The 50,215-nt window shown below is 67.7% G+C and carries 51 protein-coding genes, 1 tRNA gene and 1 pseudogene (1 of these 53 running past the window's edge); 22 read left to right on the top strand and 31 right to left on the bottom strand.

The window, feature by feature from the left end:
* The first annotated feature begins 284 nt into the window (after positions 1-284).
* Both AB0B91_RS59440 and AB0B91_RS59435 read left to right on the top strand, forming a co-directional pair.
* On the top strand, positions 285-1,586 hold the full coding sequence (locus AB0B91_RS59440; protein ID WP_358341091.1) for an IS256 family transposase: 1,302 nt from the start codon (positions 285-287) through the stop codon (positions 1,584-1,586).
* A gap of 49 nt (positions 1,587-1,635) precedes the next feature.
* Positions 1,636-2,316, top strand: a pseudogene (locus AB0B91_RS59435) (IS3 family transposase); the annotation flags it as partial.
* Here AB0B91_RS59435 and AB0B91_RS59430 read toward each other — a convergent pair.
* From AB0B91_RS59430 to AB0B91_RS59420, 3 genes are read right to left on the bottom strand one after another with little or no spacing between them, the layout of a single operon-like run.
* Positions 2,306-3,568: an ABC transporter ATP-binding protein gene (locus AB0B91_RS59430; protein WP_358341089.1), complete on the bottom strand. Its 1,263-nt coding sequence runs from the start codon at positions 3,566-3,568 to the stop codon at positions 2,306-2,308. The pseudogene AB0B91_RS59435 and the gene AB0B91_RS59430 sit on opposite strands and share 11 nt — an antisense overlap.
* Positions 3,565-4,077 (bottom strand): TlpA disulfide reductase family protein, encoded by a 513-nt coding sequence (locus AB0B91_RS59425; protein ID WP_358341087.1) that lies wholly within the window; start codon positions 4,075-4,077, stop codon positions 3,565-3,567. Before AB0B91_RS59425 ends, AB0B91_RS59430 begins: the two co-directional genes overlap by 4 nt.
* Positions 4,077-4,199 (bottom strand): hypothetical protein, encoded by a 123-nt coding sequence (locus AB0B91_RS59420; protein ID WP_358341086.1) that lies wholly within the window; start codon positions 4,197-4,199, stop codon positions 4,077-4,079. Before AB0B91_RS59420 ends, AB0B91_RS59425 begins: the two co-directional genes overlap by 1 nt.
* Before the next feature lie 862 nt (positions 4,200-5,061).
* On the opposite strand from AB0B91_RS59420, the gene AB0B91_RS59415 reads away from it, so the two are divergent.
* The 5 genes from AB0B91_RS59415 to AB0B91_RS59395 all read left to right on the top strand — a co-directional run bounded on the left by AB0B91_RS59415 (position 5,062) and on the right by AB0B91_RS59395 (position 10,068).
* The gene (locus AB0B91_RS59415; RefSeq protein WP_358341084.1) at positions 5,062-6,129 is read left to right on the top strand and encodes a hypothetical protein; all 1,068 of its coding nucleotides are present in this window, start codon (positions 5,062-5,064) and stop codon (positions 6,127-6,129) included.
* A gap of 250 nt (positions 6,130-6,379) precedes the next feature.
* Entirely contained in the window at positions 6,380-8,665 is a 2,286-nt protein-coding gene (locus AB0B91_RS59410; protein ID WP_358341083.1) for a nitrate- and nitrite sensing domain-containing protein, read from the top strand.
* Positions 8,662-9,093 (top strand): roadblock/LC7 domain-containing protein, encoded by a 432-nt coding sequence (locus AB0B91_RS59405; RefSeq protein ID WP_358341081.1) that lies wholly within the window; start codon positions 8,662-8,664, stop codon positions 9,091-9,093. The genes AB0B91_RS59410 and AB0B91_RS59405 overlap by 4 nt, the downstream gene beginning before the upstream one ends.
* Positions 9,090-9,488: a DUF742 domain-containing protein gene (locus AB0B91_RS59400; protein ID WP_358341079.1), complete on the top strand. Its 399-nt coding sequence runs from the start codon at positions 9,090-9,092 to the stop codon at positions 9,486-9,488. The genes AB0B91_RS59405 and AB0B91_RS59400 overlap by 4 nt, the downstream gene beginning before the upstream one ends.
* A complete protein-coding gene (locus AB0B91_RS59395; RefSeq protein WP_358341077.1) occupies positions 9,469-10,068 on the top strand; it encodes an ATP/GTP-binding protein in 600 nt (199 codons plus the stop codon). The genes AB0B91_RS59400 and AB0B91_RS59395 overlap by 20 nt, the downstream gene beginning before the upstream one ends.
* 9 nt (positions 10,069-10,077) lie before the next feature.
* On the opposite strand, the gene AB0B91_RS59390 is transcribed toward AB0B91_RS59395, so the two are convergent.
* The 14 genes from AB0B91_RS59390 to AB0B91_RS59325 form a co-directional block, all read right to left on the bottom strand.
* Entirely contained in the window at positions 10,078-11,103 is a 1,026-nt protein-coding gene (locus AB0B91_RS59390) for a hypothetical protein (RefSeq protein ID WP_358341075.1), read from the bottom strand.
* Positions 11,100-12,743, bottom strand: a complete 1,644-nt coding sequence (locus AB0B91_RS59385) for a hypothetical protein (protein WP_358341073.1) — start codon at positions 12,741-12,743, stop codon at positions 11,100-11,102. The genes AB0B91_RS59390 and AB0B91_RS59385 overlap by 4 nt, the downstream gene beginning before the upstream one ends.
* 127 nt (positions 12,744-12,870) lie before the next feature.
* Entirely contained in the window at positions 12,871-14,085 is a 1,215-nt protein-coding gene (locus AB0B91_RS59380; RefSeq protein WP_358341071.1) for an epoxide hydrolase, read from the bottom strand.
* Between the two features lie 14 nt (positions 14,086-14,099).
* A complete protein-coding gene (locus AB0B91_RS59375) occupies positions 14,100-14,543 on the bottom strand; it encodes a MarR family transcriptional regulator (protein WP_358341069.1) in 444 nt (147 codons plus the stop codon).
* A gap of 54 nt (positions 14,544-14,597) precedes the next feature.
* Entirely contained in the window at positions 14,598-15,935 is a 1,338-nt protein-coding gene (locus tag AB0B91_RS59370; protein WP_358341067.1) for a DUF4407 domain-containing protein, read from the bottom strand.
* Positions 15,935-17,644 carry a hypothetical protein gene (locus AB0B91_RS59365; RefSeq protein WP_358341065.1) on the bottom strand — a complete coding sequence of 570 codons (1,710 nt, stop codon included), beginning with the start codon at positions 17,642-17,644 and terminating at the stop codon, positions 15,935-15,937. The genes AB0B91_RS59370 and AB0B91_RS59365 overlap by 1 nt, the downstream gene beginning before the upstream one ends.
* A complete protein-coding gene (locus tag AB0B91_RS59360; RefSeq protein WP_358341063.1) occupies positions 17,641-19,257 on the bottom strand; it encodes a hypothetical protein in 1,617 nt (538 codons plus the stop codon). Before AB0B91_RS59360 ends, AB0B91_RS59365 begins: the two co-directional genes overlap by 4 nt.
* A 359-nt stretch (positions 19,258-19,616) precedes the next feature.
* Entirely contained in the window at positions 19,617-20,333 is a 717-nt protein-coding gene (locus AB0B91_RS59355; RefSeq protein WP_358341061.1) for a hypothetical protein, read from the bottom strand.
* Between the two features lie 143 nt (positions 20,334-20,476).
* Positions 20,477-20,815, bottom strand: a complete 339-nt coding sequence (locus AB0B91_RS59350) for a hypothetical protein (protein WP_358341059.1) — start codon at positions 20,813-20,815, stop codon at positions 20,477-20,479.
* A 223-nt stretch (positions 20,816-21,038) separates the two neighbouring features.
* Positions 21,039-21,713 (bottom strand): Crp/Fnr family transcriptional regulator, encoded by a 675-nt coding sequence (locus tag AB0B91_RS59345; RefSeq protein WP_358341057.1) that lies wholly within the window; start codon positions 21,711-21,713, stop codon positions 21,039-21,041.
* Between the two features lie 556 nt (positions 21,714-22,269).
* Positions 22,270-22,698, bottom strand: a complete 429-nt coding sequence (locus AB0B91_RS59340) for a VOC family protein (protein ID WP_358341056.1) — start codon at positions 22,696-22,698, stop codon at positions 22,270-22,272.
* 39 nt (positions 22,699-22,737) lie between these two features.
* A complete protein-coding gene (locus tag AB0B91_RS59335; protein WP_358341054.1) occupies positions 22,738-23,154 on the bottom strand; it encodes a helix-turn-helix transcriptional regulator in 417 nt (138 codons plus the stop codon).
* A gap of 2 nt (positions 23,155-23,156) precedes the next feature.
* Positions 23,157-23,354: a helix-turn-helix transcriptional regulator gene (locus tag AB0B91_RS59330; protein WP_358341095.1), complete on the bottom strand. Its 198-nt coding sequence runs from the start codon at positions 23,352-23,354 to the stop codon at positions 23,157-23,159.
* A gap of 23 nt (positions 23,355-23,377) precedes the next feature.
* The gene (locus AB0B91_RS59325; protein WP_358341052.1) at positions 23,378-23,806 is read right to left on the bottom strand and encodes a hypothetical protein; all 429 of its coding nucleotides are present in this window, start codon (positions 23,804-23,806) and stop codon (positions 23,378-23,380) included.
* Between the two features lie 117 nt (positions 23,807-23,923).
* On the opposite strand from AB0B91_RS59325, the gene AB0B91_RS59320 reads away from it, so the two are divergent.
* Positions 23,924-24,385, top strand: a complete 462-nt coding sequence (locus tag AB0B91_RS59320; protein ID WP_358341051.1) for a GNAT family N-acetyltransferase — start codon at positions 23,924-23,926, stop codon at positions 24,383-24,385.
* Between the two features lie 4 nt (positions 24,386-24,389).
* Here the strand turns inward: AB0B91_RS59320 and AB0B91_RS59315 are convergent, their stop codons facing one another.
* The 3 genes from AB0B91_RS59315 to AB0B91_RS59305 all read right to left on the bottom strand — a co-directional run bounded on the left by AB0B91_RS59315 (position 24,390) and on the right by AB0B91_RS59305 (position 27,278).
* Positions 24,390-25,325 (bottom strand): DUF3800 domain-containing protein, encoded by a 936-nt coding sequence (locus AB0B91_RS59315; protein WP_358341049.1) that lies wholly within the window; start codon positions 25,323-25,325, stop codon positions 24,390-24,392.
* Positions 25,326-25,413: 88 nt separating this feature from the next.
* A complete protein-coding gene (locus AB0B91_RS59310; protein WP_358341047.1) occupies positions 25,414-26,199 on the bottom strand; it encodes an SDR family oxidoreductase in 786 nt (261 codons plus the stop codon).
* A gap of 53 nt (positions 26,200-26,252) precedes the next feature.
* Positions 26,253-27,278 carry a hypothetical protein gene (locus AB0B91_RS59305; RefSeq protein ID WP_358341045.1) on the bottom strand — a complete coding sequence of 342 codons (1,026 nt, stop codon included), beginning with the start codon at positions 27,276-27,278 and terminating at the stop codon, positions 26,253-26,255.
* Positions 27,279-27,412: 134 nt separating this feature from the next.
* Here AB0B91_RS59305 and AB0B91_RS59300 point away from each other — a divergent pair, with 134 nt between their 5' ends.
* Positions 27,413-28,165, top strand: a complete 753-nt coding sequence (locus tag AB0B91_RS59300) for a metallophosphoesterase (protein WP_358341043.1) — start codon at positions 27,413-27,415, stop codon at positions 28,163-28,165.
* On the opposite strand, the gene AB0B91_RS59295 is transcribed toward AB0B91_RS59300, so the two are convergent.
* Positions 28,162-28,734: a TetR family transcriptional regulator gene (locus AB0B91_RS59295; protein ID WP_358341041.1), complete on the bottom strand. Its 573-nt coding sequence runs from the start codon at positions 28,732-28,734 to the stop codon at positions 28,162-28,164. The genes AB0B91_RS59300 and AB0B91_RS59295 overlap by 4 nt on opposite strands.
* A gap of 97 nt (positions 28,735-28,831) precedes the next feature.
* On the opposite strand from AB0B91_RS59295, the gene AB0B91_RS59290 reads away from it, so the two are divergent.
* Genes AB0B91_RS59290 through AB0B91_RS59265 form a run of 6 tightly spaced genes read left to right on the top strand, consistent with a single transcriptional unit; the run spans position 28,832 to position 33,448 of the window.
* Positions 28,832-30,637, top strand: a complete 1,806-nt coding sequence (locus tag AB0B91_RS59290; protein ID WP_358341040.1) for an MDR family MFS transporter — start codon at positions 28,832-28,834, stop codon at positions 30,635-30,637.
* Positions 30,634-31,056, top strand: coding sequence for a hypothetical protein (locus AB0B91_RS59285; RefSeq protein WP_358341038.1), 423 nt, complete (start codon positions 30,634-30,636; stop codon positions 31,054-31,056). Before AB0B91_RS59290 ends, AB0B91_RS59285 begins: the two co-directional genes overlap by 4 nt.
* The gene (locus tag AB0B91_RS59280; protein ID WP_358341036.1) at positions 31,053-31,292 is read left to right on the top strand and encodes a hypothetical protein; all 240 of its coding nucleotides are present in this window, start codon (positions 31,053-31,055) and stop codon (positions 31,290-31,292) included. The genes AB0B91_RS59285 and AB0B91_RS59280 overlap by 4 nt, the downstream gene beginning before the upstream one ends.
* 15 nt (positions 31,293-31,307) lie before the next feature.
* Entirely contained in the window at positions 31,308-31,793 is a 486-nt protein-coding gene (locus AB0B91_RS59275) for a universal stress protein (RefSeq protein WP_358341034.1), read from the top strand.
* A 54-nt stretch (positions 31,794-31,847) separates the two neighbouring features.
* Positions 31,848-32,576 (top strand): M15 family metallopeptidase, encoded by a 729-nt coding sequence (locus tag AB0B91_RS59270; RefSeq protein ID WP_358341032.1) that lies wholly within the window; start codon positions 31,848-31,850, stop codon positions 32,574-32,576.
* 26 nt (positions 32,577-32,602) lie between these two features.
* On the top strand, positions 32,603-33,448 hold the full coding sequence (locus AB0B91_RS59265; RefSeq protein WP_358341030.1) for an NUDIX domain-containing protein: 846 nt from the start codon (positions 32,603-32,605) through the stop codon (positions 33,446-33,448).
* An 8-nt stretch (positions 33,449-33,456) separates the two neighbouring features.
* On the opposite strand, the gene AB0B91_RS59260 is transcribed toward AB0B91_RS59265, so the two are convergent.
* Positions 33,457-33,810 carry an STAS domain-containing protein gene (locus AB0B91_RS59260; protein WP_358341028.1) on the bottom strand — a complete coding sequence of 118 codons (354 nt, stop codon included), beginning with the start codon at positions 33,808-33,810 and terminating at the stop codon, positions 33,457-33,459.
* 24 nt (positions 33,811-33,834) lie between these two features.
* Between AB0B91_RS59260 and AB0B91_RS59255 the strand changes: the two genes are divergently transcribed.
* Both AB0B91_RS59255 and AB0B91_RS59250 read left to right on the top strand, forming a co-directional pair.
* Positions 33,835-33,924, top strand: a tRNA-Ser gene (locus AB0B91_RS59255).
* Positions 33,925-34,034: 110 nt separating this feature from the next.
* Positions 34,035-34,184, top strand: coding sequence for a hypothetical protein (locus AB0B91_RS59250; protein ID WP_358341026.1), 150 nt, complete (start codon positions 34,035-34,037; stop codon positions 34,182-34,184).
* Positions 34,185-34,537: 353 nt separating this feature from the next.
* Here AB0B91_RS59250 and AB0B91_RS59245 read toward each other — a convergent pair whose 3' ends face one another.
* Complete coding sequence (locus AB0B91_RS59245; protein WP_358341024.1) at positions 34,538-36,685, bottom strand: AAA family ATPase; 2,148 nt, start codon at positions 36,683-36,685, stop codon at positions 34,538-34,540.
* A gap of 115 nt (positions 36,686-36,800) precedes the next feature.
* Between AB0B91_RS59245 and AB0B91_RS59240 the strand changes: the two genes are divergently transcribed.
* Positions 36,801-37,757, top strand: coding sequence for an NAD(P)H-quinone oxidoreductase (locus AB0B91_RS59240; protein WP_358341022.1), 957 nt, complete (start codon positions 36,801-36,803; stop codon positions 37,755-37,757).
* A gap of 5 nt (positions 37,758-37,762) precedes the next feature.
* The gene (locus AB0B91_RS59235) at positions 37,763-38,275 is read left to right on the top strand and encodes a bacterial proteasome activator family protein (protein WP_214635013.1); all 513 of its coding nucleotides are present in this window, start codon (positions 37,763-37,765) and stop codon (positions 38,273-38,275) included.
* Here the strand turns inward: AB0B91_RS59235 and AB0B91_RS59230 are convergent.
* Positions 38,266-39,072 (bottom strand): HAD family hydrolase, encoded by an 807-nt coding sequence (locus AB0B91_RS59230; protein WP_358341020.1) that lies wholly within the window; start codon positions 39,070-39,072, stop codon positions 38,266-38,268. The two genes, AB0B91_RS59235 and AB0B91_RS59230, sit on opposite strands and share 10 nt — an antisense overlap.
* A gap of 223 nt (positions 39,073-39,295) precedes the next feature.
* Here AB0B91_RS59230 and AB0B91_RS59225 point away from each other — a divergent pair, with 223 nt between their 5' ends.
* Together AB0B91_RS59225 and AB0B91_RS59220 are read left to right on the top strand one after the other, a co-directional pair.
* Positions 39,296-39,499 (top strand): cold-shock protein, encoded by a 204-nt coding sequence (locus tag AB0B91_RS59225; RefSeq protein WP_043619750.1) that lies wholly within the window; start codon positions 39,296-39,298, stop codon positions 39,497-39,499.
* 236 nt (positions 39,500-39,735) lie between these two features.
* Positions 39,736-41,250, top strand: a complete 1,515-nt coding sequence (locus AB0B91_RS59220) for a hypothetical protein (RefSeq protein WP_358341018.1) — start codon at positions 39,736-39,738, stop codon at positions 41,248-41,250.
* A 22-nt stretch (positions 41,251-41,272) separates the two neighbouring features.
* On the opposite strand, the gene serS is transcribed toward AB0B91_RS59220, so the two are convergent.
* The 4 genes from serS to AB0B91_RS59200 form a co-directional block, all read right to left on the bottom strand.
* A complete protein-coding gene (serS, locus tag AB0B91_RS59215) occupies positions 41,273-42,535 on the bottom strand; it encodes a serine--tRNA ligase (RefSeq protein WP_358341016.1) in 1,263 nt (420 codons plus the stop codon).
* Positions 42,536-42,576: 41 nt separating this feature from the next.
* A complete protein-coding gene (pheA, locus tag AB0B91_RS59210; RefSeq protein ID WP_358341014.1) occupies positions 42,577-43,497 on the bottom strand; it encodes a prephenate dehydratase in 921 nt (306 codons plus the stop codon).
* 76 nt (positions 43,498-43,573) lie between these two features.
* Positions 43,574-43,969 (bottom strand): DUF4446 family protein, encoded by a 396-nt coding sequence (locus tag AB0B91_RS59205; RefSeq protein ID WP_358341012.1) that lies wholly within the window; start codon positions 43,967-43,969, stop codon positions 43,574-43,576.
* 42 nt (positions 43,970-44,011) lie between these two features.
* Complete coding sequence (locus tag AB0B91_RS59200) at positions 44,012-45,199, bottom strand: glycosyltransferase 87 family protein (RefSeq protein WP_358341010.1); 1,188 nt, start codon at positions 45,197-45,199, stop codon at positions 44,012-44,014.
* Between the two features lie 26 nt (positions 45,200-45,225).
* On the opposite strand from AB0B91_RS59200, the gene AB0B91_RS59195 reads away from it, so the two are divergent.
* Positions 45,226-47,862, top strand: a complete 2,637-nt coding sequence (locus tag AB0B91_RS59195) for a hypothetical protein (RefSeq protein WP_358341008.1) — start codon at positions 45,226-45,228, stop codon at positions 47,860-47,862.
* Here AB0B91_RS59195 and mptB read toward each other — a convergent pair.
* The 3 genes from mptB to AB0B91_RS59180 all read right to left on the bottom strand — a co-directional run.
* Positions 47,744-49,303, bottom strand: a complete 1,560-nt coding sequence (mptB, locus tag AB0B91_RS59190; protein WP_358341006.1) for a polyprenol phosphomannose-dependent alpha 1,6 mannosyltransferase MptB — start codon at positions 49,301-49,303, stop codon at positions 47,744-47,746. The genes AB0B91_RS59195 and mptB overlap by 119 nt on opposite strands.
* Before the next feature lie 85 nt (positions 49,304-49,388).
* The gene (locus AB0B91_RS59185; RefSeq protein ID WP_358341005.1) at positions 49,389-50,063 is read right to left on the bottom strand and encodes an STAS domain-containing protein; all 675 of its coding nucleotides are present in this window, start codon (positions 50,061-50,063) and stop codon (positions 49,389-49,391) included.
* A gap of 98 nt (positions 50,064-50,161) precedes the next feature.
* Positions 50,162-50,215, bottom strand: partial view of a multicopper oxidase family protein gene (locus AB0B91_RS59180; protein WP_358341003.1) — the final stretch only. The gene runs 1,401 nt beyond the window's last position; the window shows 54 of its 1,455 coding nt (coding positions 1,402-1,455); its start codon lies off the right edge, out of view; it ends in the stop codon at positions 50,162-50,164.

The raw sequence follows: 50,215 nt of genomic DNA, 5'->3' as shown, positions 1-50,215 counted from the left end.
CAACAACACCTGGACCCTCGATCCCGCCACTCCATAACCAGCAGACGGGCCGACGCATACCGACCCGCCCACCAAGATCTTCAGGACACTCCTAGCGTGGAATGCCTGCCCTTGGCGGGGGCGAGACGGCACCCGAAGCACCGGTCGGAGCGCCGTGAAAGCCAATAAGAGCTTTCCACTTCTAGTCCGATGCCTCACTTGGTCGGGCCGGACCTTCCAAGTTGCTGCCGAAACCGGGACTGTACGGTTTTCGGTGTAACTCCTGATCAAGGAGAACACACCTGATGAGTACTGTGATCCAGGCATCGACGGAGATCGACCTGGAGGACACCGCGGTGGCGCGTAAGGAGCCTAAGGACTCGGATCGCGAGCTCGTCGGCCGGCTGGTCGAGCAGGCCCGCGCCGAGGGCATGGAGCTGGTGGGTGAGAACGGGCTGCTGGGGCGGCTGACCAAGCTGGTGCTGGAGTCCGCCCTTGAGGGTGAGATCACCGATCATCTCGGCTACAACAAGCACGAGCGGGTCAGCAGTGAGACGGGCAACTCGCGCAATGGGAGCCGGTCCAAGACGGTCATCACCGATGTCGGGCCGGTGGAGATCACTGTGCCGCGTGATCGGGACGGCAGCTTCGAGCCGAAGATCGTGCGCAAACGGCAGCGGCGGCTGTCCGGGGTGGATGAAATGGTGATCTCGCTGGCTGCCAAGGGCCTGACCACCGGGGAGATCTCCGCGCATCTGGCCGAGGTGTATGGCGCCGAGGTCTCCAAACAGACCATTTCCACCATCACCGACAAGGTGCTGGAGGGGATGGCCGAATGGCAGAACCGGCCTCTCGACCCTGTCTACCCGGTGATCTTCATCGACGCCATCCACGTCAAGCTGCGCGAGGGCCAGGTAGCCAACCGGCCGATCTACGTGGCGATGGCGGTGACCGTCGACGGCGAGCGCGACATCCTCGGCTTGTGGGCCGGCGACGGTGGCGAGGGCGCGAAGTTCTGGCTGCATGTGCTGACCGAGATCAAGAACCGGGGCGTCGGTGACGCGCTGATGGTGGTCTGCGACGGCCTGAAAGGGCTGCCGCAGGCCATCGAGACCGTCTGGCCGCGGGCGGTGGTGCAAACATGTGTCGTTCACCTGTTGCGCGCCAGCTTCCGCTACGCCGCTCGCCAGCACTGGGACGCCGTCGCCAAGGCTCTCAAGCCCGTCTACACCGCACCCACCGAGGCGGCCGCGCTCGAGCGGTTCTACGAATTCGCCGAGCTGTGGGGCGGCAAGTATCCGGCGATCGTGAAGTTGTGGGAGGACACCTGGGCCGAGTTCGTGCCCTTCCTCAACTTCGACACCGAGATCCGCCGGGTGATCTGCTCCACCAACGCCATCGAGTCGGTCAACGCCCGCATCCGGCGGGCGGTCAAGGCCCGTGGCCACTTCCCCAACGAGCAGGCCGCGCTCAAGTGCGTCTACATGGCGATCATGAGCCTGGACCCGACCGGCAAAGGCCGCAAACGCTGGATCACCCGCTGGAAAGCTGCCCTCAACGCCTTCGCCATCACCTTCGAAGGCCGCCTGACCCCGACCACCCGATAAAACTGATTCAAGATCGAGTTACACCATTTACTGGACAGTCCCCCACCAGGTCGCGCGGTGCACGGTCGAGCGACGGATGCGCGCCCTGGGCCTGCAAGGAGCCCGCCGGGGCAAGAAGATCCGCACCACCATGGCCGATCCCGGCCACCAGCGGGCGGCCGACCTGGTCAAGCGGGACTTCACCGCGCCCCGGCCGAACACGGTCTGGGTCGCCGACTTCACCTACGTTCACGCCTGGTGCGGAATCGTCTACGTCGCCTTCGTCGTCGACGTGTACTCCCGTGCGATCGTCGGCTGGACGGCCTCGCTGTCCAAGCGCGCCGACCTGGTGCTGGACGCCCTGGACATGGCGTTGTGGCGGCGCGACCGCACCGGACGTCCCGCCGGGCCTGGCCTGGTCCATCACTCGGACGCCGGCAGCCAATACACCTGTTTCCGCTTCACCGCCCACCTGATGACCGCCGGCATCGACGCCTCCATCGGCACGGTCGGAGACGCGCTGGACAATGCGCTGATGGAATCGCAGATCGGTCTCTACAAGACCGAGCTGATCAAACCTCGCGGGCCCTGGCGCAGCTTGCCCGACGTGGAACTGGCCACCGCCGAATGGGTTGAATGGTTCAACACGACCCGCCTGCACTCCTCAATCGGCAACATCCCGCCGAAGGAGTACGAAGCCCTCTACTACGCTCAACAGCAGCCCAACGACCTCGTTGGAATCAACCCCTGAGCTCTCCATCAAAGCCGGGGCGGTTCAGGATCCGGCCGCGCGTCGGGTCGTACATCCTGCAGAGCAACCTGATGAGGGTGCTCTTGCCGGCGCCGTTCAAGCCCACCAGGGCGACCGTACGGCCGTGCTGAATCGTCAGATCGACCCCGCGTAGGACCCATGGATGGTCGTCGCTGTAGCGGAACCAAACGTCCCGCAGTTCGATGCCCTGGCGCAGCGCGGGGGCCGTGCCCTCGTCCACGCTCGCCAGGTCGGGCTCGGTCCTGATCACCGCGACGTAGTGCGAGAAGGTGAGGAGCCGCTCGTGGACGGACGCCATCGAGGAGACGAGCATGTTGAGTGCGGCCTGCACCCCGCCGACGGCCGCTACGAACATGGCGACGTCGCCAACGCTGAGGGACCCCGCGCGGGCGGCCGTGATCGCCCACCACAGACCGACACCCGCGACCGCCGCGCTCAGCGTGGTCAGGCCACCCTGAGTGACCAGTTCACGGCGGTCCATCCGGCTTTCGGCGGTGTCGGCCCTGCCTCGCTCAGCCATCATCCGTGCGCGAAGGAACGCGCCGATGCCGAACAACCGGATCTCCGTGGCGGCCTGGACTCCGGTGAGCAGCCGGCTGTAGAAGAACTCGCGGCGGTGGATCTGCTCGATGTCCCACTGCATGGTGGCCCGTCTCCGCGTCAGCAGCAGTTCAGCGACCAGTGCTGGGACGGCGGCCAGCAGTACCAGGGCGGTCATGGCAGGGCTGAGGATCAGAAGGGAGCCCACGAATCCGATGAGGGACAGGACTCCGTTCAGGCTTCCGCAGATTCCGCTGACGAGGTCGCCGGTGCTCCCGGCGCCCTCCTGCGCGAGGCGCAGCCGGTCGAGGAACACCGGGTCCTCGAAACGCCGGAGGCCAACCTGCCGCTCGGCCGCCGCGAACAGCCGGTCGATCGCGTCGGCTCGCGCGAGGCGCCCGGTCTGGGCGCGCAGATAGCGGCCGATCCCCGGGAGCGCGGCGGCGGCCAGACCGGCCGCGGCCAGCCCGAGCGCGAGGCTCGCGACCGCGCCATCGGGGGTCGCCAGCCGGTCGATGACCGATTTGGTCAGCCATACGGTAGCGATTGGGGCCACCGCCTCGGCGAGTGTCAGAAAGACGTAGCCGGTGACCCCTAATGGTGCCGACCGCCAGGTCAGCGATATGGCCTCCACGGCGGCCGAGGCCAGGTCCCGGATCCCGGCCTGTCGGCTCGGCCCCGGGTCGCTCATGCCGTCGATGCGACGGAAAGGTCCTCCAGGCGTCCGCCCGCGGCGACGACGCGGTGATCGGAGCCGAGCAGGTAGAGCGCCGGGGTCCAGGTGTTCTGGAACGCGCCTGCCACCGGGCCGTCGTAGTCCTCCACGATCACACGGGCCACCGGCGCGAGCGCTTCGACCGCCTCCGCGTCGTCCCCGGCGACCACCGCCAGCACGTTCTCCCGTCCGAGGGTGCGGGCACGCTCGGTGAAGTGGGGAAGCAGCTTGTGGCAGGGTTCGCATCCGGCGGAGAAGAACCCGACCAGGCCGGCGACCGTATCGTGGGACACCGGCTCGCCATCGACGGTCACGGCGGCGAACTCGCCGACGGGCGAGCCAGGCTGCAACGCGATGGGCGGCCCGGCATGCTGGACGCCTCCCCCGCTCGTCTGCCTCAGCCGGCGGATCAGGCTCAGGGTGAGCAGCAGATTCAACACGCAAAGCAGACCGATGAGCACGACGGCTGCGGTCAGGTAAGGCATCAGACGTTCCTCGCGAAGAGATCGACGATGTCGTCGAAAGGGGCGATCAGTATCGCCCCGATGAGCCCCGATGAGCCCCGCAGCACCTGCCAGAGCCGCGCCGCCAGGTGCGGGCAGGCCACCAGGCAGCAGTACGCCGAGTGCGGCTGCGATGATCAGCGGGCTGTTACACCAAGGGGGCGGCGGATGTACCGAAGCAGCGGCAGAGCGCCTTCTGTCCCCGTCGGCGTGCGGGCGGCGGCCGGCCGCCACCCGCGGAGCGCCTACTTCAGCCGGATCAGCAGGTGCCGACCTTGACCGTCTGGCAACCTTCGTCCAGACAGCACTGACGGAGGTACTTGATGCCACCCGAGCAGTAGTAGTAGTTGCTGCAGCCTGCCTCGACGGTCACCTTGTGGGCGACGCGCGTCAGCAGACGATCAACGAGACTCTGGCCTTGCGGGGCGAGATGATGATGATCACGATGATCCGGTCTTCCGAATTACAGCGCAACGGTCAAGGTTAATTTCTCTAACAATGATCAAGAGGTACAGGTTTTCGTAATTTCGGACAACATGTATCGCACCACAGATGGGACCGAAAGTTCCGCTGAACGCCTCCGCGCTTGGATCCCGCCGCGACCCGGCCGTAGATGATCATGTTGCGAGAGGACGCCTTGGACTCGTCCCGCCGTCCCGCATGCGACTGAAGATGATCTTCGCGCTCGTACGAGGGCGTCGGGCACACCCGAACGATCTTGCGCCGCCGTACATCCCGCACGAGCCATACCGGCTCGAACGGAGATATTTACCCATAAATCCTGATAATTGCTCGCATCCATCTCCCGCGAACAACTACAAGCCAGACATATCTATGTTGACGGAGTTACCGATACATCCCGCTAGCCACAGTTGAACCCTTTTCCAAGGATTCTCCTCGCTTCCATTCCCGGAAGTTCCGAAGATGGAGCGGAACGAAATCCGCCCACAAGAGGAGGCCGAGAGATTGACTGTCACATGGGATGTCGTCTTCGCTCAGCTCATCCGCAGAGAACGGCAGGGCTACTGGGGCAACTGGTCGCTGAACCCGGCGATCGCCCCCGGCGCCGTCGGTGTTCTGGACCCGGGCACCGGGGCGTTCACGCCGGTCGGAGTGGCCATCCCCGGTCTGACGACCACATCGCGGCCGATCTCACAACGGTGGTCGGTCATGTCTGAGCACGTGTCTCGTAAGGAGGTCGACCTCGGCGCCGACGGGACGGTCATCGACCCCGACACGGGGACCAAGGTGAATGCGGAGGTCACGGTTTCCTGGAGTCTGGAGCGGTCCGGATCGATGTTCTCGGAGTTCGCGGTGACCTCGGAGGAGTTCCTGGACCTGAGTTTGCTCAGCAGCCGGCTGGAATGGTTGGCAGCGACCGCCGAAACGCACAACATGAGCACCGACCACCGAATCAGTCAGGGCTTCGGCGTTGTCACGAGCGTGATCTGGGCGAAGAGCGGCGTGAACATCGCGGCGCAGACGGAGAACACGACGTTCTCCCTGAGCGGATCTGCGGGCGCGGTCCACGACATGCTCGGGCAGGGGTCAGGCCAGGGATCATTCAGGACCGCCTCGGCCGACAAGAGCGTCTCCCGGCACCTCTGGCCGGAGACGCCCGAATCCCTGGCCCCAGGTCCCGCGCCCATCGCCTATACCTTCGCCTCGTTCGACGGCAAGACAGTGATCGAGAAGTGGACGGGCGTCCTCGGCTCCTTTGAGCTGCTGCTGAACAGCGTCCCTGGCTGTACCTATGTCGTGAACGCGACGCTCACCTACGACACGGACCAGTCCGTGACCAGGACCGCCCTGATTCCCGCCGGGCTCAGTGCGACCATCGGGGCAGTTCCCCTCGATGCCACCAACCTGGTTCTCGATCTCGCCTTCAAGGGCGTGTTCTCCGACGAGCACCACCGCTTCGAATGGAACACCCCGCTGGGCCAATGGGCCGGCGGCGTACGTCAGATCGACCTCAGCGGTGTCTGGCCGGGCAGCACCTCAGCGCTCGACATCCAGTCAGGCAACGCGCACTGAACTCCAACACGTCAGTGAGGCGGGGCTTTCGGCCCCAACTGCCGTATCGCTACCATCGGGCACTAATCGCCTACTTTGGCGATTTTAGGCATGGGCGCAGCGACCGGTGAGGAGTGTCCGGCACGTGGCTGGATTGGGCAGGGCCGGGCGGCGAAGAACACGGACCGTGGGCGACGAGAACGGGTTATCGGGGTCGACCAGCGGCCGGCCGCGTCGACCGGCCGGTGGCCGCCGGCTGACCCTGCGTACAGTGCTGATCATTGTGGTGTTCATCCCGAGCGTGACGTTCGCCCCGCTGTTGGCTTCGGGCATGTACCAACTGTTCAGTCAGTGGCAGTCGGAGAAGGCCCAGATGGATCTGGCCACCACCACCGTCGGCAGACCCGCGGCCAACCTGTTCTTCACCCTTGACCAGGAGCGGCGACTCACCGCGGAGGCACAGGCCGACCCCCGTGGCACCGCCCGGGACGAGCTCGCCAAGCAGCGCGCGGTGACCGACAAGGCCGTGAGCGTCTTCCGTCCGCTGGCGACTCTGGACGCCCCCAACGGGCAGGAGGGGCTCTCCGAGGCCGTCATCCGGACCGTGCGCGGCCTCGGCCTCCTCGACCAGCAGCGCCGAGGGGTGGACGGCGGTTCGTCCAGTGAGCAGAAGGCGTACGACTATTACACCGGCGTCATCGAGTCCGACCTCAGCGTATTGACCGCCCTCAGCCACACCGAGCACGGCGAGGTGGGCACCAAGGCGCAGACGCTGGTCGACCTCTTCTGGGTCATCGACATGCTCGGCCGCGAAGACGCCGTTCTGGCCCGCGGCTGGGACACCGGGCATCTGACGAAGGACGAGTGGGACCTGGTCGCCGACGCCATCGGCACCAAGGAGCACCTCCTGCGGTCCCGGGTGGCCCCCAGCCTCCTGGCGAACGAGAGCCAGTACGGAACGCTGACGGCCAGCAAGGCGTGGCAGGCCATGACCGCTCTGGAGGAGCGGCTGGTCACCTCCGGGACCGGCGGCGAGAACGGCCAGGTGTCACTGCGCGAGGTCAGCGGCGCGTGGCGCTCCTCGGTGGACACGATCTCCCCGCAACTGCTGCAGGTCCTCAGCCTCCGGCTCGAGAACGTCAGCCAGATCGGCTACGCCCACGCCAAGACGCTCTTCGCGGTCTTCATGAGCGTCAGCAGCGTGGGCCTGCTCGCCCTGATCCTGGTCATCGTCACCAGTTGGCGCCTGACCGCCATCCTTCGCCGGCGCATCCTCCACCTGCGCGAGGAGGCCCAGGAACTCCAGGAGCGGCTGCCCGACGTGGTCGCCCGGTTGGAGCGCGGCGAGGACGTCGACGTGGACGCGGAAGTACACATGGTCGAGCCCACTCCCGACGAGCTCGGCGAGCTCGGGCAGGCCCTCAATCTGGCCAGCCGCAGCGCGGTGCTCACTGCCGTACGGCAGGCCGAACAGCACCGTGGCTTCCAGCGCATGCTCCAGCGCATCGCCCGCCGTACCCAGATCCTCATCGGTCTTCAGCTGAAGAAGCTCGACGAGATGGAGCGCAAGCACGAGGACCCCGAGGTGCTGGAGGGCCTGTTCGACCTGGACCACCTCACCGCCCGGCTGCGCCGCTACGAGGAGAACCTGGTGATCCTCGGCGGCGGCCAGCCACAGCGCCGCTGGCGCAAGCCAGTACGCCTGCTCGACGTACTGCGCGCCGCGCAAGGCGAGGTCCAGGACTACCGACGGATCCTGATCGAGGTCGGGGGCGAGCCCTGGATAGCCGAGCGCGCGGTGGGACCGCTGGTCCACGTCCTGGCGGAGCTGATGGAGAACGCCACCGCCTTCTCCAAGCCGCCGACCCCCGTCGAGGTGCGGGCCGCACCGGTCAGCCGGGGCATCGCCGTGGAGATCGAGGACCGCGGCCTGGGCATGGAACCCGAGCAGTACGTGGCCGCCAACGCCCTGATGCAGTCGCCGCCGCAGCTCGATGTGATGACCCACGCCGACGATGTGCGGCTCGGCCTGTACGTGGTCGCCCGGCTCGCCGCGAGCCTAGGACTCCAGGTGACGCTGCGGACGTCGGCCTTCGGCGGCACCCGTGTCATCGTGCTGCTGCCGACGTCGCTGGTGGTGGGCCGCCCCCGGGTGGTACCCAAGCCGGCCGCGGTCCCCGAGGAGGCCCCCACCAGGCCGGAAAGCACCCCACCCGAGGAAGAGGCACAGTTGCCGACTCGCTCCAGGGGACGCGCGATGGCACATGTGACAGCACCCGCCGCCGGATCACCGGATCGGGGCGACGCGCCCCTCGACCCGCTGCCTCAGCGGGTACGCCAGGCGAGCCTGGTCACCGAGCTCAAGGTCCCGGCGGACAGGGACGAACAGACCGACCAGGAGAGCTGGGCCGTACGTGACCAGCCCACGCGATCCAGTGCCACAATCGGTGCGTTCCAGAGGCAGTCCCGCAGGAGCCGGACCGGTGACGACGCCTTCCAGCCCCGGCAGGACGAATCGCCCGAACCCGGTTCCCCTAGGACGGAAGATCGAGGATGACGCAGCGAACCACCGCCACCGACACAGACCTGGACTGGCTCCTGGACGGCCTGGTCGATCAGGTCGCGGGCACCCGGCACGCCATCGTGCTGTCCGACGACGGCCTGGTGATCAGCCGGTCCAAGACCATCGAACGCGCGGACGCCGAACGCCTCGCCGCGATCGCCACGGGCCAGCAGAGCCTGGCTCGCGGCGTCGGGCAACTCTTCAACGGCGGACCGGTTCACCAGGTCATCATCGAGATGGCCGATCTGTGGCTGTTCATCACGTCCGCGGGCCGCGGCACCCATCTGGCCGTGGTCGCGTCCCAGGAGGTCGACGCCGAACTGATGGCCGTCGCGATGCACACCCTGGTCCAGCAGGTGGGCCAGAGGCTGGGGACTGACGCGCGTAACCCGCGGACCGACGACGCGGGGAGACACGGATGAAACACTGGACGGAGGGATTCGACGACGCCGGCGCCGACGAGTCCCTTGTCCGCCCCTATACGATCACCGGCGGGCGAACCATCTCCGAACGGGACGACCTCACGCTGATCACCCTGCTGACGGCGATCCCCGAGTCCTCTTCGGAGACCGGACACAGCCGCCGGAGACCGCAGCCGGAGCACCGCGCCATCCTCGCTCTGTGCACGCGGCCGCTGGCGGTGGCCGAGGTCGCCTCCGCGCTGAACCTCCCGGTGTCGGTGACCAAGATCCTCATCGGCGATCTGATCGAGGCCGGTCAACTGCGGGCCCGGCCACCCCTGGCCTTCGCCAAGGCGGGCGGCCTTCCCGGTATGGCGATCCTTGAGGCGGTGAGGGATGGGCTACGCAACCTCTGACCACGGGGACGGTGCTCCCCTGGCGGTGAAGATCCTCATCGCCGGCGGCTTCGGCGTCGGGAAGACGACGCTGGTCGGCGCGGTGAGCGAAGTCGCTCCTCTGCGTACCGAGGAGTACCTGACCCATGCCAGCGTCGGCGTGGACGATCTGGAAGGGCTGAGCGGCAAGTCCACCACGACCGTCGCACTGGACTTCGGGCGCATCACCCTCAACAGCCAGCTCGTGCTCTACCTGTTCGGCACCCCCGGGCAGGAACGCTTCTGGTTCATGTGGAACGACCTGGTCAACGGAGCGATGGGAGCGATCGTCCTGGTCGACACCCGCCGGCTGGACGTGAGCTTCGCGTCGATCGACTTCTTCGAGAGCCGCCGGATCCCCTTCGTCGTCGCCGTGAACTGCTTCCACGGCGTCAAGGACCGGACGCAGGAGGAGATCCGCAAGGCACTCGACCTCGATCCGCAGGTGCCGCTGGTGCTCTGTGACGCCCGCGACCGGACGGCGGGCCGCGACGTACTGCTCGCGCTCATCGACCACCTGATGGCCGCTCAGTCCCCCGTCGCGCCCCACCCCGTGGCCTGACCAAGCCCGTCAAGGAGTCCAGGTCGTGGACAGCAGGGTGGGCACGACGCCTTGCTTGGCCGTTACGACGACGAGGACCGGCGCGTCCATGGGCGCCGGGAGCTCGAGCTCGGTGATGTTGCCGCTCGTCGACTGGATCGGCGGCGCCAGGTCGCCGTCCTGAACGCTCAGGACCTGCTGTACGGCCGGCGCGCCCGCTCTGAAGGTCCAGCCGTTGGCCCCGGGCCGGGCCTTCCGGATCAGCGCGCGAACTCGCCTGCCCGATGTGGCCTCCGCCCTGCTGCCGAGGCGAATGGTCAGAGCGCCCCCCGAGCCGAAGACGCCCGGAGGAGTGGGGTTGACGATGAGCAGGCCGGAGCGGAGAGAGCGGCTCTCACGGTCACGGCGGCCGGTCAGGCCACCGCAGCTGATCAGGGAGGAGTCCTCGCTGCCCGCGCCGTTCCACGTCTGGCGGGCGGCGGCCGTGGCCTGGTTCTCCGCCGGACTCACGGCGAAGGCCACGCTGTCGATGCGCAGCCCGGCTACGCCGTCTTCCATGACGGATCCCGTCACGGCTTCCCGGAGCGCGCCGGAAACGCCGCGGCCCTCCATGATGTCCAGCGCCTCGATGCAGATCAGACCATCGTCCGGCATCTCCTCGGGCAGCAGGTCGAAGACGACCACACTCCTCTTGATGCGGCTGCCCGCCTTCAGCAGCACGCATTGGCGCAACCGCCCCTGGGAGCGAACCTGGATGAGCCGTGGCAGGCCCTTACCTGCCTCCGCCGGGTCCGGCTCTCCCTCGTGCCAGCCGCGCACCGAACCGGCGTCCACGGCCAGCGTGACCGTGACCCGCAGCCGGCGGCCCGCGGCGGCCACCTTGAAGCCGGCCAGTCCCGAGCGCTCGAACCGGCCCACGATCTGGACGCCACGATGCACCTGGTCGGCCACCTGCAGCGCCGCCGTCTGGCCGCCGGCGATCTCGATCGGCACCTCGCAGGGCACGACGAGCCTGTCGAAGTCGGTGGCGGTGCCGGCGATCAGCGATGTACTCATGACGCGCTCCTCGAAGCGGCCAGGGCCGCGGCGAACCCACTGGGATCCTGGAAGTCGAACCGGCTCAGCAGCGGGTCGCGCCGCTCCCACATCCTGCGTAGCGTGCAGTAGAGCGGGTCGCCGTCGCGCTCCACGTGCCGCAGGCCGGCGACGAGCGTACTCAGGTACTCGTTGCCCGCCCCGACCTCCCAGTGCGGCACCAGCGGCGAGGGCACGTCGGCCCCGCTGCGGTAGAGCCAGAGCCACAGTCGGGCCCGCTCCCGCTGCTCGGGCCCCAGGATGGACTCGCCCTTCGCGTGCTTGGCGACGGCCTCGCCGAGCAGCCGCCAATAGTCGTCCCGCGTCTGGGCGACGTGTGACAGCCCGCATCCGCTCCACTCGGACCAACCGGCCTGGATGACCGGGATGCCGAAAGCGGGCAGCTCGCTGGAGACGCTCCCGCGGACCGTCACCCCGACCTCGGTCATGCTCCACAGGACGTTCTTCGACAGTGCCAGGCTGGGCATGAAGGCCATGTGCGCGCGCGCTGAATGGCGTTCCGCGACCACGGCGAAATGGCCGGTCGTGTCATACCGGAACTGGCTCGGATGATCCAGGAAGAGCCAGTTCACGCTGTCGTTGGCGGCGGCGAAGTCCGCGGTCTCCTCGAACCATTGCGCCAGATCATCGAACAGCTCCCGGTTGGTGCCGAGAGCGTCGGAGACGGCATGGTGGAAGACGGTGAACACGGGCAGGTCCGGGTTGATCCCGAAACGTTCGCACGCGTGCTGGCGGATCTGGCGCCGCTCCGTTTCGGTACGCACTTCGAAATCGCTCACGTTTCCGGCTCGCCACCAGCTCGGCCTGCCGAGGTTGACCTTCGCCCGCCACGCCAGGAGCTCCGCGCTCGGCTTGATGAGGTCCCGGTGCGGCCAGACGAACTCCTCGAAATACTCGGCGATCTGGCCGGTCAGCTCCTCCCGGAAAGTGCCGAGCCCTCTGCGCCGCTCCGGGAAGAGCGCGTACGCCTTCAGGGTCCCGGTGCTCTGTACGTGCACGACCGGGATCTCCCGGCGGATGGCCGTATCGACCGCCAGCCCCCACTGGTCGTAGTCGACATGGCTGGTGACCAGCGCGTCCGGCGACAGCTCGGCGAACAACCGGTCGTAGACGGCGGCAAAGGCCCGGGTACGGCTACGCCGCGATCGATGCCAAGGCTCCTCGGTGTCCGGCAGCCGCGGTACCCGGCCCAGCCGGATCAGCGTCGCCTTCTCCACGGCGTCGATCGTCTCGGAGTCACTCGCCTCTGTCGGGCTGTCATCTCGGTCGGCGAGGTGGCGATTCACCAGGTCATGCACGTCGAACACCTTGTCGGCACCGAACGCCTCGGCCAGCCGCCGAACCCGCTCGATGTCGAACTCCTCCCAAAGCACCTCGTTCCAGTCCCGGTCCGTGCCGGTGAGCACGACCAGCCGGGCCGACCTCAGGTCACAGATCGCGTTCGCCACCAGCAGGTTGCGCACGATGACCCTGATGTCCTCGTGCAACGCCTCTGCCACGACCACCGGCCCGCTGTCATCCCGAGGAGGGCGATGTTCCCAATATGAGCGGGCAGCGATGAGCAGGCGGTCGAACTGCTCGTCATCCCCGACAAGGTTCATGATGTCTCCCCAGATCAGCAAGGCCGCGTCGACCCTGGCAGACCTGAGAACGAGGCGTCGCGGCCTTTGCCGCAACCTCGCGTGATCCTTGCCGCGAAATGGTTCCGCGCTCTTCGAGGGAGCCGGTCTAACGTCGTCCGCGGAACGTACGCCGTAGGTCTTCGACCCACTCGTCCGGGATCTCCCACGGGATGAAATGCCCGCCGTGGTCGTGAGTGGTGATGTTGACGTGGTTGTACCAAGCGGCGCGGTCGCTGTCGAGGAAGCTCTTCACCCGCTCTTCGCCGGTCGTCACGCCGGGCGGATTCTCGTAGCCGACGAAGGTGATGCCCGTGGGCGCCTCGATCACCGGCCGGCGGTCATGCGACGGCGTCCACGGGTAGCGGTTGTTGTTGGCGTACGTGCGGATCGAGGTGTCGATGGCGTCGCCCGCCCAGTAGATCGTCGCGTGGGTGAGGAGATCGTCCCTGGTGAACACGGTTTCCACGTCCCCGTGGTTGTCGGACCAGTTCGTCCAACGTTCCAGCATCCAGGCGAGCATGCCGGCCGGGGAGTCGGCCAGTCCGTAACCGAGCGTGGCCGAGTCGAGCATGTGCGCTGCCAGGTGGACGGCGAAGCGCTTTTCGAAGGCCATGAGCCGCTCGTGGTCGGCCGGCGGCAGGTTCTCCGGGATGGGTCTGCCGCCGCTGATGTCCCAGGCGCGGTCGCCGTTGAAGAACGTGAGTTTCAGGGCGGACCCGATGTGGATCGCGTAGAGCTCGTCGGCGTACTTGTGCCCGAGTTGCCCGGTGACCAGCGCGCCGACGTCGCAGCCGCCGGCCGCGTACTTCTCATACCCGAGGACACCGGTCATCAGCTCGTGCCAGACATCGGCGATCTTCCAGAAGTTCATGTCCGGGTGATGCGTCAGCGGTGTCGAGAACCCGAAGCCGGGCAGCGACGGCACGATCACGTCGAACGCGTCCGCCGGATCGGCGCCGAACGCGGCCGGGTCGGCGAGCGGGTCGATGACCTTGGACCAGTGCCAGAACGTCCACGGCCAGCCGTGGCTGAGGATCAGCGGCACCGGATTCGGCCCGACGCCGGGCTTGCGCATGAAGTGGACCGGCACTCCACCGACGTCGACGCGGTAGTGCTCGTAGGCGTTGATCGCGCGCTCGGCGGCGCGCCAGTCGAAACCGTCCGCCCAGTACGCCACGAGCTCCTGCAGGTACGAGCGGCGCACCCCGTAGTAGCCGTCGTCGTTGCCGGCGTCCAGCGGCCATTTGGTCATGGTCAGTCTGCGACGCAGGTCATCGAGCACCTCGTCGGACACGTGGAGCGGCGTCGGCTCAAGGGGCATGGTTGTCTCCTTACCTACTCGCCCGCGACATCGGACGCAGCGATCTCGGTCAGACGCGCCAGGACGCGCGCCGAACCGGCGAGCACCTCGCGCTCTTGGTCGTTCAGCCGGTCCACGAGACGTGCCAGGTTCGCCACCCGGTCCGCGTGACGAGACCGGACAATTCGCCTGCCCTCCTCGGTAAGGGAGAGCAGCACGGCACGGCCGTCGCTTGGGTCCGGGCGGCGTGACACCAGCCCGTCTCGCTCAAGCTTCGCGACCAGGCTCGTGAGCGCCGGCTGCTTCAGCTGCTCCGTGGCCGTCAGATCGGTCAGGCGCAGCGGCCCCTTCCGCGACAGGGTGTGGAGCACGGACAGGGTCGAGAAGTTGAACCTCCGGACCGACGGGAGCCGGATGAAGATCGTGTTGAAGTCCTCGATCGCGGTGGTCAGCTCGTCGACGTTCAGCGGGTGGTCCACGCTCGTACTATATCGATGTTTGATGTAAATGTGCTGTCGTCGACCGGCCGGAGCTCACCGCCCCGGGCCGCGGCGGGCGCGAGTGCGCTTGACCTGGGCGATCACTTCGTCCATGCGTTCCTGCAACTCTGCTTCCCGCTCGGCGGTGCGCAGGCGGGCGCCGGCGTCGCTCTCTTCCCTCGTCTGCACGATCCGCGCCTCCTCCTGGTGCAGCAGCATCTCGTAGTGGCTCATGCGCAGCCTTTCGTTCAGCCGTACGTCGTTGTCATGCAGCCGCTCCTTGCTCTCCAACTGGGCGGCGAGCCGACGGTCGTACGCGCTGGACCTGCTGATCAGCTTGGTGAGCACGGGGAAGCAGTCGATGAGGATAAGCAGACCCGCGACCAGCAGGTGAGCCCACCAGACGGTCCAGCTCTTGGACGACAGCGCATTGAGCGCCTGGAACCGTTCGAGCAGGCCGGGTACGGCGGCATGTTTGTTCCGCTCCGCCGCGATCCTGTCTTGAATCAGCTGCGGTACCCGCTTGGCATACTCGTCGCGCGCCTTGTTGTAGCTCGTGGTCTGCGCGGTGACCTTGTCCCGCAGGTCGGCGAGCTTGCCCTGCTTGTCGTCCATGGCGTTGTCGCGGCGGAACTTCGCGAGCGACTCACTGCGGATACCGCAGCGCACCCCTTTCCCCTCAATGCCACTGGTTCCCGGCACCTTGCCGCCGGCACACTCTTCGGCCCACTTGCTGCGCAGCCTTGTCTCTTCGTTGATCAGCGGACTGAGCGAGCGTTCCAGCTCGTCGCGCTCCGCGGTAACGAGGGTGAGCGGACGGTCGTCAGGAGGGGAGATGGTGAGCTTGTAAGGCTTGCAGTCCACGCCCACGACGGGCGTGGGATAGCAATTGCCATAGGCAGCACGCAGCTGGTCCTCGGCCGCTTGGTGGGTGGTCTTGATCTGCTCGGCGATCGCCGTCTCGAAGATCTTCATGGTCATCGGCTCCGAGATCAGCACGCCGATCAACAACGAGACCAGCAGGCGGGGGAGCAGCACGAGGAGGCGGCCGCGTCCAACAACCCCGTGCGAGGTGGCGATAAGCCAGCTGTCCAGGACGCAGATCAGTCCTCCCCACAGCATCGCCCCCATGATGGCCGGTGCTGTGGAGACCTGGAAGAACTGGCTCAACGCGATCCATAGGGATACCGCCGCCATCAGCGGGGCGCACAACACAACCGCTCCGGTACGGGTGAGCTTCGGCCGGTCCTCCGGCACCCAGGCCACAACGTCCTCTTGGACGCCGATCAGCGCACGCAGCGCGCGGCCAGGGCCGTAGCCGCGGCTCAGCCGGGGCGGCCGCCACTCGCCGCCCTCCAGCGCGCTGATCTCGGGCGTTTTGTAACTGGTCATCAGCCGATGTTCTCCTCGCTCATTTCAGCTGACGTAGGGGCGGAGGAGCCCTGTTTCACCTGAGGCGTGTCTTCGGCAGCTTCGTCCGGTCGGCCGGTCGCGGTGTTGTCCACGGCTCCGAGGGCCTGAACGTCCTCGACGAGGATCTCGGCCGTGTGTGGAGTGCTGGTGACGTCCTGCAGGACGCTGAAGATCACTTCGGTAAGGTCTGTGTGGTCGCCCTGTCCGCGGTTGATCAGGCTCTGTGCGATCTGCAGCTTGAGTTCACGATCACGCGCCCTCTGCTCACGCTCCCACGCCTGCTGCTCCTTCTCGTCCTTCCACTTGCGCTCTTCGCGGTGGTCCTCAAAGTCCTGCCGGCGAATATCCCTGGTGTGATCGAGTCTCACCCGCTCGCGTTCCCACTCCCGCTCGAATTCCTCGCGGCCGGCCGCCAGCTGCTGCTGGGCAGTCAGTGCGGCGTGCTCAAGGCGGAGCTTCTCCATGTCGTGCGCCCCTTCGCGCTCCTCTCGCGTCAACTCCCACTGCTGTGCGCGGGACTCGCGCTCCATGTCCAGGCGGATCCGTTCCTGAGCGAGGTCGGAGTTGCGTTCCTCCAGCTTGGCGTCGTGCTCCTGCCTGGCGGTCTCGAGTTGCCGCTTTTGGCGGCGCGCCTCCCGCTCCTCCTCCCATTCGCGATCGAGCTGGAGGTGCAGACGCTCTCGCTGGGCGAGATGCTCGGCCTGTTCGTCCTCCCGAAGCTTGCGGGTTTCCTCGTCGACACGGCGCATCAGTTCGGACGGACTCAGCTCGCCGCGGGCCAGTGCCAACGAGATGGCGGCGTACGGATCGCGGGCGACCTCCTCCCCGAACATCCGCCCTCGGCGCAGCTCGGCGGCGAGATCGCGCTGACGCTGCTCGTTGGCGAAGTCCCCCTCCTCACGCTCGTAGTCGCGTGCCATGCGGCGCTCAGAGGCCAGCCGGTCCAGCCGCTCTCGTTCGGTTTCCCCCTGCTCGCGGGCTATTTCGCGGGTGAAGCGGTGGGAGTCGAGTTGGTCGTGCTGTTCGTAGGAGCGTTGCTTGGTCTTGAGTGCGCGTTCCAGCTCCAGCTCGCGTTCCTGGCGTTCGTGCTCCTTGAGCCGTTCCTCCAGCTTGCGCTGCTCCTCCAGGACAGCGGCAGGCGTGAGCACCTCGATGCTGGACAGCCGCACCTGCATGCCGAGGAACTTCGGCGGCGACGCCTGAGCGTAGACGCCCACCTCGATCTGCGCGTCGTCCTGCACTTTGAGCACGGCATCGATGGGGTGCTCCAAGCCGAGCTGATAGAGGCGGTGATAACCCTTCAGGTAGGCGAGCACGGCCTCGTTCAGGTCCCGGTGGCCGACTTGGGCCACGATGATCTCGTCCGTAACCGTGCAGGCGAATGTGGCCCGCAAGGTGAACTGGTCCACACCGCTCGACTGCAACGACAGCTGTACGGTGATCGGCTTGTCGCGGGTCATGTCCACCAGGCAGTAGCTGCTGGCGTTGACCATATATTCGTCGCTGCCGCTGAGGCGCCGATGCTTGCCGCTGGTGTAGGTCACCCCGTCGGTCACGACGAGGGCCTCGTGGGTACGCGCCGCAGGGATGTCGGTCGCCGGCCGGGTGCGCCCGCCCAGCCCGAAGAGTCCGCGCTTGTCGAGCGGTGGGAGGGAGTCTTGCTTGATGACCGGATATGACGTGCTCACAGGCACTCCAGCTGAAAGATCGAGGTGATGAGAGGCACGAATGGGGCGCGCCCGGCCCCGCGTCTGGTGGTGTACAGGATGAATTGGCTCCCGAACAGGTGCCGCTCACGGGGGGAAAGCGCCGTCTTGAGCGCGGTGACAACGCCGTGGAGCACTGCCTCGGGCTCCTGCTCCAGCGCGTTGAGGAGGTCGAATACCAGCGAGAAGGCGATGGTGCGCCTGGGCCTGTACACCAACAGCAGCGCCAGCAGTTCCGCGAACAGCGGGACATCCTCCCGGCGCGCGGCAAGGTGCTCGGCCGCGACGTACCGCTCGCCCGACCGGACCTGGAGCACATCCAAGGCGACGTCGACGGTGCTCTCAAAAGCTTCCATCTTCACCCTGAGGAACCGGTGCAGCTGAGCGATGAGATCCTTCAGCACAACCTGCTCGTCGCCAGTGCCGGCGTCGTTGAGCGTGACGTACAGGAGCATGATGGCGGTGGCCGCGCTGCCAGCGGTCTCCGGCTGCTCCGACAGAAGCCACAGATGACGTAGAGCGTCGCTCGGGTAGAGCACGCCGACGCTTCCGGAGAAAGCGAAGGCGGAGGCGCACCTGCGCAGTTCGTCTCTGCTCCTCGACCACCTGATCGCAGTGCGCCTGGCCAGCGGCGCGGTCGTGTCGATCAGGCACATGAAAGACAACACGTCCCTGGCGGCCGTCCATGCGCGCCAGCCGCGTAGTCCGCCCGACCACGGCTGGAGGACATGGGTGCGTACGCTGTCGAAGTCGTACTCGGCCAGCAGCGCCAGTCCGTATGTGACTCGGAGGCGCACTTCTGGGTCGGGCTCGTCGATGATCTCGTTGAGCCAGTCGAACAGATGCTGCCAGAACTGCCGGGGGTAGCGATCGCAAAGCCCGGCAACGACGTGCGTGCGGTAACCCTGGGATTTGAACTCGACGCAGCGCTGCGTCTGGCCGGGGATCGCATCGCCGCTTTCGGCGGCTCGCCTATGGGTGGCAATGAGGGACCGTTCGTGTCGTTTCCTGTTCGGTTCGAGCGCTTCCGGCCGAACGTGCTCCTCCGTGTCCGGCGGAAGCGGGGGAATGACGGCGGCGGCCAGCCGATCTCGCAGCGGCTCGAATACGCCCTCGGGTAATCCGTCCAGGAACACCAGGGCGGCAGCTTCGAGCAGGTCTCGTGGCCCCGGGTCATCCTCGAACCACCGCTCGACCTTCTGCCGCAGAGCAAGATCGAGGCCGTCGAGTGACTTGTTGGCGTCCATCCCGCTCGCCAGGTTGCGGGCGAACTGGACGACGTCGGCCAGGCTGTGCTCATGCAGGATCGCCGGGTCGACCCCCGCCTCCCGCACGTTGTAAGCGGCCAGGATGCTCTCAGCGGAGGGCCGTTCCCAGCGGAACTGCGGTACGAGCGACGACACAGGTTGCTCGCTGATGATGACCAGGTGGGTGCCCTCTGTCGCCTGAATCTTCTCGACCAGAGCGCCAAGGCCGACGTCGCTGTTGTCCGGCTCCGCGTCCTCGCCGGGCCAGTCGAAAACCAGGTAGGCCGTGCCCTTCAGGTAGTCGTCGCGCCCGGCCAGATCCTTCAGGTCGGGCAGCAGCATGAACATGCGGCGGTCGGCGTGGAGGTCACACAGCAGGTTGAGCGCGCCGGCCCGCCGACCGTAGCCACTGGGGCCGTGCAGAACGATGACCGCGTCGGTGCGCAGCGCCTCCAGCGCCGCGGCGTACTCCGCCGGCCGCGCGTACCTCTGGCAGGTCTCTGTGATAACCCGCGGCGGAACGCGTCCCTCCAGGCGGTGCGCGACCTGCCCGGATATCGCGCTGGCTATTCCGATCACCGAGCCGGCGCCCATCTGGACCGGGCCGTTGATAGTCGTGCTCGTGTGCTGGCTGGACCTCATCTCCCGGACGGCGTCCGCCGGTGTGGGACCCGATGTCTCCGGTGCCGGCTGTTCGGATGCCGCGCTCATCGGTTGGCGATTCCGATCACCCCGTGGTCACCCATACGGACGGAGCCGTTGATCACCGTTGTCGTGCTCTGCCTCGTGGCCGTACGGTCGTCATCGGGGGCCGGTTCGCGCAGGTCGAGAGCATGGACGTCAGTGCCAGGGACGAGTAGCCAGGCGGTCCCCCGGTAGGTCTTGACCGTGACGTCGACCTCACGGAACTCCTGGGGCTTCCAGGTCGTATGGTCGGTCGCCACCACGTGCTGGTAGACGTCGTCGGAGACGATCAGAGCGAGCAGAGCGCCGGGCGCCGCAACGATCGCCGCCCTGACCGGTGCCGCGTCGACGAGGCGTCCAACCACGACAGGGGACTTGCCGACGTACCCGTTCGCCCCGTCGCTGAGCGTGCCGAAGTGGATGGCGACGCGGAGGCGCATCCGGTCGGCGGCATTCCTGCCTGCGTTGGACAGCCGCAGCAGCAGGTTCAGGTGCCGGATGAAGTCATCGACCAGGCGAGGCTCCTCATCGACGCTGGGAGCGGTGGGCAGAACCGCCAGCACCCCGTCGCCCGATGGCTGGACCTCCCATGCTGTGTGGTTCAGTTGCGCGGCCTCTGCAGCCTGGGTCAGAACCTCACGGAACACAGCCTGGTCGGCGGCCTGGCGTGCGGGAACGCCCTTGCTATAGCCGACGATGTCGGCGCAGAGAAGGAGCTGGCGTCGATGTGCTTCGTGCATGGAGGGCTCCGCTGACTTCGAACAGAATGGTTGAGTGGTCGCCACGCGAAGTCGGCGTCGTCTGGCGCCGGAATCGTCGTGACCGGTACTGGCGCCGGCGAGGAGGCCGGGGGCGCGGTGAGCTTCAGGGCCCGCAGGGGCCGTCATCGTCCTGCGGTCCCGTTGTGGATGCCGATCGTCCCTCTGTCGACCCTGACGGATCCGTGGAAGGTGTTGACAACGGACTGATTGGCCGTGATCAAGGCGACCAGGGATCGGGCCTCAGCGTCCGCCGTGAGTAGTTCGAGAAGGCTCAGGTAAAGCTCCTCCCGACTCTCCGGCCTTTCGCTCTGCCCTTTGCGTATGCGGTGGTCGCGCAGTTTGGTCCGTAGTCGGCCGATGCCTCTGACCGCGGCCTCGGCGCCAAAAGCACCGGCCCGCTCGAGGCTGCCGTCCGAAACGGCCGTCCACATCGCGTCGGCGATCTCGGACAGACTACTCATAGGGACCTCCATGAATTGTGGGATTGGCCAGATATTGCGAATAATTCTTACCAAACAGCCCCATGCGGTACTTTGTCGCTTTTGTCATCTCTTGCGGCGTGCCGCCGATGGAGTGTCCATGTCATGACTTGTCGGCATTTGATGAACTTTCCAATAGATCAATACCGATTGGAGAGGGCAGCCTCTCACGGCCGAGCTCCAAGGAAGGCGGATTAGTACGGATTTACCGGCTTTGATTGCAGAGACCACGCAACCTGGGCAGATCCAGGACGATTACCCGCCGGTACTCGGTCAGCGCGATGCGCTGGTCACGCAGCCTCCGCATGGCCTTGTTGACGGCGTCCTCCCTCGCCCCGATGAGCCGGCCCAGCTCCACCTGGGTGAGGGGTACGCCGAGATCGATGCCTCTCTCGCAGGAGTGACCGTGCCGATCGGCCAACTCCGCGAGAACATGAGCCAGCCGGATCAGCACGTCGTATCCCGCCATGTCGGCCCTGCGCCGGTTCGCCCAGTCGAGCCGGTCCGCCATCAGACAGGCAACCGCACGCCAGACCGCTGGATGCCGTTCCAGGAAGGCGGCGAACTCGACGTCGGGAATGGCGTGCACTCGGCAGTCGGAACAGAGGGTGACCGTCGCCGCGCGCGGCAGCTCACGGAGCGGCGCCATCTCCCCGACCACGTCACCGCTGACCCGGATGCCGAGCAACGCCTGTTCCCCGTTCTCCAGGTCGGCCGTCACCTTTACCAGGGCGATGTGCGTGGCATTCAACGAACGAAGCAGGAAGATGCGCTTGTCCGTCGAGTCGCCCTGCCGAATCAAGATCTGCCCCGCCTGGCGGAGCGTCGCCGGCCTCAGCGCCATGAGCTGACGGCCGATGGCGGGGGCGAGGCCAGCCATGAACGTTCCCGAGGGCCACTCATATACGTCAGAGAATGGCATCGCACTCCTGCCCAGCGTTCGGTCACGGTTTGCGGAGTGTATGACGCCCGTACATACCAGAAAGTTCCATATCGACTTCTCGTCGAGAAACAAAAGCCGAATCGGTTTCCAGTACGCCAGATTCACATGGCTAATGATCAATAAAACCCGACAGAGATCACCATATATCTCAAAAGGTATTTTTTATCTATAATCGGCATCTCGCGGTGACATGCCGCGCGACAGGATCGAGCGGCTGCTCACAGGAGAACGTCCGAACAAGAGAGACAGGCCGGTCATCGTTCGACAGATGGGACTACACATCCATGATCAGACCGAAGCCATGCGCGGGGAGGCGGTGCCCGCTTCCCCGCATCCTGGAACGAGCGACCACCGCCTACGGCTACGGTCGGCTCGGCGGCCACGACGTGCCGACCTCAATGGGCTCCCCTGGCGCGCTCGGACAGGCCAGGAGGCGTGAACCGCGGATACAGAGTCCGACGACGAGAAAATGTACGGCGCATATGGCCACCGATCAGGCGAAGTCCTCGGGGGTGAATTCCTTGGGCTCGACGAGGACCAGCCAGTTGCCCGTGTTGTCGCGCATCACGGCCTCGACGCCGTACGGGCGGTCGGAGGGCTCCTGGAGGAAGGTCACGCCCTTGGCACTCAGTTCCTGATAGGTCTTGCGGCAGTCATCGACCTGCAGGCCGAGGCCGCCCATCTGGCCCTTTTCGAGTTGCCGCCGGATGAAGTCGGCGGCGTCGGCGTCGAGCGGCGGTCCGGGGATCATCAGGGTGACCTCGAGCTCGGGCTGATCGGGGTGGCTGATGGTGACCCAGCGGAAGCCCTCTCCCATGGTGATGTCGGTGCGGGACTCGAAGCCCAGGTGCTCGATGTAGAAGTCGCGGGCCTTGTCCTGGTCGAGGCAGTAGACGGTGACCAGTGAGATGTTGGTAATCATGTGAGTACGGTATGCGGCGACCAGCGGCGCCCGCTTCTTTCAGATTGCGGCCTTGGGCCCAGCCGTACCACTCGGGTCGAGCACCCCGCGCATGAACAGGTAACACCCGGGGACGTGCGGGCCACCGCGAGCGGCCCACCGATCACGGTAGGCGGTGGGGCTTTCTCCCACGAGTTGCGTGAAGCGGGACGAGAACGATCCGAGGCTGGCGAACCCCACCGCCATGCAGACCTCGGTCACCGTGAGGTTCGCGACGCGCAGCAGGTCCTGGGCGCGCTCGATGCGACGGCGGGTGAGGTAGCGGATCGGCGTCTCGCCGTACGCCGCCTCGAAGCTGCGGGCGAAGTGGAACTTGGACACCCCGGCGACGGCGGCGAGCCGGTCGAGATCCAGCGCCGCCTGGTAGTGGCGGTCGATGTGGTCGTGCGCCCGGCGAAGGTGCGGAAGTAGTCGCACGGTCACTCTCCCGGGGATCCGGGATACTGGAACACGTCGTCGAGCGGAACGCCGAACACCTGGGCGATCCGGAAGGCCATCTCCAGGGACGGCGAATAGCGGCTCTGCTCGATGGCGATGACGGTCTGCCGGGTCACGCCGATGCGCTCGGCGAGCTCGGCCTGGGTCATCTCGCCGTGCGCGAAGCGCAGCGAGCGGATGCGGTTCGTGACGAGCGTCGACTTCACCACTGCGGCAGGCTCCTGCGATACACGATGACCTTCGTGATCCCGCCGAGAACCGCCGACAGCACGAAGCAGAGGTAGACCACGTTGGCGATCCAGAACCAGTCCCACTCGGCCATCGCCATGACCATCGCCGCGACCGCGCCGATGACGACGAACGACTGGCCGGTGTATTCGCCGAGCCGGCCGATCTCCCTGTCCCGCTCGTCCGTGGCGCGGGACGCCCTCGGGTTCACGATCGCGATGCCGATCTCGGCCACCATCGACGCGACGATGGCGGCGCCGATGGTCCAGAGCAGAGTGGTGACGTACGGCACCTCAGGCAGTGGGCGTCCGTTCGCGCGACTCATGATGATGACCACATAGGCGGCGTACCCGAGCACGGCGACGACCAGCCTGATCCACGCGCGTTTCTCCTCGTGCGTCATGGCCCACCCCTTTCGATGCATAGGATCTCCGACATCATCAATGTAGTCAAAATTTGACTCCATGTCTAGAATATTTTACATCGCGGCGCCTGTCCAACCTCGGCCATCATGTTGTGCATGTCCATCAAGACCGCCGCCCCGGAAGATCTGCCGGCTCTGCTCGCCCTCGCCGTGGACTTCTACAAGGAGGACGGCTTCGCCACCTCGGAAGCCGAGCTGAGGACCAACCTGGCCACGCTGATCGCCTCTCCCACGGCTCGCGTCGCGGTGAGCGAGGCGGACGGTCGCGTGGTCGCGTTCGCCATCACCACGACCACGTTCGGGCTCGAATCCGGCCTGATCGCCGAGCTCGAAGACCTCTACGTCGCCCCGGAGGCGCGCCGGCGCGGCGAGGCGCAGCGCCTCATCGAGGACAGCCTGCGCTGGTCCGCCGGCCGGGGTTGCGGCCAGCTCGAGATCGTGATCGCCCCCAACGGGCAGGACGTGAGCCACCTGTTCGACTTCTACCGCAAGCGCGGCTTCCGGGACGAGGGCCGCCGGCTGCTCAGCCAACCGCTGGACCCGCACACCCGCGGATAGGACTTCAGGGCCGGCTGCTCGGCGCGAGCAGGGACCAGCTTCGGTCGTCTCCCCAGACGGAGAACGCATCCACATACGGTCGCAGCAATGCGGTGAGTTCGGCGTCGCCCTGGTGGGTGAGTTCGTCTTCCGCTATTTTCCGCGCCGCTCCCGCGAGGAGGTCGGCCACCTGGATCCGTGCGTCCAGGCGTGAGTCGACGAGTCGCAGGTCGGCCAGTCGGCCCGTCTCCTTCAACTCGTCAATGCGTTCTTCCGTGAGGAGGGTCTGCCGGTCGTGAACGACTGAAACGGGCTTCCCGGTTTCGCCCCAGTAAATGGCGGCCTGGATGATGGCCGGGAACAGCGGGTTCAGCGTGGGCGGCCGCGCGCGGAAAGAGTCCATGTTGGGCCTGGACTCCCAGAGCAGGTTCATTATTTCGCCCACCCGGCTCTGTGGGGCGGCGCGGCGAAGGGTGTCGATCCTCTTGAAGACCGAGTCGACGGAGGCGCCCGGACCTCGGCCGTTCTTGGTACGCATCAGGTCGTTGAAGGAGTCCAGGAAGGCGTTCCACTGCTCGGGGCCGAACGTGTGCCCGCCCTCTCGGTAGAGCGTGCCGGCCATGGCCCGGGAGTCCTGGTCCTGCTCGGCGAGCAGGTCGATGAATCTGCTTATCGCGAAGAAGGTCTTGTCGATCAGATAGACGTGCGCGTTCCCGTGGAGTGGGGACGAAGGACCGAGCAGCCACTTGAGGGCGTTCAGGTGTTTCTTCCTGCGGATGACGCCCGACTTGTATTCCGTGGTCGGGGAGGGGGCTCGGTTCCGTACTTCTCGGATGCAGTCAGCCGCTGATTCGATGTCCAGCCGTATGCTGGCGTGGGCGAACACCGCCGTGTTTCCGCCAATGAGCTTCTCCCCTTCTGAGCCGGACTCGTCGCAGGCGATTTCGAAGGGTTGTGTCACGGCCTGGCTCTTCCACGGATGGGCGCTGCTCGGCTCCGAGTCTCGCAAGTCGCCGCTTGAGGCTTCAAGTGGATTTCGTCCCTGTGGCTCAGAGATCGGGCAGCGCGAGGTCGAGGTTGGGCTGGTCGATGCCGCCGTCGACCTCCAGCACCTTGCCGGTCAGGTAGCGCCCCGCAGGCGAGACCAGGTAGAGCACCGCGGCCGCCACGTCCTCCGGCTCGCCGATCCGCTTCAAGGGGGTGGCCTGCTCCATCTGGGTGCGCAGGTTCTCGTCGGTCATGACGATGTCGAGGGCGGAGGTGGCGACCGCGCCGACGGCGATCGCGTTGACGCGCACCCTGGGCGCCAGGTCGCGGGCGGCCAGCCGCGTGTAGTGCGTGAGCGCCGCCTTGGCGCTGCCGTACGCGAGATAACCACGGCCCGCGGTCCGGCCCACGGCGGAGGTGATGTTCACCACCGAGCCGCCGGTCTCGAGCAGGTACGGTACGGCCGCCCGCGTCAGCTCATGCGCGATCCCGACATTGAACTGGAACGCGTTCTCAAGGTGCTTCCGCGTGGTGTCGAGAAAGGCGCGGGGCAGCGCTCCGCCCACATTGTTGACGACCGCGTCCACCCGGCCGAAGGCGTCCACGGCCTGCTTCGCGAGCGCCTCCATGGCGCCCGGCACACTCAGGTCGGCGGGGACGATCAGCGCCCGCCTGCCCGCCTTCTCCACCTGAGCTGCGACGGCGCGTAGCTGCTCCTCCGTACGGGCGGAGATCGCCACGTCCGCGCCCGCCTGCGCGAGGGCGATCGCGGTCGCCGCGCCGATGCCCCGGCCGGCACCGGTGACGATGGCGGCGTGGCCGGTGACGTGGAAGCGGTCCAGGATCATGTCATGACCTCCGACCGCAGCCTAAGGCCAAACTGAAACCTGTTGCAATACGGCTATCCCCGGTGCTTGGTTGAAGCCTTGGCTTTGGCGACAGTTCTTTTGCGGAGCAGCCGGGCGCTCCGGCGCGGCGACTGCTTGCCCACGGACTTCTTCTTGCTCGTGGTGACCTCGGTCTTCTCCTTGGCCGGGTCGACCTCGGCCTTCTCCGGGCTCGTGCCGCTGATTTCGGTGCTGTCATCTTCGCTGTCGCTGCCGACCTCGGCCTTACTTTCGACACCGCCTCTGACCTTGCTTGTGCCGCCGCTCTTCTGCGGAGGCGAGTTTATTATCCGCTCCTTCATCCGCTTGCTGTCGAACAAAACTTTACCACTACCAGGACTCCGCACTTTGAGCGGCTTACGGGGACTCGGCTTCTTCTCTTCACCCTCGTCGGCGTCCTTTTCGCTGGCTTCGGATTCAGCACTGATCGATGCTAATTCGCCCTTCGATGGACTCGGCGCAAGGCCGCCCTCCTTGTACAGGCCGGCATCCACCGACTCGTTGGAAGCATCCAAGGCGCTGACCTCTGCGAGTTCCTTGAGCTGGGCCTTGACATCATTCCCGACCGCTGTTCCGTAGTTGACCGGCAAGTACGGGTGGCACCATCCGATCTGACTTTTACCCACTTCGTTCTTGGGATTGCCGTTATCGATTTTGTACGCCGCGATCGTCTTCTTGCAGTAGGCACAGTTGGGCGAAGTGCATTTGATGTAGTCCACTCCGCCTTTCCCACACGCGGCGAGTATGCACATTTCAGCGTGATTACTGGCCACATCATCGGTGAATGGTCCGGCCACATAGACGTTATAATCCTTGTAGGCAGAGTTGCCCTTGACATAATTGCGAATCTTTTGCCCGGGTCCGTTCGTCTTACTCCTCGGTCCCACGGACAAGCCGCCCACCTTGGACACGACTAGATCGCCTCCGGTCGTCACCGCCACAGTGTAATTGCTGGCCTTTTTGAACGTCTTGCTGAGCCATTCGACGAGTGAGTCGGCGGCAGCCCTCGCTTTTAATTTCGGGTTCCGGTCCGGGTCCATGGGGCGATCACGTCCTTTCTATGGATCTCAGCCAACACGGATGCCCCCACGAGATCGACTTACCGGAAGGCAAGGTCCCCGTCCCGCCCGAAATCCGGTTGTCCACCCAGCCCGCCGCTCAGCATGATCGACCCATGAGATTCGCGGTCATCGGCGACATCCATGCCAACTTCGCCAAGGCCGACGCGATAGTCCGGCGGCACTGCGGTCCCGTCGACGCCATCTTCAGCGTCGGCGACGCCGAGCCCAACAGGACCGAGGCGGACAGCCTCGGTGTAGGCGGCCCGGCCAAATATCGCAAGGTCGGCGATTTCCCGGAGTTCGTCGCGGGGTGGCGCAGCATGAGCGCGCCGGTCTACTTCATCGGCGGAAACCATGAGCCGTGGCCGTCGCTCGACGCCCAGGGGCCCGGCGAATGGGCGCCCGGCTTTCACTTTCTGGGGCGCTCAGGCGTGCGGGAGGTGGCCGGCCTTCGAGTCGCTTTTCTGTCCGGCATCTACTCGCGCCACTTCAGCGAGCCCGACACGCCTCCCGCCGTCACGCCGGAGCGGCTCAAGGAGTACGGCTATTTCACCAGGCCGCAGGTCAACCTGCTGCTCGATCAGGCTCGTGGCAAGAGGATCGACCTCCTGCTCACGCACGAATGGCCCGCCGGGCTCTCGTACCTGCACCAGGGGAAGGAGCCTGTGGGGCGGGACGCCATCCGGGCGCTGACCGACCGGCTCGCGCCTCAGGTGCACGCTTGCGGCCATATGCACACCCCGTTCAGGGAGCGGGTGGGTGCCACGGAGGTCGTCTGCCTTTCGCAGGTCGCCTACGGGCCCGACGCGGTGAGCGTGCTGGAGCTCGCCTCGGACGGCACGCTGAGGGAGCTGCCGATCCGCTAGGGCAGGGGCTCCAGGCCCAGGCAGAGTTCGAAGACCGCTGTGAGCCGGTCGACGTCGGCGGGGGACGGGGTCTCGGGGCCCACGAGGCGGCGGACCGAGCCGAGGCCCAGGAAGACCGCCGTCGCCATCCGGGCCCTGGCATGCGCGTCCGGGCCGCCGAGGAGGGCCGCGATGGGCTCGATCATGACCGCCAGCAGGCGATCGCGGACGAGCGCCTGGATCTCCGGGTCGCCCGCCGAACGTTCGAGTGAGCGCAGGATGGGGCTCTCCGGGTCGTGGGACATGCGTTCGGCGGCGTACTCCGCCAGCCGTCTGGGCAGGCCCGCCCGGTCGCCCTCGACCACGGCGCGGACCGTCGGCTCGCCCGCCAGGACCTCGCCGAACAGGCCCGCCTTGGAGCCGAAGTAGCGGCCCACCAGGGCGATGTTGGCGTCCGCCGCCGAGGCGATCATGCGGACCGTCACCTGCTCGTAGCCGTACTCGCCGAACAGCATGCGCGCTGCCTCCAGCAGCCGCTGGCGGGTGGCCGCGCGATCGCGCGGCCGGGCGTCCGTCAACTGCGCTTCCATGGCCCGAACTCTACTCAAGAACACCCCACTTGCCGCTCGGCTAGTAAACGGTCGTATACTCGCCGAGGAGAAAACGGTAAGAAGGGGATGTGGTGTCTTGGTAGCCCAGACACAGGCCGCGGCCCCCGCGAGGCGGCATTACACTCACCGCGAAATTCTCGAGGTCATGTCCGGGCTCATGCTCGCCATGCTCACCTCGATGATCTCGACCTCGGTGGTCGGCACGGCGTTGCCGACGATCGTGGGGGAACTCGGCGGCCAGGACCAGTACTCCTGGGTGGCGTCGGCGACCATGTTGACGATGACGGTCTCCACGCCGTTGTGGGGCAAGCTGTCCGACCTGTGGGGCAGGAAGCTGCTGTTCCAGAGCGCCCTGGGGTTGTTCGTCGCGGCGTCGCTCGTGGCCGGTCTGTCGCAGAACATCGGGCAGCTCATCGCGGCGCGTGCCGTGCAAGGGCTGGGTGTGGGTGGTCTGTCGGCCCTCGCTCAGGTGATCCTCGGCGACATCGTGTCGCCGCGGGAGCGCGGCCGCTACTCGGGGTACATGGGGGCCGTCTTCGGCATCTCCACGGTCGCGGGGCCGCTGCTCGGCGGGTTCATCGTGGACACCGACTGGCTCGGCTGGCGGTGGTGCTTCTACGTGGTCGTGCCGTTCGCGTTGATCGCGTTCATCGTGATCCAGAAGGTGCTGAAGCTGCCGAGGATCCGGCGCAACACCTCCGTCGACATCTGGGGCGCGACCACCATCACGGCCAGCGCGAGCGCGTTGATGCTGCTGCTGACGCTGGGCGGCACGGAGTTCGAGTGGAACTCCTTCTGGACGTACGCCCTGGGGGCCATCAGCCTGCTCATGCTGGCCCTGGCGGTGCTCTCCGAGCGCACGGCCCGGAACCCGATCCTGCCGCCCAGGCTGTTCAGGAACCGGACGTTCGTGCTCACCGCGGCCGCCTCGCTGTTCGTCGGCGTGGCGATGTTCGGTGCGATGATCTACCTGCCGCAGTACCTGCAGATCGTCAAGGGGCTGAGCCCCACCGAGTCGGGGCTGATGACGCTGCCCATGGTGGTGGCGCTGTTCCTGGGCGGTGTGATCTCCGGGAAGATCGTCACCCAGACCGGCAAGTGGAAGATCTTCCCGGTGGCGGGCCTGCTGATCGTGGCCGTGGGGTTGTTCCTGCTGTCGCGGCTGCACGTGGAGTCGAGCCAGTGGCTCATCGGGTTCGACGTGGCCGTACTGGGCACCGGTCTCGGCCTGTCGATGCAGATGCTCATCCTCGCCGCGCAGAACGGCTCCGAGCTGCGTGACATGGCGTCCACCACGGCGGGTGTCTCGTTCTTCCGGTCGCTCGGCGGCGCCGTGGGTGTGGCCGCGTTCGGCGCGATCCTCACCAACCGCCTCAACAGCGAGATGACCGACATGCTGCGGGCCGCGCACATCAAGCTGCCCGGCGGCTCCTCGCCCAAGCTGGGCAGCCCCAGTGCCATCCAGTCGCTGCCCGGGCCGATCAAGCACATCGTGCTGGAAGCCTTCACCCGCGGCCTGGAGACCGTCTTCATGGTCGGCGTGCCGATCGCGCTGCTCGGCTTCGTGGCGACGCTCTTCCTCAAGGAGCTGCCGCTCAGAGGCCCCGCGACGCCCGCGCCGGAGCCCAAGCCGCTCAGCAAGGACGACCTGGTCCTGGCCGGGCTGCTGCTGGAGCTCATCGCCCAGCGGATCGAGCGGGCCAACGGCCAGCCGTCCGCACTGGTGTCCGCGGTCGCCAGGATGGCGCCGCCCGATGACCGTACCGAACGGGAGCGCGCCAGATCGGTCGCGCAGAGCGTGCTGCGTCCCACCTCACGCGCTCTGATCGCGCAGGCCGCGCCGCCGCGGAAAGACCTCGTAACAGGAGGAGTCTCATCATGATTCGCAAGTTCGTGGGCGCCGTCGCGGCCGCCCTGGCCTTCATGGCCGGGCTGTGGCTGATGATCGCCCCGTTCGCCCTCGGCACCCAGCCGGAGAACGCCGACTGGACCGACCCGACCACCTCCGAGTTCTTCACCGGCCTGGGCGTCGCGGTCGTCGGGCTCATCGCCGTGGCCGCCTTCGTCGCGGCCATCCACGAGGAGCTCGTGGTCCGCGGTCTGGTGGCCGTACGGCAGAAGCAGGCCGAGCCGGAGCCCGAGCCGGTGGCGCCCGCGCCGCAGGGGTCGTCCGCGGAGCTGGCCAGCCTGCTCGCCCCGCTCGTCGAGGCGCTGCGTGAGGACCTGAACAACGCCGGACGCGGCGGCGACCACCGCCAGAACGGCAAGCCCGCCCTGGTGGGAGTGGAGGAGAACCGATGACGGCCAAGCTGGGCGTCTCCGCCTTTGTCGTGCTGTTCCTGGCCGGCCTGTGGCTGGTCGCGGCGCCGTTCGCGGTGGGCTACCAGCCCAGGGGCGCGGCCTACGCCGACGCGACGGTCAACGATCTGTGGGTCGGCGGCGCGCTGGCCGGCGTCTCCTTCGTGGCCATCGTGATCTACGCCGCCGACGCGCTGCGCGAGCTCGCCGGCCGCGGCAAGCACGTCGCCGACGGCTGACGTGCGAGGCATGCCGTGTACGGCGGTAGCACAGACGACCGGTGGGAGCCCCTCCTAGGCAGGCTCCCCAGCGAGCAGTTCGAGATCGGCAAAGACGGCACCGGGCTGCTGGTGGTCGGCTTCGACGGATCGGGCCCGAGCCGCAACGCGCTCGCGTACGCGGCCGGGCTCGCCCGGCGGGACAACGCCGCGCTGCTCATCGCGTTCGTGGAGACGCTCACCAGCGCCACGTTGTGGTTCTTCGCGGGCTCGCCGATCATCCCCGACTCGGCCGGAGACCTGACCGAGGATCTGCGGAGCGAGCTGAGCGGGGTCGGCGTTCCGTGGCGGTTCGTCATGGTGCGGGGTGACACGGCGCGTGAGCTGGAAACACTCGCGGACTCCTGCATGGCCGACGCCATCGTGGTGGGCCGGTCCCGCTCGCTGTGGCACACGTTCGGCGGCTCGGTGGCCGTGGGGCTGGCCAGGCGTGCTCGCCGTACCGTGCTGATCGTGCCCTGACCTCGCCTCGCCGATACCGCCCTGACCTCGTAGGACGTCGCGTAGGGTGGCCGCATGAAACGTACTGCCGCTGCGTTCGTGGTGTTCGCGTCCGTTTCGTGCGGCGGGCAGGCGCCGGTCGCCTCACAGGCGCCGCCTGAGGTCCAGCCCCAGGCGCTGACCCAGCCGCCGGTGCCCGCGACGCCCACCCCGACGGCGAAGACCACCGGGCCACCGAAGTTCACCGCCAAGGTCACCAAGATCTCGCGCAGCCGCCTGCCCTACTCGTGGAAGCCCGGCTGCCCGGTCTCCTACCAGGACCTGCGCCTGATCACGATGACGTACTGGGGCTTCGACGACAAGGCGCACACCGGTGGTGAGCTGGTCGTGCGCAAGACCGTCACCGACGACGTCGTCAAGGTCTTCGGGAAGCTGTACGCCATGCGCTACCCGATCAAGCAGATGCGGCTCGTCGACGTCTACAAGGGCGACGACTACGACTCGATCGACGCCGACAACACCTCGGCCTTCAACTGCCGCGCCGCCACTGGGTCCAGCAACTGGTCCAACCACGCGTACGGCGAGGCGATCGACATCAACCCGCGCGAGAACCCGTACGTCACCGCGAGCGGCAGCACTGCCCATCAGAACGCCAAAAAGTTCGCCAAGCGCCCCGCGAAGGGCGAGGGCGTGATCAACCCGGGCGACCGGGTCGTCAGGGCCTTCGCCTCGGTGGGCTGGGGCTGGGGCGGTGCCTGGTCGGGCACCAAGGACTTCCAGCACTTCAGCCGCAACGGCCGGTAGCGACTCCGGGCTGACAGAATCAGATCATGGCGGCGAAGGACGGCGACGGTTGGACCCAATGCGAGCGCGGTCACCGGCACTGGGGGCTGCACGGGGCCTCGGGGCTCCTGGCCGTACACCATGACGAGCGCGGCATGCCGTACGTACTCATGCAGAAGCGGGTCTGGTGGAGCCACCACGGCGGCACCTGGGGGCTGCCGGGAGGCGCGCGCGACAGCCACGAGGACGCCGTGACGGGCGCGCTGCGCGAGGCGCACGAAGAGGCGTCCGTACGCGGCGACGAGCTGCGCGTGCAGGGTGTCTACCTGGACGATCACGGCGGGTGGGCGTTCGAGACCGTGATCGCCGAGTCGGCCGAGCTACTGGCCGCGGCGCCCGCCAACAACGAGAGCACCGAGCTGCGCTGGGTGCCGCTGCCCGAGGTCAAGGCCAGGAAGCTGCACCCCGGGTTCGCCGAGTCGTGGGACAAGATCCAGCCGGAGCTCACCCCCGAGACGCTGGTGCTCGACGTCGCCAACATCGTCGGCGCCCGCGCCCAGCACGGCTGGTGGAGGGACCGGCTCGGCGCGGCGACGCGGCTGCTGACCGACGTCGCGGGGCTGCGGCTGGCGCATTCCGTGCTCGCGCAGTGGTACCCGCGGATCGTGGCGGTCGTGGAGGGCGCCGCGAAGAGCGCGCCGGCCGTTCCCGGTATCCAGGTGGTGGCCGCGACGGGCAGCGGCGACGACGCGATCGTGGACGTCGTACGGCAGGCGCGGCCGTGGGAACGCGTGCTCGTGGTGACGGCGGACCGGGGGCTGAAGGAGCGCGTCAGCAAGCTGGGAGCCACGACCGTGGGCCCCAAGTGGCTGCTGTCACAGCTGGACGATTAGACCGCCAGTCACGGCTGGGCGGTCAGGACGCTGTCGAAGGCGGCCTTCAACCCGGTCACGTCGAGGACCCGACGCAACACACCCTGCACGCCCGTGAGCTCGAGCGACCCGCCGCGCTCACCCGCCTTGCGCTGATGCTCGACCAGCACCCACAACCCGCTGGAATCGCAGAACGCCAGGGCGGCCGTGTCGATGACGATCGAGACGTGACCTGCGGCGATGAGCTCACCCATGACCTGCTTGAGCTGGGGCGCGGTGAGCTTGTCGAGATCACCGCGCAGGCGCACACTCGCCGTGCCGTCGGCCCGTTCCACCTCGACGTTGAGATCCGCCACCTCCTGAACGTACACCGCCGTCACCACAGCCGCTATCGTGGTGTGCGCACTGGAGGGTTCGCATAGTGGACGAGTGCAGCCGCCTTGAAAGCGGCCAGGTCAGCGATGGCCTCGTGGGTTCGAATCCCACACCCTCCGCCACCCTTCAGGGTCCCGTCATTGCCGCGTGCGTCGCCTCGGTCTACCGCCCGCTCCGCGCGCACCCCCACGCCAAGCTCTACTTAGACGGGCGCGAACGGGTACTACCTACAGTGACCATGCATGACCTCCAGAACGACGACGTCGATCGGCCCAAGCGGCGGTACGTCACCGCGGCCTACAAGCCGCGCATTCTGGAGGAGTACGACGTGGGCGCTGGGACGCGGTCGGCGCCTCCCTCGGCGACCTTCTCGCAGGAATAGCCGCGGCGACGCGAATGGCGCGCCTCATGGGAAAAGGCCACGCCGGACGACAGCGCGCTGGGCGCGCCCAGGCTCGGCGCAATCCGACGAAGAAGCCGCGCTCGGTCGCCCGGAATCCCACCTGGACGTGGGATATCACGAACCAATCTCCTCACGGTACGTCGTGCGGCAACGACAATCCGTACATCGATGCGCTGTTTATAACACCGAAATGCTGTCCTGCGTTTCCGGAGAAGTCCGGCTCTCTCGAAGATGCGAGAAATTCCGTGAGCCGCAACACACCGGCTCAACAGATGAAAGACAGGAACCCCTTCGATGCCCTCACCCGCCGCCCGCGTTCGCGCTGCCCGCGCTCACTCCCCCCGTGCGGCGAATCCGTCGCCGACGCAGGCGGCCAACTGCAGGTAGGCCTCCCTGGTCGGTTCCTGGAGCCGCTCGAGGTCGATCTCAGCGCCCTCCTCCAGATGCGGGTCGTACGGCACGCGGATCACCGCACGGCACCTCGCGGCGAAGTGGGCCTCCAGCTTCGAGATGTCGACCGCCGACTTCGACCGCGGACGGACGCTGCAGAGCACCACGGTCGCGTCCCTGACCAGGTTGCCGTAGTGGTGCGCCTCCAGCCAGTCGAGCGTCGCCGACGCTGCCCTGGCGCCGTCCACCGACGGCGAGCTGACCAGCACGATCTGGTCGGCGAGGCCGAGCACGCCGCCCATCGCCGAGTGGAGCAGGCCGGTGCCGCAGTCGGTGATGCAGATCGAGTAGAAGTTCTCCAGCACCTGCGAGACGGCCTGGTAGTCAGAACCGCTGAACGCCTCGGACACCGATGGGTCGCGGTCCGACGCGAGCACCTCCAGCCGCGAAGGCGCCTGCGAGGTGAACGCCCTGATGTCCACGTACCTCTTGACCTGGTCGCTCTCGTTGAGCAGGTCGCGTACGGTCGCCGAGGTCTCCAGGGTGAGCTTGTCGGACAGCGTCCCGCGGTCGGGGTTGGCGTCGACCGCGATCACCCGGTCGCCGCGCATCGCGGCGAGGGTGGCGCCCAGGCCGACCGTGGTCGTGGTCTTGCCCACGCCGCCCTTGAGACTCAGTACGGCCACGCGGTGGTGGCCGGTGGCGACCGGGGTGCGGGCCCTGGTCAGGAGTTCGCGGCGGCGACGGACCTCTGGCGGCTCACCCGGCTTGATCCAGCCACCCGACGCCTTGTAGATCAGGCGGCGCCAGCCCTTGGAGGGGGCGTTGCGGCGGCCTCGGAGGAGCGACTCGGGGTCGAGGCTGTCCGCCGTGGGCTTGCCGGTGATCGGGGGGCGGGGCGGGGCGTTGAAGACCGGCACGGGGGCCGGGCGACGGCGCGGGGCGGGGGGTTCGTCGAAGGTGGGCGGCTCGTCGAAGGTGAGCGGCTGCTCGTAGGCGCGGTCCTGGTCGTACGAGCGCGGCTGGTCGAAGGCACGGTCCTGGTCGTACGAGCGCGGCTCGTCGAAGGCCCTGGGCCGCGGCTTCGGCTCATCGAACGCGCGGGACGGCGGCTCGTCGAACGCCCGGGACGACGGCTTCGGCTCGTCGAACGTGCGGGACGACGGCTTCGGCTCGTCGAACGTGCGGGACGACGGCTTCGGCTCGTCGAACGTGCGGGACGACGGCTTCGGTTCGTCGAAGTCGAAGGCGCGGGGCGGCGGCTCGTCGAGAGTCCGCGACTCCTCGAAGGCGGGCGGCTTCTCCGCGGCCGGTGGCTTGTCGAAACTCAGCGGCAGGTCGAAGCTCGGCGGCTTGTCCAGGGCCGACGGCTTGTCCAGGGCCGACGGCTTGTCCAGGGCCGACGGTTGGTCGAAGGCCGACGGCTTGTCCAAAGCCGACGGCTTCTCGAAGCTCGACGGCTTGTCGAAGCTCGGCAGTTTGTCGAAGCTCAGCGGCTTGTCGAAGGTCAGCGGGACCTCCAGCCGTGGCTCCGTGGCGTCCTCGGCGGGCGGCTCGAAGGTGCCCAGAGCGGGCTCCTCGGCAGTCTCCACCGGGCGCGGCTCGTCGAACGTCTCCGTGGGACGCGGCCACTCCAACGGCGCGGGCCAGGAGGACTTCGTCTCCTCCTCCTGCTCCGGCTCCTCCGCCGCCGGCTTCTTCTCCGGCTTCGGGAAGGACAGCAGCGAGTAGGAGTCGGTGTCGTCGGGCCGGGGCAGCGGCTTGAGCGGCGCCAGGAACCCGTCGTCGGCCTTGCCCAGGCTCGCCGGCGGAGTGACGGGCGCCGGTTCGTCCTTCGTACCGGCCGCCTCCTCGGTGAGCTCCTCCGCGGGCGGAGTGCCGTACACCGAGTCGACCGCGGCCCTGAACAGTGGCGTCGGCGACTCATGCTGAGTCGGCACCGAGAGCCAAGGGTCCTGGGGGTACGGCGAAGCGACGGAGTCCTCCGAGGCAGAGGCGCTGACCGAGATCGGAGCTTCTTCCGTCTCCTTGATCGCGTCCAGCCAGGCCAGCTGTTCCTCGAGAGATTCCTCTCGATCGTGTCTTGCCACCGTGTTTCTCCCCCTGGTGGGTGTAAAGGGGCAGCAAATACATTGCAGGTTAACGTCATCTGTATCGGCAGAGGTCGTCAACCTACAACTTCCTTGCCCGGCTACGGTGGTTGGCATGCGAGCCATCGAGATCACCAGGCCGGGACCACCCGAGGTTCTGGAGTGGCATGAGGTGCCGGATCCGCGTCCCGAGCGGGGCGAAGTCCTCATCGAGGTGACGGCCGCCGGGCTGAACCGGGCCGACGTCCACCAGCGTCAGGGATTTTACGATCCGCCGCCCGGCGCGCCTTCGTACCCGGGGATGGAGGCTTCGGGCGTGGTGGTCGAGATCGGCGAGGACGTGGAACGTTTCACCCCGGGTGACGAGGTGTGCGCGCTGCTGGCCGGGGGCGGCTATGCCGAGCGGGTGGCCGTGCCGTGGCAGCAGGTCATGCCCGTTCCCGAAGGCGTGACGCTGGTCGAGGCGGCCGGGCTGCCCGAGGTGGCGTGCACGGTCTGGTCCAACGTGTTCATGACCGGGCGGCTGCGGCGCAGCGAGACGCTGCTGGTGCACGGCGGGGCGAGCGGGATCGGGACGTTCGCGATCCAGCTGGCCAAGGCGTTCGGGTCGCGGGTCGTCACGACGGCCGGGTCGGAGGCGAAGCTGGCCCGCCTCAAGGAGCTGGGCGCCGACGAGGCGATCAACTATCGCGAGGAGGACTTCGCCGAGCGGGTGACGGCCGATGTGATCCTCGACATCATGGGCGCCAAATACCTGTCCAGAAATATCCGGGCACTCCGTACGGGCGGCCGGTTGGTGATCATCGGGCTGCAAGGCGGCGCCAAAGCCGAGCTCGATCTGGGCGCCCTGCTCACCAAGCGAGCGGCCGTCCACGGCACCACGCTGCGCGCCCGCCCGGTCGACGAGAAGGGCGTCATCGTGCGCGGCGTCGTCGACAACGTCTGGCCGTTGGTCAGCGCCGGGGCGGTGCGACCCGTGGTGTACGCGGAGGTGCCGATGGCGCAGGCCGCGGAGGCCCACCGAATGTTGGAATCGGGAGAGCACATAGGCAAAATCCTGCTAGTACGGTGAGTGCTATGAATGCTGAGGACAACAACACCCCCCACATCGTGGTGGTGGGCCCGGACTTCCAAGGTCAGGGCGATAGCGGCGAAGACGAGCGATCGGTCACGAACCTCGTCGAACAGCCCGCCAAGGTGATGCGCATCGGCAGCATGATCCGGCAGCTTCTCGAAGAGGTCCGGGCGGCCCCTCTGGACGAGGCCAGCCGTAAGCGGTTGAAGGAGATCCACGAGTCGTCCATCAAGGAGCTCGAGGACGGCCTGGCGCCCGAGCTCGTCGATGAGCTGGAGCGACTGTCGCTGCCCTTCACCGACGAGAACGGCACCCCGCCCAGCGAGGCCGAGCTGCGCATCGCGCACGCCCAGCTCGTGGGATGGCTCGAAGGCTTGTTCCACGGCATCCAGACGACGCTGTTCGCGCAGCAGATGGCGGCCCGTGCCCAGTTGGAGCAGATGCGCAGGGCGCTGCCCGGTGTGCCCCACGACGACATGCAGCGGCCGCCCGGCGGCTCGGGCCCTTACCTGTAGAGCCGCTCGAGTACGCGCGCGACCCCGTCCTCGTTGTTGGCCGCCGTCACATGGTCCACGGCGGCCAGCACGGCGGGGTGCGCGTTGGCGACCGCGTAGGACGTGCCTGCCCAGCCGAGCATGGGCAAGTCGTTTGGCATGTCACCGAACGCCACCACCTGTGATGGTTTGATCTCGTGCTGTTCGGCGAGCGCGGCCAGGGCGGTGGCCTTCGTGACGCCGTGCGCACTCATCTCGATCAGCCCCCTGCCGCTGGAGTGCGTGGCGGTCACCAGGTGTCCCACGAGCCCGTGCACGGCCTCGTGCAGGGGGTCCGGAGCCATGCGCGGGTGCATGGCCAGCAGCTTGGCGCAGGGCCGCGAGGTCAGTGTCGCCGCGCCCACGCGAAGGCCGCCGATGGCCTTGCTGTCCCATCCGCCGAGTGGGAAATCGGACTCATGCGCAAAACCACCTTCATACTCGACCGAAAAAGCGAGTTCGGGCACGTTCGCTCTTAGCTGAGCGACGACTTGCTCCAGTACCTCCACCTCGATGAGGTGAGATTCCACTATCCGTTCGGTATGCAGATCGTAGATCAACGCACCGTTTGCACAGATTGCCAACCCTCGGTGACGCACCGCACCCGCCACGCTGCTCATCCATCTAGGTGGACGGCCCGTGACGAACACGAGGACGGCACCAGTTTCTTCGACTCTCGCGAACGCCGCGGCGGTGCGGGGAGAGACGGTTCCGTCGGTGCGCAGAGCGGTTCCGTCGAGGTCGGTGGCCACTAGGCGCGGCGCGGCAAGGGTTCGCATAACACGTTCCAGTTTGCCCGGTGATGCCGCCGGCCAGAAATCTTCCTAGGGACGGGAACACCAACGCGCCAGAATGGTGTTAGATGTGATGGCGTTGTATTAGCTGATCCCGTAGTGAAAACCAGCATGACTTTGTCTGAGCCACCCCGGGTGCTTGCTGTACGACACACCGGGACTCGCGAGGTGCGGGTCCCATAGATTCACATCCTGAGGGAGAGCTTTTATGGCTCAGGGAACCGTCAAGTGGTTCAACGCCGAGAAGGGCTTCGGCTTCATCGCCCCGGACGGCGGTGCGCCGGACGTGTTCGTGCACTTCTCCGAGATCGTCGGCAACGGCTACCGCAGCCTTGAAGACGGCCAGCGGGTCGAGTTCGAGATCACGCAGGGACAGAAGGGGCCGCAGGCCTCCCAGGTCCGTGCCATCTGACCTGTAGCAGCGAGACAGACCGGGGTTCGCTTCCAGCGGGCCTCGGTCTTTCGCGTCTCCGGACGTTCGGCTGTCACTCTCCGTACAACGTCCGTCAAAAGCCCGCCCGCCGCGTTCCGAACAGTGGTGACAGATCGGTCACGGGTGTGACTCAACTCACATAGCCCCTGAACCATCGATCTTCCACGACCATCGACCGATATATGAGGTACGCGTGGTTGTGTCACCCTGCGACGTTGGTCGCGGTGTTCGTGCTGCTGCTCAACGACCACCTGCTCAAGCAGGTCTGGCCCGGATTCGTCACCGGCAAGCTCAGTGACGTGGCCGGGCTCGTCGTGGCGCCGCCACTGGTGGCGCTGGTCCTCGCCCGGCGGGCCGATCTCGGGGCCGTGCTGGTCACCGGGGTGCTGTTCGCGTTCGTGAAGACGACGGACGCGGGGGCTGAGGGGGCTTCCCAGGTGTGGAGTCTGGTGGCCGGGCCGTCGCGAGTCCTGGCCGATCCTACGGATCTGCTCGCGTTGCCCGCGCTCGGATTGGCCTGGTGGGCTCGCCGGAGAAGTCTCTCCATGTGTCCGGCAGGGCTCTCAGAGGGTCCAAGAGCGTCTCTGCGGCCCCCGGCGGGACTCTGGCGGCTTCCCGGGCTTTCAGGGCGTCTAACCGCGTTCTCGGAGCGTCTCACTGTATTCCCCCGGCGTCTGACGGGGTTCGGGGAGCGGTGGCGGGTGTTGGTCGTCGTGCCGCTGGCGGTGTTCGCGGTGGCGGCGACGGCTGCCGATACACGGTCTACCTCCGTACAGGTCGACGGGGATCGGGATTCCGTGCAGGTGGACGGGGAGCGGATCGTCGTGCTGGTGCGCGGCGGCGGCCCGGGAGGCCTAACCGGGATGTCCTCCGTGGACGGGGGCGCCACCTGGTCCGCCTACTACGGGAGGCCGGCGCGGCTGCCCCAGACCGCCGCCTGCGTGCCCCGGCAGCCGCAGCGGTGCTACCGGGTGCTTCCCGAGCGGCCGGCGGTCGCCCAGTCCGATGACGGAGGCAAGACGTGGCGGGACTCCTGGACCCGGCCGGATGACGTCAGGTCGGTCAGGCGGCGCGACGCGAGTTCCATGGCCGTGCTGAGTGCGCTGGCCGTACAGGCTCGGCCCGAGGGGCATGTCGTGGTCGTCGCCAACGGGCTCGACGGCGTGCTCGTACGGGACGTCTCCGGGACGTGGCGATGGCAGAGATGGCCGGAGCCGCTCTCGGCCCCTATGAACGACGCGGTGAACACCGATCCTGAGCAGCATGTGGCGCTGATTCTCGCCGCCCTGATGCTGCTCTCCGCCGCCGGGGCGGGGTTGCGGCGGCTCAGCGGCGTCTACACCGTCTCCGCGTTGGTGGTGTGTACGGGTCTGTACGCCATGTTCGACTCGGGCAGCGATACGTCGTTGTTGTGGGGCATCGATCCGATCAGCCTGGTCATGGGCTTGGCCATGACGCTGATCGGGGCGCTGGTGTGCCTCGGCCTCGCCATCGCCGGGCAGGCCAGGGGCGCGGCGGTGGCCGTCGGCTTCGGGGCGGCGCCGCTGGTGTACGCGACCGTGTACGTGCCCTTCTACGGCTGGGCGCAGGGGGCGCCGGACTCGTACGGCGTCGCGGTAGGGCTCGCCGTCGTGCTGACCGCGTGTGTGGTGACGGCGAGCGGCGCGCTCATCAGACACGCCACCCACTCCCGGACGGCCGACACGACCATGACCGGCTCAAACCACTAGTGGTTTGAGCCGGCGCGGTCTACTACTTGGACGGCTCCAGGATGTCGAGGCCGACGAAGGGGCGCAGCGCCTCGGGGACCACTACCGAGCCGTCGGCCTGCTGGTGGTTCTCCAGGATCGCGACGATCCAGCGGGTGGTCGCCAGCGTGCCGTTGAGCGTGGCCAGGTGCTGGGGCTTGCCGTCCTTGTCGCGGTAACGGACGCCAAGCCTGCGGGCCTGGAACTCGGTGCAGTTGGAGGTGGAGGTCAGCTCGCGGTAGCGCCCCTGGGTGGGGATCCACGCCTCGCAGTCGAACTTGCGCGCCGCCGACATCCCGAGGTCGCCCGCCGCCGTGTCGATGACGCGGTAGGGCACCTCGATCTTGGCGAGCATGTCCCGCTCCCAGGCGAGCAGCCGCTGGTGCTCCTCGCGCGCCTCCTCGGGCCGTACGTAGGAGAACATCTCCACCTTGTCGAACTGGTGGACCCGGATGATGCCCCGGGTGTCCTTGCCGTAGGAGCCGGCCTCGCGGCGGAAGCACGACGACCAGCCCGCGTAGCGGAGCGGCAGCTCGTCGCCGCCGAGGATCTCCTGGGCGTGGTAGCCCGCCAGCGCCACCTCCGAGGTGCCGACCAGGTAGAGGTCGTCCTCGGGGAGGCGGTAGATCTCCTTGTCGTGGGCCACGTGGAAGCCGGTGCCCTGCATGGTCTCCGGCTTGACCAGCACCGGAGTGATCATCGGGGTGAACCCGTTGGCGATCGCCTGCTGCATGGCCATGTTGAGCAGGCCGAGCTGCAGGCGCGCGCCGACGCCCTTGAGGAAGAAGAACCGCGAGCCGGACACCTTGGCGCCGCGCTCCATGTCGATGGCGCCGAGCTGTTCGCCCAGTTCCAGGTGGTCCTTCGGCTCAAAGTCGAACACGCGAGGCGTGCCATGGGTTTCGAGCACGACGTAGTCATCCTCGCCGCCGTGTGGCGCGTCCTCGTCGACGATGTTGGGCACCGACTGCACGAGCTCGTCGAGCTCGGCGCCCAGCGTCTCGGCCTCCGCCTCGGCGGCCTTGACCTGGCCGGCCAGGTCCTTGGCCCGCTGGAGCAGCTCGGCCTTCTCCTCGCCCTGCGCCCTGGAGACCGACTTGCCCAGACTCTTCTGCTCGGCGCGCAGGGACTCGAACGAGGTCAGCGCGGCGCGGCGGCGCTCATCGAGGTCGAGCAGCGTGTCGACGATGGAGTCGTCCTCGCCGCGGGCACGCTGCGAGGCCCGTAGCCGGTCGGGATTCTCACGAAGGGTACGCAGGTCAATCACGGATAAAGGCTACCGGCGCCCGGTGACCGCCCGCCTCCGGATTAGACGCGTCCGGCGCGGATTCGGGCCAGCCAGTCTCCCGCCTCGGCGAACTCCGGGTCGGCCGTGCCCTTCTTGATCTGCGGAGCGACGCCGTCGGCACGCGGGTAGCTGCCCAGGAAGCGCACCTCGTCGCAGATGCGATGCAGCCCGGAAATGGCCTCACCGACGCGGGCGTCGGCGACATGACCCTCGAAGTCGAAGTGGAAGAAGTAGCGGCCGATGCCGTTGCCGGTCGGCCGCGACTCGATGCGGGTCAGGTTGACCCCGCGTACCGAGAACTCCGTCAGCATCTCCAGCAGCGCGCCCGGGTGGTCGTCTGCCAGGAACACCACGAGCGAGGTGCGGTCGGTGCCGGTCGGCTCGGGCAGCGCGCCAGCGCGGCTCACCCGTACGAACCTCGTCACGGTGTCGTTGCGGTCGCCGATGTCGTCGGCGAGCTCCACCAGCCCGTAGTGCTCGCCCGCGATGCGCGCGGCGATGGCCGCGTCGTACGGCGAGCCGGGCAGCGAGACCTCCTGGGCCGCGGCGGCCGTCGAAGGCGCCGCCACCACGACCGCGTCGGGCAGCTCCCGAGCGCAGAACGCGCGGCACTGCGTGATGGCCGCCGGATGCGTGTAGATCCGCTTGATGTGCACGATCTCGGTGTCGGGCCTGGCCAGCAGCGAGAAGCGCACCGGAAGCAGCAGCTCCGCCGTGATCAGCAGCGGCTCGCCCCAGGCGAACTCGTCGAGGGTCGTCGTGATCGCGCCTTCGATCGAGTTTTCCAGTGGGACGACCGCGCCGTCGGCCTCGCCGTTGCGGGCGGCGGACAGGGCGGCGCCGACGTTGGCACAGGGCAGGCGGTCGGCTTCGGGCTCCAGGAGTCGCAGGGCCTCTTCGGTGAAGGTGCCCTCCGGTCCGAGATAGGCGAGTCTGGGCATGCATACAAAGTATCCGCAGGTTACCGCGTGGCGTATGAACCTTTACTCACACGGAAATCTCGCAGTCGAGCCCTCTTCACCATCTGCCGGCCTGAGCGTCTATCAGCGGGCCGTGGCCCAGCCGGGCGGCTCGCACCGCCTGCTCCTCCTCCGGCGACAGCGGCTCCTCCCCCTTGCCGCTCACCACCGGCCGCACATAGGTGCGGGTCTCGGACCGGCCGTTGATCGAGGTCAGCACGATGCCGTCGCCCAGTCCGTTGATCATCGCGATCGAGAACGACAACCTCCCGGTCATCTCCTCAAGCGCGTCGTAACGGCACACGGCCACGTCGCGGATGGCCTTGAGATCGCCCTTGCCCTCGCTCGTCTGCCTGACCAGTTGCTGCCGGCATTCGTCGAGCGCGGTCCTGGCCTCCTTGAGCGCCCGAAAGCCGATGCAGACGCCGCTCACCCCGGCAACGAGACCCACCATAACCCATACGGTAATCAACACGTAACAGAGGGTAATGTATCGTCAAGCCAGGTCGCGCCGCCTCGGCAACCAGGCGACCAACAACCAGACCAGCCCCAGCGCCCCCAGCCCGAACCCGTCCTGCACGATCTTGTCGAGCACCGGCACGCCCGCCACCTTCAACGCCACGCCCCACCAGGGGATGGGCAGCACGTAGTACAACCACACCCCCACGGCCACCCGCACCCTGACCGGATCCCGCCCGTCACCCACGATGGCCCCCAGCACCACGACCACCCAGGCGAGATGGTGGATCCAGGCGACCGGCGACAGCAGCACGGCCATGAGCCCGACCAGCGCGACGGCGGTCATCGGATCCTTGGCCTGGTACGCGTCACGCGCGCCGCGGAAGCCGTACCAGCCCACGACCGCCACCAGGCCGATCCAGAGCACGGACGTCACCGTGTCGTTCATGTAAAGGCGGATCAGCATGCCGCGGATCGACTGGTTGGTGGTGGCGGCGTTCGCGCCGAGCCGTTCGGGATCGAACAGCGCGGAGAACCAGAAGCCGGCCGCGTCGTGCGGGATCACCAGGAACGGCAGCAGCGTGAGCAGCGCCGCGGCGAACGCCGCCATGAAGAACGTCCGCCACTGCCGCGTCACCAGCAGGTAGATCAGGAAGACGCCCGGCGTGAGCTTCACCGCCGTGGCCAGCCCGATCAGGAACCCCCGCGGCCACCACGGCCGCCTGGCCACACAGTCGACCAGGCACAACGCGACCAGCAGAATGTCCACCTGCCCGAACCGGACCTGGTCCCGAATGGGCATCAGATAGGCGCAGGCCACCATGAGGAAGGCAAAGACCCACGGCGCGTACCGCTTCACCCCTCCGAGCACCCCTCCGAAGGAGTACGCCACCACGATGGCGAGCGACACGAAGACCCCGGCGGTCCACACCCACTGGGCGGTGTCCCAGGACATCTTGGCCAGCAGGACGGCCAGCATCGCCGCGATCGGCGGGTAGGTGAACGGCAGCAGTTGAGGCGCGGGCGTGGCGAACTCGTAGACGGGCCGGCCTTCGAGGAGCATCTGCCCGCCGGTCCGGTACACATCCAGATCGACCAGCCGCTGATCGTCGGGATTCGTCAGCCACTGCTGCACCAGCGGTGCGACGGCCACCGCGATGACCAGGACGGCAACCGCCCACGCCCACCACTGCCGCCGGATCGTCGTCGCCCTGCCACCTGTCACGGTGAGGCACGTTACCGTGGCTGTTGTTGATCGAGCGCGTCGTACTGGGGGTCCCGCACATGCAGCACGCCACCTTCAGCGCGCCCTCACACGTGCTTGCCGCGCTGCTCCGTCGCCGTTCGGCCACACACATCCTTGCCGCGCTGCTCCTCACCACCGTTCTGGCAGCCCTCTTCGGTGCGAGCCCGGCCGCTGCGGCAACGCCGACCGGTCGTGTGGAGGCGGCGACCTCCGTGCGTGGTCGGGTGGCCCTCATCGGGGTGCCGGGGCTCCAGTGGAGTGACCTGGACGAAACCCGTACCCCCAACCTGTGGAAGCTGGTCTCCCAGGGCGGCTCCGCGTCGCTTTCCACGCGGGCTGTGCCACCGCCCGACCGTGGCGTCACCTGCCCGATGGCCGGGTGGCTGACCGTGTCGGCGGGCCAGCGGTCCGGCACAGCAGGGCGTGGTTGTCCGGCGATTCCGGTGCCCCGGGGCGCCGGTGAGGGCGCCACGGTTCCGGGCTGGTCGGCGCTGGTCGCGTATCAGGCCGACACCGGGTACGACGCGCGGCTCGGCACGCTGGGCGGGCTGGTGACGTCCTCGGGCGGCAAGGTCGCCGCCATCGGCCCCGGCGCCGCGTTGGGCGCTGCCGATACGACCGGAAAAATCGCCAAATATGCCGATACCCCGGAGGCTCTCGGCGACCCCACTCCGTACAACCTGATCGTCATGGACGCCCCCGACCTCGCCGCCGCCTGGGCCCGTCAGCCGCTCGACGAGTACGGCGTGCCGACCCCTCTCCCCACCGCGACGAGACAGGCCGCCGTCACGCAGGCGGATCGCCGCATCGGCGCCCTGCTCGGCAAGCTGCCGAACGATACGACCGTCCTGGTGGCGGGCGTCTCCGACATCACCACGAACCCCCACCTCCACGTCGCCATCGCGACCGGCCCCTCCCCTAGCGGCCGGCCGTATCTGCACGGCTACCTGACGGCGACCTCCACCCGCCAGGACGCCCTGGTCACGATCACCGACCTCACCGCCACCGTGATCCAACTGCTGGACCTGGAGGCGCCCCGCGAGGTGGTCGGGCGCGCCTGGCAGAGCGACGTCACGGAGGCCCCGGCCACACCCGCCGACACGGTCAACGAGCTGTCGGACAGTGATCTGGCCAGCCAGGTGCTTCGGGAGGTTCGCGGCCCGTTCTTCGCCGTGTTCGTGACGGTCCAGCTGGTCTTCTACGCCTTCTCCGCCCTGGCCCTCCGCCGCCGTCGCCGCTCCGCCGGGGCTGGACAGACCCCCACCCCGACCACCGACCGTCCTGAAGGCTCTAACGGCCCTGAGGGCGGGGAGGGCGCTGACGGGATCGAAAGTGCCGCTCCCGCCCGGCCTGCGCCTGCCGGATCCACACCAACGGGCGCCTCGACCGGAGAAGCCGCACCCGCAGGAACCGGTTCCGCGGGTAGCTCGTCCGGCGAGACGGCTGCTGTAGGAGCCGCGTCTGCGATGCACATCTCTGCGGAGAGTCGCGGTGACATCGATGGTGCCGGTGCCGTTGGTGCCCATGGTGCCGGTGGGCCGGCAGCGTCGGGGCCGGTGCCGGCGAGTGCTTCTCGGCTGCTGGCGGTTGTGCAGGTGGTGGCCGTGGTCAGTGGGGCCATTGCCGTCTCCACGTTCCTCGCGCAGTTGGTGCCGTGGTGGGCCCTGCCTTCGCCGATGTTCGGCGTCATCGTGACCATCCTCGCCATCGCCGGGTTGATCACCGGGCTGGCGTTCGCCGGGCCGTGGCGGGCGCACGTGCTCGGGCCTCTTGCCGTGGTCGCCGGCATCACCTCCGTCGCTCTGCTTGTCGACGTCATGACCGGGTCGACGTTGCAGGTCAATGCGGTGACCGGGTATGAGCCCGTCACCGGGGGGCGGTTCTACGGGTTTTCCAACATCGCCTTCGCCGTCTACTCGACAGGGACCGTGCTCGGGCTGGCGGGGGTCGCCCAGTGGCTGCTCAAGCGGGGAGTGTCGAGGTTTGTCACGGTGCTGGTGTGTGGCGCGTATGGGGCGTTGGCGGTGTTCGCGGATGGGTGGCCGTCGTGGGGGGCGGACTTCGGTGGGGTGCCGGCCTTTGTGATCGGTTTGGCGGTCTTCCTCATCCTGCTGGCCGGGCGGCGGGTCTCGATCACGAAGCTGCTGCTGGTCGGGGTGGCGGGAGCCGTCCTCATCGGGGGCATCTCCCTCTTCGACTGGCTGCGGCCGGCGGCGCAGCGCACTCACCTGGGCAATTTCGTGCAGCAGATCATCGACGGTCAGGCGTGGACCGTGGTCTGGCGCAAGTTCAGCGCGATGATCGGCGTCACCGTCGGGAACTGGTCTCTCACGCTGCTCTCGCTGGTCGCGCTCGCGTTCCTCTTCTGGGTGCTCAATCGGCCGTCGCGCTGGGGTGCTCCCGCGCTCGGTCAGGCGTACGCGCTCGCGCCGACGCTCCGGGCCGGGCTGTTCGGGGCGCTCACGTGCGCTTTCATCGGGTTTCTCATCAACGACTCGGGCATCGCCATCCCGGCCATGGCACTCACGGTGGCGGTGCCGTTGACGCTCGCGGCTTCGGTACGCGCCCTGCAGCTTGCCACGCCCACCACACCAGAGCAGCGGTCAGCGCGATCAGTGCCCACGGGGCGATCCGCGACCTGACGACCGTACGGAGCCAGTCGAGGTCCTGAGGCATGACGTGGTCGAGGACGCGGGCGGGCAGGTAGGCGAGGGAGAGTATGAGCAGGTGCGTGATCAGCAGCCCGTCGAGCGCCGACGCCCCGACCAGGGCGAGCACCCCGAAAGCCAGCCCGTCGTACCAGGGCAGGATGTACGGCGTCGCGAACAGGTAGGCGATGACGATCACGACGGCGACCACAGGGGCGCTCAGCCCGGCCGACCCGGGAGAGGCGAGCGGGTGCGGTGAGCCCGAGGCGTGGAGTCTGGACATCAGGCGGAACAGCGACCAGGCCACAAGGGCGAGCACGAGCAGCGAGCCGATCTGGATCTCGCCCCGGTAGGCGCTGCCTTCGCCGATGATCGACTGCAGCCGCCCCTGGACGAGTTTCCAGAACGAGGCCAGTGAGATCGACTTGCTGGTGCGGGTCATCGGGCTGATCGCCTCGGAACCGACGATCACGTAGCCGACGACCACCACGGCCAGGGCGGTGCCCGCCATCAGGGCCAGGCGACCGGGCCGCCGTCGGAGCTCCCAGGCCGGGCCCAGCGCCACCAGGCCCGCGTTGATCTTCACCGCGACGCCGAGGCCGAGCAGGAGCCCGGAGCCGACCGGGCGGCCCCGGGCCAAAAGGGCGGCGACCATGCAGGCGACGGCCAGGGTGTCGACGTGCATGCCGGCGACCAACTGGTAGAGCAGCAGCGGGTTGGCCGTCCACAGCAGGGCCGCGCGCAGCCGCCGTTCGGGATCGTGTTGGGTGAAACGGTCGATCAGCAGGCCCGTCGCGATGAACGCGGCCGCGTTGACCAGGGCCAGGACGAAGATGGTCAGCCGGAGCGAGTCGCCGCCGATCCAGCTCGCCAGGGCCTGCACGGCCGTCGCCACCGGGCCGTAGACGCTCGGCTCCTCACGCCAGGGGGCTTCGACGGCGCCGGCGATGGGGTCGGCCGGCAGGTCGACGGCGCCGTGGGTGTAGGGGTTGACGCCCAACGTCACCATGCGTCCGTACGCGGCGTAGTTGAGGTGGTCGCCGGAGCCCGAGGGCGGCAGGAAGGCCAGCAGGGCGGCGGCCAGGCAGCCGAGGCGCACCAGCAGCCGGGGGTCCGGCAACCACTGACCGGCGCCCGGTGGGCCGGTGGCGAGCAAGCCGCTCGGGGACGCGCGAGTGAGCGCGAGCAGCAGACCCAGTGAGCCGAGTGCACCGAGCACGATCGCCGCTGCGGCGAGTGCCACCACGAGGTGGGGGCCGGGATCCAGGTGCAGGGAGAAGGGCGGTTGCCAGGCGGGGCCGCTCAGCGCGGGGACCATGACGGACGGGCCCAGCAGGCCGATGGCGATCGTCAGCAGGATCGAGGCGCCGATCGCCGCCGTGGCCGGCTGCGCGAGCCGGCCTGGCGCCTTTCCGCGCCGCGTCTCCGAAGTCACCCGCAAATTCCAGCACACTCGCCACGACGGTCAGGCCCGAGCTCAGCCAGCTGTGGATAACTCGGGAAGGGCGTCTGCCGAACACCTACCGCGGATACGGCAGATACGGCAGGACGATCCGAGAGCTCCGCGCGCCGTGACCCTCGTCCTCGGGCGCACCGCCGGAGTCCGCCTGGGACACGCTGCCGGAGCCTGCTTGTGACGCGCTGCCGGACCCCGCCCGGCCTTTCACGGACGCCCCGTCGGCACCCGCCCGGCCTTTCACGGACGCCCCGTCGGCACCCGAGCGGCCTTTCACAGATGCGTCGTCGGCAGCCGGCCGGGCTTCGGGCACGCCACCGGCACCCGCCCGGCCTCCCATGGGCGCGCCACCGGCGCCTTCCCGGCGCCTTCGCTCCGCCGCGAGCACGATCTCCGCCACCGTCTCCTGGACGCCACCGCTGATCTCCACGTACCGCAGCAGACCGGTACGTTCCAGAACGGTCACCAGCCGGTCTGGAGGGTTCGCCAGGATGATGCGGCCACTGCGCGTGGCCTGTACGCGCTGCAACGCCACCGCCAGCGCCCCGACCAGGGAGGAGTCGTAGAACACCAGATCAGCCAGGTCGAACACGAGAATGGGCCCCTCGGACCAGTCCCACACCTCCTGGATACGCGCGCTCAGACGCGCCCGACCGGCGTGATCCAGCTCGCCGCTCGCCCGAAGGACTGTGCAATGAACGTGGCGGATGGTGTCGATTCGCACTGCACGCGCGCTCATCGTTCCACTCACTTCCCCTAGCGTCGCCCTCCCCTCTGCCCGGGAAACGCCATGTCCAACGGTTCCGGACGGGTGAAGGCCGTCACAACACCACATGCTCAGACGACTTCGAAGGTGGCCATCATGGCCATGTCCTCGTGTTCGAGGTTGTG

It is taken from the genome of Nonomuraea sp. NPDC049141, from assembly GCF_040648415.1.
Classification (GTDB): Bacteria; Actinomycetota; Actinomycetes; order Streptosporangiales; family Streptosporangiaceae; genus Nonomuraea.
Note: the sequence above shows the minus strand (reverse complement) of the source record. Positions and strands in the feature narration are given on the sequence as shown.

Excerpts from the sequence above, each read along its gene's own strand:
- AB0B91_RS59440 (WP_358341091.1), top strand. The coding sequence starts at position 285 with ATGAGTACTGTGATCCAGGCATCGACGGAGATCGACCTGGAGGACACC.
- AB0B91_RS59430 (WP_358341089.1), bottom strand. The coding sequence starts at position 3,568 with ATGAGCGACCCGGGGCCGAGCCGACAGGCCGGGATCCGGGACCTGGCC.
- AB0B91_RS59425 (WP_358341087.1), bottom strand. The coding sequence starts at position 4,077 with ATGCCTTACCTGACCGCAGCCGTCGTGCTCATCGGTCTGCTTTGCGTG.
- AB0B91_RS59405 (WP_358341081.1), top strand. The coding sequence starts at position 8,662 with ATGACGCAGCGAACCACCGCCACCGACACAGACCTGGACTGGCTCCTG.
- AB0B91_RS59400 (WP_358341079.1), top strand. The coding sequence starts at position 9,090 with ATGAAACACTGGACGGAGGGATTCGACGACGCCGGCGCCGACGAGTCC.
- AB0B91_RS59395 (WP_358341077.1), top strand. The coding sequence starts at position 9,469 with ATGGGCTACGCAACCTCTGACCACGGGGACGGTGCTCCCCTGGCGGTG.
- AB0B91_RS59390 (WP_358341075.1), bottom strand. The coding sequence starts at position 11,103 with ATGAGTACATCGCTGATCGCCGGCACCGCCACCGACTTCGACAGGCTC.
- AB0B91_RS59385 (WP_358341073.1), bottom strand. The coding sequence starts at position 12,743 with ATGAACCTTGTCGGGGATGACGAGCAGTTCGACCGCCTGCTCATCGCT.
- AB0B91_RS59380 (WP_358341071.1), bottom strand. The coding sequence starts at position 14,085 with ATGCCCCTTGAGCCGACGCCGCTCCACGTGTCCGACGAGGTGCTCGAT.
- AB0B91_RS59370 (WP_358341067.1), bottom strand. The coding sequence starts at position 15,935 with ATGACCAGTTACAAAACGCCCGAGATCAGCGCGCTGGAGGGCGGCGAG.
- AB0B91_RS59360 (WP_358341063.1), bottom strand. The coding sequence starts at position 19,257 with ATGTTCATGCTGCTGCCCGACCTGAAGGATCTGGCCGGGCGCGACGAC.
- AB0B91_RS59355 (WP_358341061.1), bottom strand. The coding sequence starts at position 20,333 with ATGCACGAAGCACATCGACGCCAGCTCCTTCTCTGCGCCGACATCGTC.
- AB0B91_RS59350 (WP_358341059.1), bottom strand. The coding sequence starts at position 20,815 with ATGAGTAGTCTGTCCGAGATCGCCGACGCGATGTGGACGGCCGTTTCG.
- AB0B91_RS59345 (WP_358341057.1), bottom strand. The coding sequence starts at position 21,713 with ATGGCTGGCCTCGCCCCCGCCATCGGCCGTCAGCTCATGGCGCTGAGG.
- AB0B91_RS59340 (WP_358341056.1), bottom strand. The coding sequence starts at position 22,698 with ATGATTACCAACATCTCACTGGTCACCGTCTACTGCCTCGACCAGGAC.
- AB0B91_RS59325 (WP_358341052.1), bottom strand. The coding sequence starts at position 23,806 with ATGACGCACGAGGAGAAACGCGCGTGGATCAGGCTGGTCGTCGCCGTG.
- AB0B91_RS59320 (WP_358341051.1), top strand. The coding sequence starts at position 23,924 with ATGTCCATCAAGACCGCCGCCCCGGAAGATCTGCCGGCTCTGCTCGCC.
- AB0B91_RS59310 (WP_358341047.1), bottom strand. The coding sequence starts at position 26,199 with ATGATCCTGGACCGCTTCCACGTCACCGGCCACGCCGCCATCGTCACC.
- AB0B91_RS59305 (WP_358341045.1), bottom strand. The coding sequence starts at position 27,278 with ATGGACCCGGACCGGAACCCGAAATTAAAAGCGAGGGCTGCCGCCGAC.
- AB0B91_RS59300 (WP_358341043.1), top strand. The coding sequence starts at position 27,413 with ATGAGATTCGCGGTCATCGGCGACATCCATGCCAACTTCGCCAAGGCC.
- AB0B91_RS59295 (WP_358341041.1), bottom strand. The coding sequence starts at position 28,734 with ATGGAAGCGCAGTTGACGGACGCCCGGCCGCGCGATCGCGCGGCCACC.
- AB0B91_RS59285 (WP_358341038.1), top strand. The coding sequence starts at position 30,634 with ATGATTCGCAAGTTCGTGGGCGCCGTCGCGGCCGCCCTGGCCTTCATG.
- AB0B91_RS59280 (WP_358341036.1), top strand. The coding sequence starts at position 31,053 with ATGACGGCCAAGCTGGGCGTCTCCGCCTTTGTCGTGCTGTTCCTGGCC.
- AB0B91_RS59270 (WP_358341032.1), top strand. The coding sequence starts at position 31,848 with ATGAAACGTACTGCCGCTGCGTTCGTGGTGTTCGCGTCCGTTTCGTGC.
- AB0B91_RS59265 (WP_358341030.1), top strand. The coding sequence starts at position 32,603 with ATGGCGGCGAAGGACGGCGACGGTTGGACCCAATGCGAGCGCGGTCAC.
- AB0B91_RS59240 (WP_358341022.1), top strand. The coding sequence starts at position 36,801 with ATGCGAGCCATCGAGATCACCAGGCCGGGACCACCCGAGGTTCTGGAG.
- AB0B91_RS59235 (WP_214635013.1), top strand. The coding sequence starts at position 37,763 with ATGAATGCTGAGGACAACAACACCCCCCACATCGTGGTGGTGGGCCCG.
- AB0B91_RS59230 (WP_358341020.1), bottom strand. The coding sequence starts at position 39,072 with ATGCGAACCCTTGCCGCGCCGCGCCTAGTGGCCACCGACCTCGACGGA.
- AB0B91_RS59225 (WP_043619750.1), top strand. The coding sequence starts at position 39,296 with ATGGCTCAGGGAACCGTCAAGTGGTTCAACGCCGAGAAGGGCTTCGGC.
- pheA (WP_358341014.1), bottom strand. The coding sequence starts at position 43,497 with ATGCCCAGACTCGCCTATCTCGGACCGGAGGGCACCTTCACCGAAGAG.
- AB0B91_RS59205 (WP_358341012.1), bottom strand. The coding sequence starts at position 43,969 with ATGGTGGGTCTCGTTGCCGGGGTGAGCGGCGTCTGCATCGGCTTTCGG.
- AB0B91_RS59185 (WP_358341005.1), bottom strand. The coding sequence starts at position 50,063 with ATGAGCGCGCGTGCAGTGCGAATCGACACCATCCGCCACGTTCATTGC.